This is a genomic window from Stenotrophomonas sp. GD03794 (assembly GCF_029842145.1).
GTDB lineage: Bacteria > Pseudomonadota > Gammaproteobacteria > Xanthomonadales > Xanthomonadaceae > Stenotrophomonas > Stenotrophomonas riyadhensis.
The window spans coordinates 1-57,671 of the sequence record NZ_JAOCFV010000029.1 but is presented as its reverse complement, the minus strand read 5'-3'; the positions used below and the strand labels follow the sequence as shown (position 1 = coordinate 57,671).

Annotated in this window: 46 protein-coding genes and 1 riboswitch (1 of these 47 running past the window's edge); of the genes, 33 read left to right on the top strand and 13 right to left on the bottom strand. The window is 67.1% G+C overall.

Going from position 1 to position 57,671, the window contains the following annotated elements; translation table 11 throughout:
• From purL to pncB, 17 genes are all read left to right on the top strand, one after another.
• Positions 1 to 1,402: the 3' end of a phosphoribosylformylglycinamidine synthase gene (purL, locus tag N5D91_RS15445; RefSeq protein WP_180855424.1), read on the top strand. It extends 2,483 nt beyond the left edge of the window; 1,402 of the gene's 3,885 nt are visible here — the last part of the coding sequence; its start codon lies beyond the left edge, outside the window; the stop codon is at positions 1,400 to 1,402.
• A gap of 438 nt (positions 1,403 to 1,840) precedes the next feature.
• On the top strand, positions 1,841 to 9,022 hold the full coding sequence (locus N5D91_RS15440; protein WP_180855423.1) for an ESPR-type extended signal peptide-containing protein: 7,182 nt from the start codon (positions 1,841 to 1,843) through the stop codon (positions 9,020 to 9,022).
• A 157-nt stretch (positions 9,023 to 9,179) separates the two neighbouring features.
• The gene (locus N5D91_RS15435) at positions 9,180 to 11,033 is read left to right on the top strand and encodes a S8 family peptidase (protein ID WP_180847390.1); all 1,854 of its coding nucleotides are present in this window, start codon (positions 9,180 to 9,182) and stop codon (positions 11,031 to 11,033) included.
• 136 nt (positions 11,034 to 11,169) lie between these two features.
• The gene (gene gspE / locus N5D91_RS15430; protein WP_180855422.1) at positions 11,170 to 12,894 is read left to right on the top strand and encodes a type II secretion system ATPase GspE; all 1,725 of its coding nucleotides are present in this window, start codon (positions 11,170 to 11,172) and stop codon (positions 12,892 to 12,894) included.
• Between the two features lie 24 nt (positions 12,895 to 12,918).
• A complete protein-coding gene (locus tag N5D91_RS15425; RefSeq protein WP_110711005.1) occupies positions 12,919 to 14,139 on the top strand; it encodes a type II secretion system F family protein in 1,221 nt (406 codons plus the stop codon).
• A 49-nt stretch (positions 14,140 to 14,188) separates the two neighbouring features.
• Positions 14,189 to 14,632 (top strand): type II secretion system major pseudopilin GspG, encoded by a 444-nt coding sequence (gene gspG / locus N5D91_RS15420; protein ID WP_004154150.1) that lies wholly within the window; start codon positions 14,189 to 14,191, stop codon positions 14,630 to 14,632.
• Positions 14,633 to 14,638: 6 nt separating this feature from the next.
• Positions 14,639 to 15,133: a GspH/FimT family pseudopilin gene (locus N5D91_RS15415; protein ID WP_197611144.1), complete on the top strand. Its 495-nt coding sequence runs from the start codon at positions 14,639 to 14,641 to the stop codon at positions 15,131 to 15,133.
• Positions 15,130 to 15,555 (top strand): prepilin-type N-terminal cleavage/methylation domain-containing protein, encoded by a 426-nt coding sequence (locus N5D91_RS15410; protein ID WP_153856265.1) that lies wholly within the window; start codon positions 15,130 to 15,132, stop codon positions 15,553 to 15,555. The genes N5D91_RS15415 and N5D91_RS15410 overlap by 4 nt, the downstream gene beginning before the upstream one ends.
• A complete protein-coding gene (locus tag N5D91_RS15405) occupies positions 15,552 to 16,184 on the top strand; it encodes a type II secretion system protein J (RefSeq protein WP_153856266.1) in 633 nt (210 codons plus the stop codon). Before N5D91_RS15410 ends, N5D91_RS15405 begins: the two co-directional genes overlap by 4 nt.
• Positions 16,181 to 17,044 (top strand): general secretion pathway protein GspK, encoded by an 864-nt coding sequence (locus N5D91_RS15400; protein ID WP_110711009.1) that lies wholly within the window; start codon positions 16,181 to 16,183, stop codon positions 17,042 to 17,044. Before N5D91_RS15405 ends, N5D91_RS15400 begins: the two co-directional genes overlap by 4 nt.
• A complete protein-coding gene (locus tag N5D91_RS15395; RefSeq protein WP_110711010.1) occupies positions 17,041 to 18,186 on the top strand; it encodes a PilN domain-containing protein in 1,146 nt (381 codons plus the stop codon). Before N5D91_RS15400 ends, N5D91_RS15395 begins: the two co-directional genes overlap by 4 nt.
• Entirely contained in the window at positions 18,161 to 18,874 is a 714-nt protein-coding gene (gene gspM / locus N5D91_RS15390; RefSeq protein ID WP_153856267.1) for a type II secretion system protein GspM, read from the top strand. Before N5D91_RS15395 ends, gspM begins: the two co-directional genes overlap by 26 nt.
• Entirely contained in the window at positions 18,864 to 19,649 is a 786-nt protein-coding gene (locus tag N5D91_RS15385) for a general secretion pathway protein GspN (RefSeq protein ID WP_110711012.1), read from the top strand. The genes gspM and N5D91_RS15385 overlap by 11 nt, the downstream gene beginning before the upstream one ends.
• 9 nt (positions 19,650 to 19,658) lie before the next feature.
• On the top strand, positions 19,659 to 21,860 hold the full coding sequence (gspD, locus tag N5D91_RS15380) for a type II secretion system secretin GspD (protein WP_180847395.1): 2,202 nt from the start codon (positions 19,659 to 19,661) through the stop codon (positions 21,858 to 21,860).
• Positions 21,861 to 22,452: 592 nt separating this feature from the next.
• Entirely contained in the window at positions 22,453 to 23,304 is an 852-nt protein-coding gene (locus N5D91_RS15375) for a glycosyltransferase (protein WP_180855263.1), read from the top strand.
• Positions 23,301 to 24,140, top strand: a complete 840-nt coding sequence (locus N5D91_RS15370; protein WP_180855261.1) for a glycosyltransferase family 2 protein — start codon at positions 23,301 to 23,303, stop codon at positions 24,138 to 24,140. Before N5D91_RS15375 ends, N5D91_RS15370 begins: the two co-directional genes overlap by 4 nt.
• 106 nt (positions 24,141 to 24,246) lie before the next feature.
• Positions 24,247 to 25,428: a nicotinate phosphoribosyltransferase gene (pncB, locus tag N5D91_RS15365; RefSeq protein ID WP_110711016.1), complete on the top strand. Its 1,182-nt coding sequence runs from the start codon at positions 24,247 to 24,249 to the stop codon at positions 25,426 to 25,428.
• A gap of 16 nt (positions 25,429 to 25,444) precedes the next feature.
• Here pncB and N5D91_RS15360 read toward each other — a convergent pair whose 3' ends face one another.
• On the bottom strand, positions 25,445 to 25,810 hold the full coding sequence (locus N5D91_RS15360; protein ID WP_014645902.1) for a hypothetical protein: 366 nt from the start codon (positions 25,808 to 25,810) through the stop codon (positions 25,445 to 25,447).
• A 459-nt stretch (positions 25,811 to 26,269) separates the two neighbouring features.
• Here N5D91_RS15360 and N5D91_RS15355 point away from each other — a divergent pair, with 459 nt between their 5' ends.
• The 8 genes from N5D91_RS15355 to N5D91_RS15320 all read left to right on the top strand — a co-directional run bounded on the left by N5D91_RS15355 (position 26,270) and on the right by N5D91_RS15320 (position 39,942).
• Positions 26,270 to 26,809 carry a fimbrial protein gene (locus N5D91_RS15355; RefSeq protein WP_094000459.1) on the top strand — a complete coding sequence of 180 codons (540 nt, stop codon included), beginning with the start codon at positions 26,270 to 26,272 and terminating at the stop codon, positions 26,807 to 26,809.
• An 85-nt stretch (positions 26,810 to 26,894) separates the two neighbouring features.
• Positions 26,895 to 27,623, top strand: coding sequence for a fimbria/pilus periplasmic chaperone (locus N5D91_RS15350; RefSeq protein ID WP_153856271.1), 729 nt, complete (start codon positions 26,895 to 26,897; stop codon positions 27,621 to 27,623).
• Positions 27,624 to 27,715: 92 nt separating this feature from the next.
• A complete protein-coding gene (locus tag N5D91_RS15345) occupies positions 27,716 to 30,280 on the top strand; it encodes a fimbria/pilus outer membrane usher protein (RefSeq protein ID WP_164162128.1) in 2,565 nt (854 codons plus the stop codon).
• Positions 30,271 to 31,308 (top strand): fimbrial protein, encoded by a 1,038-nt coding sequence (locus tag N5D91_RS15340; RefSeq protein WP_110711019.1) that lies wholly within the window; start codon positions 30,271 to 30,273, stop codon positions 31,306 to 31,308. Before N5D91_RS15345 ends, N5D91_RS15340 begins: the two co-directional genes overlap by 10 nt.
• 266 nt (positions 31,309 to 31,574) lie before the next feature.
• Entirely contained in the window at positions 31,575 to 32,759 is a 1,185-nt protein-coding gene (wecB, locus tag N5D91_RS15335) for a UDP-N-acetylglucosamine 2-epimerase (non-hydrolyzing) (RefSeq protein WP_180855260.1), read from the top strand.
• Complete coding sequence (locus N5D91_RS15330) at positions 32,756 to 34,957, top strand: hypothetical protein (RefSeq protein ID WP_180855258.1); 2,202 nt, start codon at positions 32,756 to 32,758, stop codon at positions 34,955 to 34,957. The genes wecB and N5D91_RS15330 overlap by 4 nt, the downstream gene beginning before the upstream one ends.
• A 6-nt stretch (positions 34,958 to 34,963) precedes the next feature.
• Positions 34,964 to 37,111: a glycosyl transferase family protein gene (locus N5D91_RS15325; RefSeq protein WP_180855256.1), complete on the top strand. Its 2,148-nt coding sequence runs from the start codon at positions 34,964 to 34,966 to the stop codon at positions 37,109 to 37,111.
• Positions 37,108 to 39,942: a hypothetical protein gene (locus tag N5D91_RS15320; protein WP_180855254.1), complete on the top strand. Its 2,835-nt coding sequence runs from the start codon at positions 37,108 to 37,110 to the stop codon at positions 39,940 to 39,942. The genes N5D91_RS15325 and N5D91_RS15320 overlap by 4 nt, the downstream gene beginning before the upstream one ends.
• Here N5D91_RS15320 and N5D91_RS15315 read toward each other — a convergent pair.
• The 3 genes from N5D91_RS15315 to ettA form a co-directional block, all read right to left on the bottom strand.
• Positions 39,936 to 40,901, bottom strand: a complete 966-nt coding sequence (locus N5D91_RS15315; RefSeq protein ID WP_110711024.1) for a DUF4434 domain-containing protein — start codon at positions 40,899 to 40,901, stop codon at positions 39,936 to 39,938. The genes N5D91_RS15320 and N5D91_RS15315 overlap by 7 nt on opposite strands.
• Positions 40,902 to 41,023: 122 nt before the next feature.
• Positions 41,024 to 42,340: an NCS2 family permease gene (locus tag N5D91_RS15310; protein WP_279907078.1), complete on the bottom strand. Its 1,317-nt coding sequence runs from the start codon at positions 42,338 to 42,340 to the stop codon at positions 41,024 to 41,026.
• A 100-nt stretch (positions 42,341 to 42,440) separates the two neighbouring features.
• Positions 42,441 to 44,105, bottom strand: a complete 1,665-nt coding sequence (ettA, locus tag N5D91_RS15305) for an energy-dependent translational throttle protein EttA (RefSeq protein ID WP_014035954.1) — start codon at positions 44,103 to 44,105, stop codon at positions 42,441 to 42,443.
• A 253-nt stretch (positions 44,106 to 44,358) separates the two neighbouring features.
• On the opposite strand from ettA, the gene N5D91_RS15300 reads away from it, so the two are divergent.
• The 6 genes from N5D91_RS15300 (at position 44,359) to ribD (ending at position 49,156) form a co-directional block, all read left to right on the top strand.
• Entirely contained in the window at positions 44,359 to 44,805 is a 447-nt protein-coding gene (locus tag N5D91_RS15300) for an RcnB family protein (protein WP_180855252.1), read from the top strand.
• A 188-nt stretch (positions 44,806 to 44,993) separates the two neighbouring features.
• Positions 44,994 to 46,247: a serine hydroxymethyltransferase gene (gene glyA / locus N5D91_RS15295; RefSeq protein WP_010481990.1), complete on the top strand. Its 1,254-nt coding sequence runs from the start codon at positions 44,994 to 44,996 to the stop codon at positions 46,245 to 46,247.
• Between the two features lie 124 nt (positions 46,248 to 46,371).
• Positions 46,372 to 46,791 (top strand): hypothetical protein, encoded by a 420-nt coding sequence (locus N5D91_RS15290; RefSeq protein WP_153856276.1) that lies wholly within the window; start codon positions 46,372 to 46,374, stop codon positions 46,789 to 46,791.
• 27 nt (positions 46,792 to 46,818) lie between these two features.
• A complete protein-coding gene (locus N5D91_RS15285) occupies positions 46,819 to 47,268 on the top strand; it encodes a hypothetical protein (RefSeq protein WP_180855250.1) in 450 nt (149 codons plus the stop codon).
• 149 nt (positions 47,269 to 47,417) lie between these two features.
• Positions 47,418 to 47,939, top strand: a complete 522-nt coding sequence (gene nrdR / locus N5D91_RS15280; protein ID WP_004143350.1) for a transcriptional regulator NrdR — start codon at positions 47,418 to 47,420, stop codon at positions 47,937 to 47,939.
• A gap of 131 nt (positions 47,940 to 48,070) precedes the next feature.
• Positions 48,071 to 49,156, top strand: a complete 1,086-nt coding sequence (gene ribD / locus N5D91_RS15275) for a bifunctional diaminohydroxyphosphoribosylaminopyrimidine deaminase/5-amino-6-(5-phosphoribosylamino)uracil reductase RibD (protein WP_180855248.1) — start codon at positions 48,071 to 48,073, stop codon at positions 49,154 to 49,156.
• 35 nt (positions 49,157 to 49,191) lie between these two features.
• On the opposite strand, the gene N5D91_RS15270 is transcribed toward ribD, so the two are convergent.
• The 9 genes from N5D91_RS15270 to N5D91_RS15230 form a co-directional block, all read right to left on the bottom strand.
• Positions 49,192 to 49,587: a hypothetical protein gene (locus N5D91_RS15270; protein WP_110714251.1), complete on the bottom strand. Its 396-nt coding sequence runs from the start codon at positions 49,585 to 49,587 to the stop codon at positions 49,192 to 49,194.
• Between the two features lie 94 nt (positions 49,588 to 49,681).
• Positions 49,682 to 50,593: a hypothetical protein gene (locus N5D91_RS15265; RefSeq protein ID WP_180855246.1), complete on the bottom strand. Its 912-nt coding sequence runs from the start codon at positions 50,591 to 50,593 to the stop codon at positions 49,682 to 49,684.
• 128 nt (positions 50,594 to 50,721) lie between these two features.
• On the bottom strand, positions 50,722 to 51,606 hold the full coding sequence (locus tag N5D91_RS15260) for a hypothetical protein (RefSeq protein ID WP_153856279.1): 885 nt from the start codon (positions 51,604 to 51,606) through the stop codon (positions 50,722 to 50,724).
• 148 nt (positions 51,607 to 51,754) lie between these two features.
• On the bottom strand, positions 51,755 to 52,516 hold the full coding sequence (locus N5D91_RS15255) for an Imm52 family immunity protein (protein ID WP_180855245.1): 762 nt from the start codon (positions 52,514 to 52,516) through the stop codon (positions 51,755 to 51,757).
• On the bottom strand, positions 52,513 to 53,271 hold the full coding sequence (locus N5D91_RS15250) for a Tox-REase-5 domain-containing protein (RefSeq protein WP_180855243.1): 759 nt from the start codon (positions 53,269 to 53,271) through the stop codon (positions 52,513 to 52,515). The genes N5D91_RS15255 and N5D91_RS15250 overlap by 4 nt, the downstream gene beginning before the upstream one ends.
• Before the next feature lie 12 nt (positions 53,272 to 53,283).
• Positions 53,284 to 53,601, bottom strand: coding sequence for a hypothetical protein (locus tag N5D91_RS15245; RefSeq protein WP_239506176.1), 318 nt, complete (start codon positions 53,599 to 53,601; stop codon positions 53,284 to 53,286).
• A gap of 10 nt (positions 53,602 to 53,611) precedes the next feature.
• On the bottom strand, positions 53,612 to 54,118 hold the full coding sequence (locus N5D91_RS15240) for a DUF4123 domain-containing protein (protein WP_180855241.1): 507 nt from the start codon (positions 54,116 to 54,118) through the stop codon (positions 53,612 to 53,614).
• The gene (locus tag N5D91_RS15235) at positions 54,115 to 54,573 is read right to left on the bottom strand and encodes a PAAR domain-containing protein (protein ID WP_239506177.1); all 459 of its coding nucleotides are present in this window, start codon (positions 54,571 to 54,573) and stop codon (positions 54,115 to 54,117) included. The genes N5D91_RS15240 and N5D91_RS15235 overlap by 4 nt, the downstream gene beginning before the upstream one ends.
• Before the next feature lie 277 nt (positions 54,574 to 54,850).
• On the bottom strand, positions 54,851 to 55,471 hold the full coding sequence (locus N5D91_RS15230) for a hypothetical protein (RefSeq protein ID WP_110711034.1): 621 nt from the start codon (positions 55,469 to 55,471) through the stop codon (positions 54,851 to 54,853).
• 307 nt (positions 55,472 to 55,778) lie between these two features.
• Positions 55,779 to 55,924: riboswitch (FMN riboswitch) on the top strand.
• 74 nt (positions 55,925 to 55,998) lie between these two features.
• Here N5D91_RS15230 and N5D91_RS15225 point away from each other — a divergent pair.
• Both N5D91_RS15225 and ribB read left to right on the top strand, forming a co-directional pair.
• Complete coding sequence (locus N5D91_RS15225) at positions 55,999 to 56,601, top strand: riboflavin synthase (protein ID WP_180855239.1); 603 nt, start codon at positions 55,999 to 56,001, stop codon at positions 56,599 to 56,601.
• Positions 56,598 to 57,671 (top strand): 3,4-dihydroxy-2-butanone-4-phosphate synthase (gene ribB / locus N5D91_RS15220; protein WP_279922702.1); only part of this gene is annotated, 1,074 nt, incomplete at its 3' end. The genes N5D91_RS15225 and ribB, both read left to right, overlap by 4 nt.

Sequence of the window (57,671 nt, the reverse complement as noted above, 5' to 3'; positions counted from 1 at the left end):
CGGCGCCGGCAAGCAGCGCCTGGGCGGTTCGATCCTGGCCCAGGTGCATGCCGACCACGCCGACCTGCCGGCCTTCGCCGGTGCCGCGCCGGACCTGGACGACCCGCAGCGCCTGCGTGGTTTCTTCGAGCTGATCCGCGATGCGCGCCAGTCCGGCCTGCTGCTGGCCTATCACGACCGCAGCGACGGCGGCGCCTTCGCTGCGCTGTGCGAAATGGCCTTCACCTCGCGCCTGGGCCTGGATATCACCCTCGATGCCTGGGGCGATGATCCGTTCCGCAGCCTGTTCAACGAAGAACTGGGCGCGGTGGTGCAGATCGCACGCGAAGACCGTGCGGCCTTCGCCGACCTGGTCGAGCGCCATGCACTGACCGAATGCGCACAGCGCATCGCCAAGGCGACCACCGCACCGGTGGTGCGCGTGTCGCTGGGCGGCGAGAACCTGGCCGAGTGGCGCTGGGATGCGTTGTTCGACGCCTGGTGGTCGGTCACCCACGCGATGCAGAAGCGCCGCGACAACCCGGCCAACGCGGATGCCGAGCGCGAGGTCGCCCGTGCCTTCAATGCGCCGGGCCTGAAGCCGAAGCTCAGCTTCGACCTCAACGAAGACGTGGCCGCACCGTTCATCAGCACCGGTGCACGCCCGCGCGTGGCCGTGCTGCGCGAGCAGGGCGTGAACGGCCAGATTGAAATGGCCAACGCCTTCGAACGTGCCGGCTTCCGCGCGTTCGACGTGCATATGAGCGACCTGATCGAAGGCCGCGTGGCCCTGCAGGACTTCACCGGCCTGGTCGCCTGTGGTGGCTTCAGCTATGGCGACGTGCTCGGTGCCGGCCGTGGCTGGGCCACCTCGATCCTGGAGCGCAGCGCACTGCGTGATGCCTTCGCCGCGTTCTTCGCGCGCGAAGACAGCTTTGCGCTGGGCGTGTGCAACGGCTGCCAGATGATGAGCCAGCTGAAGAACATCATCCCGGGTGCCGAGCACTGGCCGCAGTTCCGTCGCAACGCCAGCGAGCAGTTCGAAGCCCGCACCGCGCTGCTGGAAGTGGTGGAATCGCCGTCGATCCTGCTGCGTGGCATGGCCGGCTCGCGCCTGCAGGTAGCGGTGGCGCACGGCGAAGGCCAGGCCGTGTTCGACAATGCCGTCGACCAGGCCGCCGCCCGCGTCTCGCTGCGCTACATCGACGGCAATGGCAACGTCGCCAGCCAGTACCCGCTGAACCCGAACGGTTCGCCGGACGGCATCACCGGCCTGACCAGCAGCGACGGCCGCGTCACCATCATGATGCCGCACCCGGAGCGCACCCCGCGCGCGCTCAACATGAGCTGGGCCCCGGCCGAGTGGCAGGGCGATTCGCCGTGGATGCGCATGTTCCGCAACGCGCGGGTGTGGTGCGGCTGATCGCACTGCATCGCGCAGGCCTCAATGCCATCGCGTATGGAAAAACCCGCCGTTGATCGGCGGGTTTTTCTTTGCGCGCTTGAAACTCCAGTCGCGACCGCTAGTTACATGCATTTTCATGCGTCGAGGAATCGTCACGCATACATAACAAAATCATTTCATAAACACGTGAAATAGTGATGTGCTTCACGGCAATAGGATTTGCTGTGTCAAAGTCTTGACGATCTGCAAAGTTGCCGTTAACACTTGAACCCCGTTTCAGAATCATTCATTTCGCAGTAACCGGTTGGCGCACGCGCTCGGTTTTCTGTCGCTGCGCGCCGTTCGGCAATACCCCGCAGTAAATCACGCGAATAAACGCCCCCAGGGGACGTTGGGCCGGAAAGCCCAGCGGTGGCGTTGCTTTGCCCAAAACCAGTCCAATCAGGAGCCGTACCGATGAATCGGATTTATCGCAAGGTCTGGAACAAAGCATTGGGTCAGTTGGTGGTGGCCTCGGAACTGGCCTCCTCCGACAGCAGCAGTGGCGGGGTCGTCGACCAGCGCCGCGATGCGACACAGGCCACGCCCGCACTGCTGGCAGTGGCACTGGGCCTGGCAATGGGGTTGGGCATGAGCGGCAGCGCCGCAGCACAGTCGGTGCAGATCGGCGGCAGCGCCACCTGCGTTGCATTCAGCGGCAAGCTGCTCGAAAAGTGCCTGATCGAAGGCTCGGCCACGGCCAAGGGCAGCAACGCGGTGGCGATCGGCAGCAACAGCAATGCCAGTGCCGCCAACAGCGTTGCGCTGGGCGCTGGCTCCAAGGCCACGCGGGCCAACACCGTGTCCGTCGGCGATGCCGGCAAGGAACGGCAGATCGCCAACGTTGCGGCGGGCACCCAGGCGACCGATGCGGTGAACAAGGCGCAGCTGGACGCGCAGGCGCGCGCCACCCAGGCTGCGCTGGCCGACGTTGTCGCAGATGGCAACCGCTATTTCAAGGCCGATGGCGCAGGCGATGACAGCGACGCGGCGAAGATCGACGGGCAGGGCGCAGTTGCGGCCGGTGCGGGTGCGCAGTCGCTGGCCAACGCCACCACCGCCATCGGCACCCAGGCCATTGCCGCTGGCATCGGCGCCAGCGCGTTCGGCCAGGGTGCTTTGGCGATCGGCGATGCCAGCGTGGTGGTCGGGCAGAGCGCTGCGGCCTTCGGTCTCGGCGACACTGCCGTCGGTGCAAGCGCTACCGCCGCCAGCGAAAACGGCGCGGCTACCGCGCTGGGTGCCTTGTCCGAAGCCACCGCCGATGGCGCCACCGCTGTTGGCGGCGGTGCCGTGGCGATGGGCCCGGGCAGCACCGCGCTCGGTCGTGGCGCCACCGCCGCCAACGAAGCATCGATCGCAGTCGGTGCGTTCAGCACGGCTGTCGGTGAATACAGCACCGCGCTGGGTTCCAACTCCGCCGCGGTTGCCACCGGCAGCGTGGCGCTCGGCGCGGGTTCGCTGGCCGACCGCGTCGATACCGTGTCCGTCGGCGCCGCCGGATACGGCCTGACCCGGCAGATCACCAGCGTGGCCGCCGGCACTGAAGACAACGACGCAGTCAATGTCGGTCAGCTGAAGGACGTTGCCGCCGTGGCCGATGCCACCGCCAAGCGCTTCCAGGCCACCGGCAGCAGCAACAGCGATGCCGGTGCACTGGCCGAGGGCGACGAGGCGCTGGCGGCCGGCGAGGCCGCCAATGCCATCGGCAACGGCACCACTGCAGTCGGTGCCGGCGCCACCGCCGTCGCGCAGAACGCCACTGCCGTTGGCAACAACGCACTGGCCTCGGGCCAGAACAGTGCCGCGTTCGGCAACAACGCGCAGGCCAACGGTCCGGGCAGCGTTGCCGTGGGTGGCGCTGCGGTGGATGCCGACGGCAACCCGCTGATCACCAGCGGCGGCGTGCCGGTGGAAACCGGTGCAACCAGCGCAGGCGTCGGCGGCACTGCGGTCGGTGCCAGTGCCGAAGCCAGTGGTTTTGCGGCGTCGTCCTACGGCGTCGGCGCCTATGCCGCCGGCGCACAGGCGTCCGCGTTCGGTGCGGTGGCCAATGCCATCGGTGACTACTCCACCGCGCTGGGTACGCAGAGCAACGCGACGGGTACCAGCAGCGTTGCCATCGGTGGCCCGGCTGACCTGATCCCCGGCCTGGGCTTCTTCGTGCAGACCCAGGCCAGTGGCGAAGCCGCCACCGCCGTCGGTGCCGGTGCCATCGCCAGTGGCGACCGTGCCGTGGCCAACGGCAGCCTCAGCGAAGCCTCCGGCGCCGAAGCGACCGCGGTCGGCTACTTCGCCTATGCACCGGGCGAGAACGCCAGTGCCCTGGGCGCGCAGACCTGGGCCAGCGGTGCGCAGAGCACTGCCGTGGGCTACTACGCCACTGCGCGCGGCGCCAACAGTGTCGCGCTCGGGGCCAACTCCGAAGCGGTGCGTGCCAACAGCGTGGCGGTGGGCAGTGCCGGCAACGAACGGCAGATCACCAGCGTCGCTGCGGGCAGCGAAGCCACCGATGCGGTGAACAAGGCCCAGCTCGACGCCGTGGCCAGCACTGCCGACACCACCGCGCGTTTCTTCCAGGCGCAGCCGGAGGCGGGCAGCGATGCTGGCGCACTGGCTGATGGCGAAGGCTCCATCGCTGTGGGTTCGTCGAGCAATGCGATCGGCGCCGGCGCCATCGCGCAGGGTGCTGCCGCGTCGGCCATCGGCGATGACAGCGTGGCCGTGGGCCGCAACAGCACGGCCACCGGCAATGGCGGTGTCGCCATCGGTGGTCTCGGCCAGGCTTATGACGAATTCAACCAACCCATCATCGGCGCCGACGGCACGGCGCAGCAGGTCGGCACCACCGCCGTGGCCGATGCCACCGCCGTCGGCAGCGGTGCGCAGGCCACTGGGGCTGCCAGCAGCGCCTTCGGCAACGCGGCCAAGGCCAGCGGAGACAACAGCTTCGCCGCAGGCGGCAAGTCGCGCGCCACCGGCAGCTACGCGGTCGCGGTCGGCGACAGTGCCTTCGCCAGCAGTGACGACAGCACCGCCGTCGGCGGCTACAGCTGGGCCACCGCCAGCGGCGCGAGTGCGTTCGGTTCCGGCGCATGGGCGACGGCCACCAATGCCTCGGCATTCGGCAACGCGGCCTGGGCCAGTGGCAGCGGCGCAACATCCATCGGTTACAACAGCTGGGCCAACGGCGCCAGCTCCACAGCGGTCGGCCGTGGTGCCTTCGGCTATGGCGACAACAGCGTGGCGCTGGGCTTCCAGGCGCTGGGCAACAGCATCAACAGCATCGCCATCGGCACCAACACGGTGGCCGGTGGCGAGAGCGCGATCGCGCTGGGTGCGGGCAGCAATGCCAGCGCCAGCAATGCGGTTGCGCTGGGCGCCGGCTCGGTCGCCAACCGTGCACGCACGGTGTCGGTCGGCAGCGCCGGCAACGAACGCCAGGTCACCAATGTGGCTGCTGGCACGCAGGCCACCGATGCAGTGAACAAGGCGCAGCTGGATGCGGTGGCGAGCACTGCCACCACCACCAGCCGCTTCTTCCAAGCCAGCGGCAACGGCGACGACGTAGCCGGTGCCCTGGTGGAAGGTGACAACGCGCTGGCGGCCGGTGATGCAGCCAACGCCATCGGCAATGGCGCTACCGCACTGGGCAGCGGTGCCAACGCGCTGGCCAGCAACGCACAGGCGCTGGGCTTCAATGCATTGGCGACCGCAGCCAACGCCAGCGCCGTCGGTGCCAACGCACAGGCCACGGGCGAATACGCCACCGCGCACGGTGCGGAAAGCGAGGCCAGCGGCGAGCAGAGTGCGGCGTTCGGTGCTGCCAGCATTGCCAGCGGCGCCGGTAGCACTGCCAATGGCGTGCTGTCTGAAGCGTCCGGCGAAGAAGCCGTGGCCGTGGGCTACTTCAGCAATGCCAGTGGCGACGCCGCCACCGCTGTGGGTAGCGAAAGCGTGGCCAGTGGTACGGCGTCTGCGGCCTTTGGCATCGGTGCCGAAGCCAGCGGCGGTTACAGCACCGCCATCGGTGGCTACGCACAGGCCTCGGCGTTCAACGCCACCGCGTTCGGCAACTTCGCCAATGCATCCGGCTCCAACAGTGTGGCAGTGGGTGGCGACTCGGAAGCGTCCGGCGCCTACAGCACCGCCACCGGCCAGGGCAGCCTGGCCACCGGCACCAACAGTGTCGCCGTTGGCGGCTCGTTGTTCGGTCTGCTGGCCACCGAGGCATCGGGCAACTACTCCACTGCGGTGGGTGGTGGCGCCTGGTCGGGGGGCATCAACAGCACCGCGTTGGGCAACGCCGCCGAATCGCGCGGCGCCAACAGCGTGGCGCTGGGTGCGGACTCGATTGCCGACCGCGACAACACCGTGTCGGTGGGCGGCGGTGGCAATACCCGTCAGATCACCAACGTGGCCGATGGCACGCAGGGCAATGATGCGGTCAACAAGAATCAGCTCGATGCCGTAGCCGCGGCAGCGGAAAAGACCAGCCGGCAGTTCCAGGCCAGTGGCAATGCGGATGGTGAAACCGGGGCGCTGGTGGAGGGCGACAACGCGCTGGCGGCCGGTGACGCGGCCAACGCGATCGGCAACGGTGCCACCGCGCTCGGCAGCGGTGCCAATGCGCTGGCCGCCAACGCCACCGCCGTGGGCATCGATGCGCTGGCCACCGGCAGCAACGCGGCTGCCCTGGGCAGTACGGCACAGGCCACCGGCGAAGACAGCCTGGCGCTCGGCACCGGCGCCAGCGCCAGTGAACTGGGCGCAAGCGCGGTCGGCGCGCGTGCGCAGGCCAGCGGCGCCTACAGCACGGCCACAGGTACAGAAGCCAATGCCAGCGGCACCCAGGCACTGGCCAGCGGCTTCCGCAGCGCCGCGTCTGCCGATGGCACTACCGCTGTCGGCGGCTACGCCGAAGCCAGCGGTCGCCTCGGCACCGCACTCGGCTATGGCTCGGCCGCCAGCGGTGCCAACACCACTGCAGTAGGCTTCGGTGCCGCTGCGGCCGGTACCGGCGCGGTGGCGGTCGGCCAGTCCAGCGAAGCCAGTGGCGAGGAGAGCGTCGCCATCGGTGGCAGCACCTTCTTCGGCCTGATCCCGTCGCGTGCCAGTGGCACCGGTGCTGCGGCATTCGGTGCGGGCGCGTGGGCCACCGAAGACTACGCCACGGCGATCGGCTGGAATTCGTGGGCGGCGGGCAGCAGTGCCACCGCACTGGGTGCCAATGCCACCGCCAACGGTAGCAACAGCGTCGCGCTCGGCGCCGGCTCCAAGGCCGACCGTGACAACACGGTGGCTGTCGGCAAGGCGGGCGGTGAGCGCCAGGTCACCCATGTCGCAGCCGGTACCGAAGCCACCGATGCGGTGAACAAGGGCCAGCTGGATGCAGTCGCCAGCGTTGCCGACAAGACCAGCCGGCAGTTCCAGGCCAGCGGCAATGCCGATGGCGAGGCCGGTGCTCTGGTGGACGGTGACAACGCACTGGCCGCCGGCAACGCGGCCAATGCGCTCGGCAACGGCGCCACTGCGCTGGGCAGCGGTGCCAACGCCATGGCCGCCAATGCCACGGCCGTGGGCTTCGATGCGCTCGCCACCGGCAACAATGCGGCCGCACTGGGCAACGCGGCGCAGGCTGCTGGTGTCGACAGCGTGGCCGTGGGCAGCGGTGCCAGCGCCAGCGAACTCGGCGCCAGCGCTACCGGTGCCGGTGCCCAGGCCAAGGGCGCCTACAGCACCGCCAGCGGCGCGCAGGCCACGGCCAGCGGCACCCAGTCGCAGGCCAGTGGTTTCCGCGCCAATGCTTCGGCCGATGGCGCTTCGGCGCTGGGCAGCTATGCCGAAGCCAGTGGCCGCCTCGGTACTGCGGTCGGCTATGGCAGCAAGGCCACCGGCGCCAATGCCACCGCGGTGGGTGTCAGTGCCAACGCTTCGGCGGCCGGCAGCATCGCACTGGGCGCAGGCTCGGTGGCCGATCGTGCCAACACCGTGTCGGTGGGCAGCAGCACCAGTGATCGTCAGATCACCCGCGTCGCTGCCGGTACCGAGCGCACCGATGCGGTCAATCGTGGCCAGCTTGATGCGGTCGCCGCAACCGCCGATGGCACGGCGCGTTACGTCAAGGCCACCGGCGCAGGTATCGCCAGCGCCAGCGGCAGTGATGCCGCCGCGATCGGTTCGGCGGCCAGTGCCAGTGGTGCACGCAGCAATGCACTGGGTGCCAATGCGATGGCGATCGGCAATGGTGCACTTGCGCTGGGTACCAGCGCCGGCGCATCCGGTGCCAACTCGGTGGCACTGGGCGCAGGTTCGCGTGCGCTCGATGCCAACGTGGTGTCGGTCGGCGGTGGCAACGGCACCGAAGGTCCGGCCACGCGCCGCATCGTCAATGTGGCCGATGGCCGCATCGCCGCCGGCAGCAGCGACGCCATCACCGGTTCGCAGCTCAACGTCACCAACCAGCGGGTGGGCGCGGTGGAAACCCGCGTGGGCGATTTTGATTCGCGTATCGCCACCGTTGAAACCACGGCGGCCAGTGCGGTCGGCTATGACGACGCCAGCCGTGATCGCCTGACCCTGTCCGGCTTCCAGGGCACCACCATCGACAACGTCGGTGCCGGCAGCATTGCGGCTGGCAGCCGCCAGGCGATCAATGGTGGGCAGCTGTTCCAGTCGCTCAGCGATGCCGCCAGCTTCCTCGGCGGCGGTGCCAGCGTCGGCATGCAGGGTGTATTCGTGGCACCGAACTACGTGATCCAGGGGGCCACCTACAGCAACGTCGGCGATGCGCTGGGCGCGCTGGACCGCAAGGTCAGCGAGATTGACCGCCGTACTGCGGGTGGCACGCGTGCAGGTGCTTCCAGCCTGCGCGCAATGAGTGCCGCGCTGGATGAAAGCCCGCTGGCCAGCGTGGCCGATGCTCCGGCAACGGCCGACGCGGCACCGGCCAGCACCGCGCGCGTGCAGGGCACGCCGACCGCCGCCGCAGCGGGTGCCGGCATTCCGGTGGGCACGCCGGCAAACGGCTTCAATGCCGTCGCCATGGGCGAGGGCGCTGTCGCCAGCGGCGCCTCGTCCACTGCCATCGGCCAGGGTGCCAATGCCACCGCTGCGAACGCCGTGGCGCTGGGCCAGGGCTCGGTCGCCGATCGTGCCAACACGGTCTCGGTGGGCAGCGAAGGCAACGAACGCCAGGTCACCAACGTGGCGGCCGGTACCACGGCCACCGATGCGGTCAACAAGGGCCAGCTCGACCGTGGCATGGCCACGGCCAACAGCTACACCGACAGCCGCGTCCAGGCCGTCGCCGACAGCTTCGATGTGTTCAAGGGCGAGATCGACGGACGCCTGCGCCACATGGATCGCCGCATCGACCGCCAGGGTGCGATGAGCGCGGCGATGCTCAACATGGCGACCAGTGCAGCGGGTATCCGCACCCAGAACCGGGTCGGCGTCGGCATTGGTTTCCAGGGCGGCGAGTCAGCGTTGTCGCTGGGTTACCAGCGTGCGATCAGCGATCGCGCCACGGTCACTTTTGGCGGCGCCTTCAGCAGCGACGACAGCTCGGTCGGCGTCGGTGCCGGCTTCGGCTGGTAAGTCACTTCATTGCGCCGGCGGCCACCCACGCCGGCGCTGCACCTGCAATGAGGGCCTGGGGGGAGGTCACGGCAATCCCGGCTGGGCCGGCCGGGAGTCGTCAAGGAATGATGGCCGCAGTGTTGGTTCGAACCATGACCCAGAAGAGGAATTCGACGTGATCAAGAAGCAGAACCTCCGCATCAATGTGCTTGCTGCCGCCGTGCTGTCGATGACGGCCGTCGGTGCCGTCCACGCCGCCGGACTGCCGACCCGCGAACCGGTGCGCCAGGCCAGCACCGCCCAGCCGGGAACCGAGCGCATCATCGTCAAGTACCGTGCCGGTGCTGCCGCCGCCACTGACCGCTCGGCGAAACTGTCCACCGTGCAGTCCGCACTGACCCGTGCCAGCCTCTCCGGTGGCACGTCCCGTGCCAGTACGCTCGGTCCGCAGGTGGTCCGCAGGCTGGCGACCGGTGCAGACCTCATCCGTGTGCAGGGGCGTCTGGCTCCGGCCGAACTGCAGCGCGTACTGAAGGAGCTGCAGGCCGACCCGTCGGTGCAGTACGCCGAAGCCGACGTGAAACTGCGCCGTACCGAACTGCGTGCCGGCGACGTGCAGCCCGCGCTGGTGCCGAACGACCCCTTCTACCAGCAGAACCAGTGGCACCTGCACAATGCGGTGGGTGGCATCAACGCACCGGCTGCATGGGATGTCTCGCAGGGCGAGGGCATCGTGGTAGCGGTGATCGATACCGGTGTCCTGCCGCAGCATCCGGACCTGGTCGGCAACCTGCTGGAAGGCTACGACTTCATCAGTGACGCGGAGACTTCGCGGCGCCCGACCAACGACCGCGTACCGGGCGCGCAGGATTACGGCGACTGGGTCGAGAACGACAACGAGTGCTATGACGGCTCGCTGGCCGAGGAAAGCTCCTGGCACGGCACCCACGTCGCCGGTACGGTGGCAGAGCAGACCAACAACGGTGTCGGCATGGCCGGCGTCGCCTACAAGGCGAAGGTGCTGCCGGTCCGCGTGCTCGGCAAGTGCGGTGGCTACCTGTCCGACATCGCCGATGCCGTGGTGTGGGCATCCGGCGGTACCGTCGCGGGCATTCCGGCCAACACCAATCCGGCCGAGATCATCAACATGAGCCTGGGCGGCAGTGGCACCTGCGGCAGCGCCTACCAGGACGCCATCAATGGCGCGATCTCGCGTGGCACCACCGTGGTGGTCGCGGCGGGCAATGAAGCCGACAACGCGTCCAAGTACCGTCCGGCCAGCTGCGAAGGCGTGGTGACCGTGGGTGCCACCCGCATCACCGGCGGCATCACCTACTACTCCAACTACGGTACCCGCGTGGACCTGTCCGGTCCGGGTGGTGGTGGCAGCGTCGACGGCAACCCGGGCGGCTACATCTGGCAGACCGGCTCCAACGCGGCGACGACACCGGAATCGGGCACGCCGGGCTACATGGGGCTGGGCGGTACCTCGATGGCCTCGCCGCATGTGGCAGCCGTTGCCGCACTGGTACAGAGCGCGCTGATCGCCAAGGGCAAGGATCCGCTGACCCCGGCCGCGATGCGCACCCTGCTGAAGGAAACGGCGCGTCCGTTCCCGGTGGCCATTCCGGCCGCGACCCCGATCGGTACCGGCATCCTCGACGCCAAGGCCGCGCTGGCCAAGGCACTGGAAGAACCGTGCACTGAGAACTGCGGACCGGTGGCCACGCCGCTGACCAACAAGGCTGCGGTGGGTGGCTTGAACGGTGCTGCCGCCAGCAGCCGCCTGTACAGCTTCGAGGCTGCGGCGGGCAAGCAGCTCAGCGTGATCACCTACGGGGGGACCGGCAACGTCTCGGTCTACCTGGCCAAGGGGCGTGAGCCGAGTGCCACCGACAACGATGCGCGTTCGACCCGCCCGGGTACTTCGGAAACGGTGCGGGTGACGGCACCGACGGCCGGCACCTACTACATCAAGGTGGTGGGCGAGGCGGCTTACAACGGCGTGAGCATCCTTGCCACGCAGTGAGTACGTACTGCCGTAGTTGAATGGCCGGAGCCCGTCACTGCATGTGACGGGCTTCGTCTTTTTACGAAAGGTGGCGCAGGGGCGGCGGAAATCATGGCTTAACTGTTAAAGTCGAGCCGATTGACAGGAGAGTCATGTGAACGCGCTTGCTGCTACCGCCGCTGCCGACGACGCTGAAGGCCGCATCCTGGATGCGCTGCTGGCGCGCGGCCGGCTGAAGGAAGGCGATCTGGCACGTGCGCGGCCGCTGCACGCAGAGGCCGGCGGCAGCCTGCTGGGCCTGCTGGTGCGGCTGGGGCTGGTCTCCGAGCGTGACCAGGCCCAGGCCAGCGCCGAAGTGCTGGGGCTGCCGCTGCTGGAAGGCAAACAGCTGCCGGAAGCACCGCCACAAGGGCTGGCGGAAGGCTTGCCGTTGTCGCTGCGCTTCCTCAAGCAGTTCCATGTCTGCCCGCTCGCGCTGGATGAACAGGGGGTCCGGCTGTGGCTGGCCGATGCCCACGATGCGTATCCGCAGCAGGCCGTGCAGCTGGCACTGGGTGTACCGGTGACACCGGTGCTGGGCATGCGCGCGGAAATTGATGACCTGGTCGAGCGCTGGTTCGGCCAGGGCCGCAGCGCGATGGGCGCGATCGTCGAGACCGCCGATGGCGAGGGCGGTGCAGTCGATGACATCGAGCACCTGCGCGACCTTGCCTCGGAAGCACCGGTGATCCGCCTGGTCAACCTGGTGATCCAGCGTGCAGTGGAGCTGCGCGCTTCGGACATCCATGTCGAACCGTTCGAAAGCCGGTTGAAGGTGCGTTACCGCGTCGATGGCGTGCTGGTGGAAGGCGAAAGCCCGCCGGCCAACCTCACTGCTGCGGTGATCAGCCGCATCAAGATCATGGCCCGGCTCAACATCGCCGAGCGCCGCCTGCCGCAGGACGGCCGCATCATGCTGCGCGTGCAGGGCAAGGAGCTGGACCTGCGCGTGAGCACGGTGCCGACCGCGCACGGCGAAAGCGTGGTGATGCGATTGCTGGACCGTGAAACGGTGGTGTTCGATTTCCATCGTCTCGGTTTCACTGACGCCTTCCTGCCGCAGTTCCGCAAGGTGCTGGAACAGCCGCACGGCATCCTGCTGGTGACCGGCCCGACCGGTTCAGGCAAGACCACCACGCTGTACACCGCGCTGAGCCAGCTGAACACTGCCGACGTCAAGATCATCACGGTCGAGGACCCGGTGGAATACCAGATCGAAGGCATCAACCAGATCCAGGCCAAGCCGCAGATCGGCCTCGACTTCGCCAACGCCCTGCGCAGCATCGTGCGCCAGGACCCGGACATCATCATGATCGGCGAAATGCGCGACCTGGAAACCGCGCGCATCGCGATCCAGTCGGCGCTGACCGGCCACCTGGTGCTGTCCACCCTGCATACCAACAACGCAGCCGGCGGCATCACCCGCCTGCTCGACATGGGCGTGGAGGACTACCTGCTGACGTCCACCATCAATGGCATCCTCGCCCAGCGCCTGGTGCGCCGGCTGGAGCCGACCCATGCCGAGCGCTATGAAGCCTCGCCGGAAGAGATCGAACGCTTCGAGCTGCGCCGCCTGCAGCCGGAAGGACCGATCCACCTGTATCGCCCGAAGCCTTCCGCGCTGGCGCCGACCGGCTACCTCGGTCGCACCACCATCATGGAATTCCTGGTGATGAACGATGCGCTGCGGCGTGCGGTGATGCGCCGCGATGGCATGGGCGAGATCGAGCGCATCGCCCGTGAAGCCGGCATGCGCACCATGTACGAGGATGGCCTGTCCAAGGCGTTGAGCGGGCAGACCACCATCGAGGAAGTGCTGCGCGTGACCGAGGAAAGCTGATGCGCGCAGGATCCCGGGGCTGACATGCCGACCTACCGTTACAAGGCGCTCAATCCGCACGGCGAGATCTTCGACGGGCAGATGGAAGCGGCAAGCGAGGCCGAGCTGGTCGCGCGCCTGCAGGACCAGGGCCATCTGCCGATGGAGACCCAGCTGGCCGATGGCGGTGCGATCGGTGGCAGTACCTGGCGCAACCTGTTCCGCCAACGGCCGCTGCAGGGCGCTGCATTGCTGCAGTTCACCCAGCAGCTGGCGACACTGCTCGGTGCAGGCCAGCCGCTGGATCGCGCGCTGTCGATCCTGCTCGGGTTGCCGGAAGACGAACGCTCGCGCCGCGCGATCACCGACATCCGCGATGTGGTGCGCGGTGGCGCGCCGCTGTCGACCGCACTGGAGCGCCAGCATGGGTTGTTCTCGCGCCTGTACGTGAACATGGTGCGGGCCGGTGAAGCCGGCGGCAGCCTGCACGAAACCCTGCAGCGCCTGGCCGACTACCTCGAACGCAGCCGCGCGCTGCAGGGCAAGGTGATCAACGCGCTGGTGTACCCGGCCATCCTGCTGGTGGTGGTGGGCGGCGCGCTGCTGTTCCTGCTCGGCTACGTGGTGCCGCAGTTCGCGCAGATGTACGAGAGCCTGGACGTGGCGCTGCCGTGGTTCACCAACGCAGTGCTGCAGCTGGGCCTGTTCGTGCGCGACTGGTGGGTGCTGCTGCTGGTGGTGCCGGCGCTGGTGGCGTTGTTCTTCGAACGCAAGGCGCGGCAACCGGCATTCCGGCTGGCGCTGGATGGCTGGCTGCTGCAGCGGCGCGGCATTGGCCGCCTGCTCGGCGAACTGGAAACCGCGCGGCTGGCACGCACGCTGGGCACCCTGCTGCGCAATGGCGTGCCGTTGCTGGGTGCCTTGGGCATCGCCCGCAACGTGCTGGGCAACCGCGCGCTGGCTGCCGACGTGGAAGCCGCCGCGGACGAAGTGAAGAACGGTGCCGGCCTGTCGCTGGCACTGTCACGCGGCAAGCGTTTCCCACGCCTGGCCCTGCAGATGATCCAGGTCGGCGAGGAATCCGGTGCCCTCGATACCATGCTGCTGAAGGCCGCCGACACGTTCGAGCAGGACAGCGCCCGGCGCATCGATCGCCTGCTGGCGGCGATGGTGCCGGCGATCACCCTGGTGCTGGCCTCGGTGGTCGGTGCGGTGATCGTGGCCGTGCTGGTGCCGCTGTACGACCTGACCAATGCCATCGGTTGACGATGGATCCCTACGCAACCCCGACACTCCGCAACTGAAAGGACCGACCATGATTGCTTCCCGTCGACCGATCCGCCTTTCCTTCACCGCCGCGCGCAACCAGTCGGGCATGAGCCTGCTGGAAATCATCATCGTCATCGTGCTGATCGGCGCGGTGCTGACCCTGGTCGCCAGCCGTGTGCTGGGCGGTGCCGACCGCGGCAAGGCCAACATCGCCAAGGCGCAGGTGCAGACCGTCGCCTCCAAGATCGACAACTATCAGATCGACACCGGCAAGCTGCCGGGTTCGCTGAACGACCTGGTGACCGCACCGGCCGGTGTTGGCGGCTGGCTGGGCCCGTATGCCAAGCCGGCCGATCTGAACGACCCGTGGGGCCACGCGCTGGAATACCGTGCGCCGGGCGAAGGCCAGCCGTACGAGCTGGTCAGCCTGGGCAAGGATGGCAAGGCCGGCGGCAGCAGCGTCGACGCCGACATCCGTTACCAGCCGTAAACCCGTATGACGCATTTCCTGCCGCGCCGGCTGCCACGCCCGCGCCTGCACGGCAGGCGCGCGGCAGGCCTGTCGCTGCTGGAAATGCTGCTGGTGATCGCGCTGATCGCTGCGATCGGCCTGATCACCGCCGCAGGGCTGTCGCGCGGCTTCTCTGGCATGCAGCTGCGCAGCGCCGGCAAGGACATCGCCAACCAGCTGCGCATGGTGCGCGCACAGGCGATCGCCCGCGGTGAGCCGCAGCGTTTCGTCATCGAACCGGCAACGCGGCGCTGGGAAGGCGCCAACCAGCGCCACGGCGAGGTGCCGGCACAGCTGCAGGTGCAGTTCGAAGGCGCCGCGCAGCTGGCCACCGCGCCAGGCCAGGGCGTGATCGAGTTCCACCCCGATGGTGGCTCCAGCGGTGGCCGCATCCGGCTGCAGCGTGACGATGCCGAATGGCGCATCGACGTGGGCTGGCTGACCGGTGAGGTCCGCTCCGGCCCCTGGCGGTCGCAATGAAGCGGCGCGCCCGCGGCTTCACCCTGCTGGAAGTGATCATCGCCTTCGCCCTGCTCGGGTTGGCGTTGACCCTGCTGCTGGGGAGTCTTTCCGGTGGCGCGAAACAGGTGCGCGACGCCGAGCTGCGCACGCGTGCGGTGCTGCATGCGCAGTCGCTGCTGGCCGAAGCCGGTGTTGCCTCGCCACTGCAGGTCGGCAGCCAGCAGGGGGACTGGGAACAAGGGCGCTACCACTGGCAGCTGCAGGTGCAGCCGTGGGTGGAGCCACGCGCGAACAACCTGGCGCAGGCACAATCGCAATCACCGGGTGCCCCCTGGTTGGCCGAGCTGCAGCTGCAGGTACGCTGGGGCGACAGTGAGCGCGAGCAGCTGCGCTGGCGCAGCCTGCGCCTGTTGCCGCCGGACCTGGAGAGCGCGCGATGAAGCACCGAGCCGCGGGTTTCACTCTGGTTGAAGTGATGCTGGCCACGGTGCTGCTGGCCGGTGGCCTGGCCCTGGCGTTCGCCAGCGTGCGCTCGGCGATGGCGGTCAGCCAGCGCGGCGAGCAGATCGCTGCCGAGAGCGAACGCATGCGCGCAGTGGAGACCTTGCTGCGTCGGCAACTGGCAGGCGCGCTGCGTACGCCACTCGAAGCGCCCGATCCCACCCGCGAGCCGATCTTCTTCCAGGGTGAAGAAAGCCGCATGCTGTTCGCCGCCGATCTGCCGGGATATCTCGGACGGGGGGGATCGTACCTGCATGCACTGCAGGTTGATGGCCGCAGCGGCCAGCAGCGCCTGTTGCTGGACCTGGTGCTGTTGCAGGAAGGCGAGCGCATCGCGGAAAATCCGCCACGCCCGCCAGAAGTGCTGGTGGAGAACCTGAAGTCGGTGCAACTGCGTTATCGCGGCATCGATGCCAGCACCGGCCAGGTGACCGACTGGATGCCGCGCTGGGACGACACCCGGCGCCTGCCGATGCTGGTGGAGATCCAGATCGTGCCGGCCAAGGGGGCGCCCTGGCCGACGCTGGTGGTGGCGCCGCGTGCCGGTGGCAGCGGAGGTGCACGGTGAACCGGCAACATGGCGCGGCACTGGTACTGGTGCTGTGGCTGATCGCATTGATGACCGCACTGGTCGGTGCGTTCGCGTTGAGCGCCCGTGTCGAGCACCTGCAGCAGCGGGTACTGGATGACGATGCGCGCGGCCAGGAACGTGCGCGCGCGGGTCTGGAGTACGCGCTGACGCGCCTGTCCGCCGATCCGCAGCGGGCGCCGTGGCGCGCTGATGGCCGTACCTACCGCTGGCAGTTCGATGACGCCAGCATCGAGATCAAGGTGCTGGATGAGAACGGCAAGATCAACCTGAACCTGGCCGACGTGACCCTGCTGACCGCCTTTCTCAAGGCGCTGGGCGAAGACGAGGGGGCTGCGCGGCAGCTGGCCGGTGCCATCGTCGATTGGCGTGACGAGGACAGCCTGCTGCAGCCTGGGGGCGGTGCCGAAGCGCCTGACTATGCGGCGGCCGGGTTGCCGTATGGCCCGCGCAACAAGCGTTTCGAGACCCTCGGCGAGCTGCAGCGGGTGCTCGGCATGCGTGGGCCGCTGTACCAGAAGATGCTGCCGCACCTGACCCTGTACAGCCGACAGGCGCGACCCGATCCGCAGTTCGCCAGCGCCGTGGTGTTGACCGCATTGGGCCTGGACGCGGATACGGTGCTGGCCCAGCGTGCCCAGCAGGAGCGTGATGCCGATTCCGCTGCCGGTGCGTCAACCCTTGCCAGCAGCAGTGGCACCTATAGTATCGAGTCCCGTGTCACCGACGGCAGTGGACGCCGGTCGGTGTTGCAGGCAGTGGTACGCAATGGCTCGGGCGGGGTTCCCGGGCGGTCCTACACAGTGCTTCGCTGGGAGCAGGGAATGACAGCAAGATGACGGCTTGGCAGGACAGTCTGCGGCAGGTGCAGGGCCGGATCGGCCCGGGTGCCGGCCGTTTCCTGCGCTGGTGGCGGCAATCGCTGCTGGCCTGGGTGCCGGCTCGTTGGCAGTGGGCGCTGGGCTGGGCACAGGCGCGCCTGCTGCTGCAGCGCGAGGGCGACCAGCTGCAGGTCTGGCGTGAGGCAGGCGAGCGTCGCGAGCCAGTGGCGCGCCTGCCGTGGCCGTTGTCGCCGGCTGAACTGGACCGGGTGCTGGAAGCGCGCCTGCGCAGCCTGCCGCGGCTGTGGCTGCTGCCGGCCAGCGATGTACTGCGTCGCCAGCTGCGGCTGCCCGCGGCGGCCGCCGACCGCCTGCGCGCGGTGGTTGGTTTCGAGATCGATCGGCAGACGCCATTCGAATCCAGCCAGGTCAGCTATGACGTGCGTGAACTCGGCGTGGCCGGCGAAGGCCAGCTGCAGGTCGAACTGGTGGCCTGGCCGTTGCGCCAGCTGGAGGCCTGGCGCAATGACGTGGGCCAGTGGGCCGATGCGCTGGCCGGTGTCGATGCGATCGATGCACAGGGCAACACGCTGCAGGTGAACCTGCTGCCGCCCGCACAGCGCCAGTTGCGGACCGATCCGATGCGGCGCTGGAACCTGCTGCTGGCGGTGGCCGCCGTGGTGATGCTGGTGCTGGCCGGCCTGCAACTACTCGACAACCGCCGCGCGGCGGCCGATGAACTGCGTGCACAGGTGGAACGCAGTGCACGCAGTGCGCGCGGCGTGGCCAGCGAACGTGCGCAGCTGCAGGCGCTGATCGATGGTGCGGCGTTCCTGGAAAAGCAGCGCAGCCAGCGCGCCGGGACGGTGGAGATCTGGACCGAGCTGACCCGGCGCCTGCCGGAGGGCACCTACCTGGAAAAGCTGGCCATCGAGAGCAACAACCTGCAGTTGATCGGGCTCAGCCGCGAGGCCTCGCAGCTGGTGCAGCTGCTGCAGGACGCGCCGCAGTGGCGCAAGGTCAACCTGACCGGTGTGCTGCAGGCCGATGGCGCCGCCAGTGGCCGCGACCGCTTCACCATGACCGCTGAGCTGCAGCCGTTGCCGGCAGCGGCCCCGACCCGGGAGGCGGCCGATGCCGATGCCAAGCGCACGCCGTGACCGCTGGCTGGCGCTGGCGCTGCTGCTGGCAGTGCTGGGCCTGGCCTACCTCCTGCTGGTGCACCCGTGGTTCACCCAGCCGTTGCGCGAGATCGATGCCGATGTCGCGGCGCTGCGCGAGCGCGAGTCGCGTGTGCAGGCACAGCTGCAGCAGCAGCCGCAGATCGAACAGCGCCTGCGTGCCACCCGTGAAGCCTTGCAGCAACGGCCAGGCTTCCTGCGCGAGGCCACTGCCGAGGCCGCCGCCGCCGCGCTTGGCGCCAAGCTGCAGGATGCGGTGGCGATGGCCAGCCCGGGCAACCGCAGCTGCACCATCAGCAACCGCACGCCGCTCACCGACAACCGGCGCGACGCCGAGTTCGTACGCGTCGCCATGCAGGTGCGCCTGCGCTGTGGCGTGGCCGAACTGGCCACCGTGCTGCACAGCCTGGAAACCGGCAGCCCACGCTTGTTCGTCGACAACCTCAACCTGATCGCGCAGCGTTTCCAGCAGTCGCCGAATGAATCCGGACTCGGCCTGGACGTGTCGTTTGAACTGGCGGGCTATCTGCTGCCGGGTGCCGCTGCCGATGGCGCTGCCCCGGCACCTGCAGCCGAGCCGGGCGCGGCACCGCAACCGCCATCGACCGCACCGACACCCGCACCGGCTGCGCCGCAAGCGGGGCAGGAGGTGGCGGATGAAACTTGAGCAGATCAGCCTGCGCACCGGCTTCCTGCTGGCTCTGGCCGGCTGGGCGGCGGCGGTCTGGCTGGCCACCGGCTTTGGCCTCGGCAGCCAGCTGCCCGGCACCGACGGTGATGCCGACACGGCGCCCTCGCTGCCAGCCCTGCCGCCACTGGCCGCCGAGCGCATGGCCAGCGCCGACAGTTACAGCGCCATCGGCGAACGTCCGCTGTTCGCCGAAGACCGCAAGCCGCGACCGTATCTGCTGGGAGGCAGCGAACCGGCCGCCAGCGCCGCGCTGCGCTTGACCGGCGTGCTGCTGACTGGCGATTTCGGCATGGCCACGTTCACCACCGAACAGAACCGTTCGCTGCGTCTGCGCCTCAATGGCGACGCCGTGGATGGCTGGCAGCTGGTGGGGCTGGCGCCACGCCAGGCCACGGTGATCGGCCCCGGCGGCAGCCAGGTGCTGGAACTGGCCGTGTTCAACGGCCAGGGCGGCGAACCACCGACCGTACTGCGTGGTGCCAACGGCGCGCCGCCCGCAGGCGCGATCGTGGTGCCGCCCCCGGCGGGTGCTCCACCAGCACCGTCCACGTCCGCAGCAGCTCCGCAGCCGCAGCAGCAGCCGGCTGGCGCCGTGCCTCCGCCCGCCGCTGCCCCACCTGCCAACACCAACGGCCCCAGCGAAGCGCAGATGCAGGCCATCCGCGAACGCATCCAGGCCCGTCGTCGCCAGCTGCAGCAACAACAGCAGCAACAACCGTCGCCGCCCCCGGGCGATGGCACCAACCGATAGAGTGAATGCATGAGCCTGCGTTTCCTTCCCTGGTCCTTTGCCCTCGCGCTGCTGGTCGGCTGCAGCACCGTGTCCGCGCCGCATGTGCAGCGCAAGGGCAATCTGTCGCCCACTGCCGAGGCCGGCCAAGCGGCCGAAGTCGCCGCTGACGCTGCCCGTGACGCCCAGGGCGCTCCGCAGGCGGTGATCCGACGTGGCACCGGCACCATGATCAACCGCGAAGCGGCCCGCGCTCCGGCACCGGCACTGCATGGCGCCAGCACCGGTGAGGCGACCTTCAATTTCGAAGGCGAGTCGGTGCACGCGGTGGTCAAGGCCATCCTCGGTGACATGCTGGGCCAGAACTACGTGATCGCACCCGGGGTGCAGGGCACGGTCACGCTGGCGACGCCCAAGCCGGTGTCGCCGGCGCAGGCGTTGAACCTGCTGGAAATGGTGCTGGGCTGGAACAACGCCCGCATGGTGTACAGCGGCGGCCGCTACAACATCGTCGCCGCCGATCAGGCGCTGGCCGGTACCGTCGCACCGAGCACGGCGCCGGCTGCCAGCGCGCGCGGTTTCGAAGTGCGTGTGATCCCGCTGCAGTTCATCTCCGCCACCGAGATGAAGAAGGTGCTGGAGCCGTATGCGCGGCCCAACGCCATCGTCAACGTCGACAGTGGCCGCAACGTGATCACCCTGGGCGGTACCCGCGCCGAGCTGGAAAACTACATGCGCACCGTCGAGATCTTCGACGTTGATTGGCTCTCGGGCATGTCGGTGGGCGTGTTCCCGATCCAGTCCGGCAAGGCCGAGCAGGTCGCCGCCGACCTTGAAAAAGTGTTCGGCGAGGAGAGCAAGACGCCCAGCGCCGGCATGTTCCGCTTCCTGCCGTTGGAAAATGCCAACGCGGTGCTGGTGATCACCCCGCAGGTGCGTTACCTGGACCAGATCCAGCAGTGGCTGGACCGTATTGATACGGCCGGTGGCAGTGCGCGCCTGTTCTCCTACGAGCTGCGCTACATCAAAGCACGTGACCTGGCCGAGCGCCTCAGCGAAGCGTTCGCCAGCAGTGGCAACCGCGGCGGCTCCAGCCCTGCATCGCTGGCACCGGGCGCGATGCCGTCGCAGCTGGGCAGCGACGGTGATCGTGGCATGGACAGCAACAACAGCAGCAATTTCGGTTCGACGTCGGGCAGTGGTTCCAGTGGCACCGGCAACGGCAGCATGAACCTGCCGCAGCGCCAGTCCGGCAATGTCAGCGTCAGCCTGGAAGTGGAAGGCGATCGCGTGGGCGTGTCGGCGGTGGAGGAAACCAACACCCTGCTGGTGCGTTCGACCCCGCAGGCCTGGCGTTCGATCCGCGAGGTGATCGAGAAGCTGGACGTGATGCCGCTGCAGGTGCATATCGAAGCACAGGTGGCCGAGGTCGCGCTGGATGGTGATCTGAAGTACGGCGTGAACTGGTTCTTCGACAACGCTGTGGCCGGACGGGCGCTGACCGGCGCATTGAGTGGCGTGACCCTGCCGGCGGCTGCCGGCGGCTCCTGGAGCAGCTTCGCCGGTGCCGCAACCGCCGGCGAAGGGCTGGGCTGGGCGTTCACCGGCCACAATGGCGCAGCGGTGGTAAGCGCGCTGGACAAGGTCACCGATGTACGCCTGCTGCAGACCCCCTCGGTGTTCGTGCGCAACAACGCCGAGGCCACGCTCAACGTGGGTGACAAGGTGCCGATCAATACCACCACGGTGAACACCGGTATCGGCACCAGCAGCTACAGCTCGGTACAGTACATCGACACCGGCGTGATCCTGAAGGTGCGGCCGCGCGTGACCCGTGATGGCACCGTGTTCCTCGACATCGTGCAGGAAGTGAGCAGTGCCTCCAACGTGCCGGACAATTGCAATCCGACGGAGCGCAACTGCAACCCGCGTATTTCCACCAAGAAGCTGTCGACCGAAGCGGCGGTGCAGAGCGGGGACACCATCATGCTGGCCGGCCTGATCACCGACACGGCCACCGATGGCAGCAGCGGTATTCCTGGCCTGAGCCGGATTCCCGTGGTCGGTGCACTGTTCGGGCAGAAGAGCCGCACCAGCCGTCGTTCGGAGGTGATCGTGCTGCTGACCCCGAGCATCGTGCGCAACGGGCAGGAAGCACGCACCCTGACCGACGAGTACAGCCAGCGCTTCCGCGCGATGGAACCGCTGAACCAGCCGCGCGCAAAGAAGTAAGGGGTTTACGGCCGGGCTGCGCCCGGCACCCGCAGAGGCTGGAGCAACAGCAACAGCAACAGCAACAGCGGGTTTCTGGGGGATGGCGGGGCGGTGTGGGTTGGCAGGACACGCCGTAAACCCGTCCCTGGGGGCTCGATGGCGCCATCCATGGCGCCAACGGTCCTGCCAACCCACACCGCCCCGCCTCTGACAGATTCCGTGTGCTGTTGGTAGGTGTCGACCTTGGTCGACACGCTGGATCCACACCATGCGTGGAAGACGCTCCATCGAAATCGAATATTTCGATATCTGTGAGATCTGAGCCGAGCATGGCTCGGCTCTACAGAAAGCAATGCCCGGCAGATCGCAGGCAACTGTCGAAGGCGGGGTGGGTCCGGTTGCGGGGGTGTCCGCGGCATGGATGCCGCGGCCAAGCCCCCATGGACGGGTTTACGGCGTCCCCCGCAACCGGACCCACCCCGCCATCCCCCAGGAACCCAGCCTTTGCTTCGGCTGTTGCTGTTGCTCCGGCCTGAAGCGGGCGCCGGGTGCAACCCGGCCGATACCCTCCCAGTGCTAGGCTGTGGCTACCGACAACCACGGAGGCGGGATGGGGGCGATCGTGTTGTTGCCGCTGTGCGTGGACGATGCTGCACTGGATCGTTGCCTGGCTGCGCTGGATGCCGGCACCGCGCCGGGAACCGCGGTCTGGTTGGCCGACGACGCGCAGACCGGGCCGCGTGCGCAGGCGGTGGTGGAACACTGGTTGGCACATACGCCATTGCAGGCCGAGTACACCCGGCGCGCACGGCCGCTGGGCGAAGTCGCCCACCTCGATGAAATGCTGCGCGCCTGCGATGGCCTCGACGTGGCGGTGCTGGCACCGGACAGCATGCCGGCACCGGGCTGGCTGCAGCAGCTGCAGGATGCCTTTGCCCGCGACGCGGCCATCGCAACCGCAACCCCCTGGTGCAACGCCGGTGAAACCTCCGCCTGGCCGCGCTTGGGCGAAATCAATCCCGAGCCTGAAGATCCGGACCTGCTGGCGCAGACCTGCGCGAGCCTGCCAACGCTGCACCCGGAGCTGCCGTCGGCGGTCACCCACGCGGTGCTGGTGCGTGGCAACGCGCGCCGTCGTGCCGGTGGCCTGGACGTGGACAGCTATGCCGGCTGGAACGCGGCGCTGGTCGACCTCAGCCTGCGCATGGCCGGATTGGGTTGGCGCAACGTGCTGTGCGAGACCGCCTTCGTCAGCCGGGCAGGGGAGGCGGTCAGCCGTGACGGCGATCTCGAAGCACTGGCCGCGCGCTGGCCGGGCTGGGTGCCTCGGTTGGCGGACTTCCTGATGCACGACCCGCTGCACGGGCTGCGCGCCGACCTGCAGCAGCGCATGCGGCAGGCGATAATGCCGAAGGAACAGGGCGACCTGTTCGTCCCGTCCGCGCCGGAGCCACCCGTTTGAATGTTGCCATTGCCGCCATCGTCGTCACCTACCAGAGTGGCAGCACCATCGACGCCTGCCTCTCGCGCCTGCGCCAGGCGCAGGACGTGGCCGAGATCCGGGTGATCGACAATGGCTCGATGGATGGCACGCTGGACATCGTGCAGCGGCATGCCAGCCACGACCCCCGCGTGCGCTTCGTCGGCAATCCGGACAATCCCGGCTTTGCCGCCGCCAACAACCAGGGCGTGGCCGATTCGCACAGCCCGTGGCTGGCCTTCATCAACCCGGATCTGATGGTCGAGCCGGATACGTTGGCTGAACTGCGCCGCCGTGCCGAAGCCTTGGGCGACTGCCTGCTGGGTGTTGAGCAGCTGGACGAGCATGGCCATGCCGACGAGGCGGTGCGCCGTCGTGATCCGGATTTCCTGTTGATGCTGCGTTCGCCCGGGAAGGGCTCGAAGCTGGCGGTACCGCGTGAGCCGCACCTGGCGCTGCAGCGGGTGCCGGCCCTGTCCGGTGCGCTGCTGATGATGCCGCGCGCACTGTTCGAGCGCATCGGCGGCTGGGACGCGGGCTACCGCCTGCACGCCGAGGACCTGGACCTGTGCCGCCGCGCACGCGAGGCCGGCGCAGTGGTGGCGATCGCCAACGACCTGCATGTCACCCACGTGCGCGGTGTCTCCAGCCGTTCGCGGCCGTTCTTCGTTGAATGGCACAAGCACAAGGGCCTGTGGCGCTATTTCCAGAAGTTCGAGGCCAGGCAGCGCTCGCTGCCGGTGTGCGTGGCGGTGTGGGGCGCGATCTGGGCGCATGCCCTGATGCTGGTGCCGAGGCTGCTGCGCAGGTCGTTGTAGAGCCGAGCCCACGCTCGGCTCAGGCAACATCCAGCCGAGCGTGGGCTCGGCTCTACGGAAGGCGGGCGCGCCCACGGTTCACTCCGCCGGGCGCATAATCCGCCCCATGCCTATCATCCAGTCCCTGCTCGACACCGATCTGTACAAGTTCACCATGATGCAGGCGGTGCTCCACCAGCACCCCGGCGCCCAGGTGCAGTACCGGTTCAAGTGCCGCACCCCCGGCATCGACCTGGCCCGCTACATCGACCAGATCGACGAAGAGATCGACCACCTGTGCAGCCTGCGCTTCAGTGATGCGGAGCTGGATTACATGCGTGGCCTGCGCTTCGTGAAGCCGGACTTCGCCGATTTCCTCGGCCTGTTCCACCTCGACCGCAAGTACATCCAGCTGCGCGCGTCGAAGACCGTGCCCGGCGAGATCGAACTGGACATCACCGGTCCGTGGCTGCACACCATCCTGTTCGAAGTGCCGCTGCTGGCGATCATCAACGAAGTCTGGTTCCGCAACACCACCACGGCCGATTTCGCCGAGGGCGAGCGCCGCCTGCAGGCCAAGGCCGCGCTGCTGCGCGATACCCCCGGCTTCGAGCAATGCCGCATCGCCGACTATGGCAGCCGTCGACGCTACTCGCGTGACTGGCACGCCCGCCTGCTGCCGCTGCTGCGCGATGCGCTCGGCCCGCAGCTGGTCGGTACCAGCAACGTGCACTTCGCCCGCCTGTACGGCATGACCCCGCACGGCACCATGGCCCATGAGTACCTGCAGGCGTTCCAGGCACTGGGCCCGCGCCTGCGTGATTCGCAGGTGGCGGCACTGGAGTCGTGGGCGCGCGAGTATCGCGGCGATCTGGGCATCGCGCTGTCCGACGTGGTCGGCCTGGATGCGTTCCTGCGCGACTTCGACATGTACTTCTGCAAGCTGTTCGACGGCGTGCGCCATGATTCCGGCGATCCGTTCGACTGGGGTGACCGCATGCTTGCGCACTTCCAGCAGCGCCGCGTCGATCCGCGCAGCAAGGTGCTGGTGTTCAGCGACGGGCTCGACATCGCCAAGGTGATGCGCCTGTACGACTACTTCAGGGGGCGCTGCCAGGTCGCGTTCGGCGTCGGCACCCACCTGACCAATGATCTGGGCCCGACGCCGCTCAACATCGTCATCAAGATGGTCCGCTGCAACGGCCAGCCGGTGGCCAAGCTCAGCGATTCGCCGGGCAAGAGCATGTGCGACGATCCCGGCTATCTGGCCTATCTGCGCCAGGTGTTCGAGTTGCCGCAGCCGGAGTAATACCGGCCGGCAGGGCTTACAGGTAGTCGACCACGACCAGGTAAGCACCCTGCAGCGGCTGCTGCTTCGAAGCCTGCACGCTGTAGCGCTCGGAGAAGGCGATATCGCCGGCGCGCATCGCGCTGGCCGACACCGACAGCTTCTGGCCCTGACGCTTGCCATCGCGCAGCGTCGCGGCCTGGCCATCGGCCAGTGCCGTCACGGCCACCGTCGAGCCCTTGGCCGACGGCGGGCAGGCCGCCAGGCTCAGCTCACCCTGGGACAGGTTCGTCGTGCAGCCCGGCTCGGCGATACGGCCGCTGAAACGGATGCTGCCGCTGCTGGCCTGGGCCAGTGCACTGACGGACATCAGGGCCACACACAGCAGAATGGAATTCCTCATGACACGTTCTCTGGTTCGGTGTGTCCTAGTTAGCGACAGGTTCGATCCGTCTTTAATAGGACAAATCCGAATCTGCTAGGGCCATCACCAAGAAAGAGTGATGCGCATCAAATAAGGCGATTTCCACCTGAAAAAGGCCTGTTTTCGCGCATGCCGAACGCGCCGCTCAACCCGTCATCCAGGGCCGTTCGCGACCTGATCGCGTCGCCGTCAAATCCTCCATGCCCGTCGGGATCCCATTCTGCCTACCACGTCACATTTAATGCGTCAATGAATTGGCGTTCAGAAAAATAATGAGACTTTCATCACAGTTGTGCCTATACTTGCGTCACGGATTCAGGGGAAGGTATGTCCGAGTCCGGCCACAGGTGAGACGCAAGGATGGGTCTTGATAGCCCGGCAGTGCTCCTTGCTTCCTCCTCTACTTCTCATCTCTTCAGTAGGGTTAGGTAAAAGCGAATGCACAAGATCAATCTCATTGCCGCTCTGATGCTGGCCGCCGCTCCGCTGGCCGCCAACGCCGCCGACGGCACCATCACCTTCAATGGCAAGGTCACCGACAAGACCTGCACCATCTCGACCCCGGGCGGCAAGGACTTCGCCGTCAACCTGCCGACCGTGTCCAAGAACACTCTGGCCACCGCCGGTGCCGTTGCGGGCCGTACCCCGTTCGCCATCAACCTGACCAAGTGCAGCGCCGGCAACGTCGCGACCTACTTCGAGCCGGGTTCGACCGTCGACTTCAACAGCGGCCGCCTGGTCAACCAGTCCTCGGCCAACGCTGCCACCAACGTGCAGCTGCAGCTGCTGGGTTCGAACAACCAGTTCCTGCCGATCAAGGCTGCCGGCGCTGGCCTGGCCCAGACCAACTCGCAGTGGGTCACCGTCGGCACCGACGGCTCGGCCGATCTGAACTACTACGCTGAGTACTACGCCACTGCCGCCGCCACCCCGGGCGACGTCACCAGCAGCGTCAAGTACACGATCATCTACAACTGATCGTAGCCGTACCCGCACTGGCCGGCGTACGCGCCGGCCAGTGCTCCGCGGCCTCTGGCCACACCCCTCGAGCGTAGTACTTCCGATGAAAGCAATCTTTCCCCGGGCGCTGCTGCTGGCAGCGTTCACGCTGCCCTTCTGCCAGAACGCTCTGGCCGGCGTGGTGGTCAACGGCACGCGAGTGATCTATCCGGCGCAGGCGCGCGAAGTCACCGTGCAGGTCGACAACGTGGGCGAATCGCCGGCGCTGGTGCAGGCCTGGATCGACAGCGGCGACGCCAACCAGACCGCTGATACCAGCGATGCCCCGTTCGTACTGACGCCGCCCATCGCGCGCGTCGAGCCGGGCCGCAGCCAGGCGTTGCGCCTGATCTTCTCCGGCGCGCAGCTGCCGACCGACCGCGAGTCGGTGTTCTGGCTGAACGTGCTGGACGTGCCGCCGTCGCCCGACAACGCCGACAGCGGTGACCAGAATTACCTGCAGGTCGCGTTCCGTTCGCGGCTGAAGCTTTTCTACCGGCCGCAGGGCCTGAAGGGCGTCGCCAACGACGCGCCGGCAGCGCTGCGCTGGACCCGCACTGGCGACCGCCTGCGGGTGGAAAACCCGAGCCCCTTCCACGTCACGCTGGCTGAAGTGCATGCCGTGACCGGCAGCAGCGAGAAGACCGTCGAAGACAAGGGCGCGATGGTCGCGCCGAAGCAGAGCCTGGAGTTCACCGCACCGGCGGGCTCCGACCAGGTGCGCTTCATCACCATCAACGATTACGGCGGTCGGGTGGAACACAAGGTCCGCCTCGGCAGCACCGGGGGCTGAACGCGCCGCGCGGGACTTGGGCCTGCGCATCCCGCCACCGCCGCCGTGCGGCGAATTGAAGGAATGTCAGTGTGATCGGAAACAGATTGACATTGTCGATCCATCAGGCGATCTGCCTGCTGGTTGCTGGCGTGGCCTGCCCAGGATGGGCGCTGGCTGCCCCGGCCAATCTCGGCGAACAGGCGCTGATGGCGCAGAGCGGTGCGGCCAATGCGCGTGCACCCGAGTCGGCCCAGTTCAACTCCAGCTTCCTGTCCGGCCAGGCCAAGCAGGTCGATCTGGCGTCCTTCACCAATGGCAACCCGATGGTGGCCGGCACCTACCGCGTCGACGTCTACGTCAACGGTGGCTGGCAGGGCCGCCGCGACCTGCAGTTCAAGGCCGATGAGCAGGGCCGTGTCGACGCCTGCCTGCCGTTGCCGATGCTGGAAGAAATGGGCGTGGACAGCGAGGCCGTGCTGCTGCAGCAGGATCCGTCCGTGCCGACCGACAAGACCAGCTGCGTGCCGGTGCAGCGGCGCATGGCCAATGCCTACGGCATCTATGACAGCGGCAACCTGCGTTACGACCTTAGCATCCCGCAGGTGTTCCTGCGTCGTGAAGCGCGTGGCTACGTCAATCCTTCGCTGTGGGACCGCGGCATCAATGCCGGCTTCGTCGGCTACAGCTTCAACGCCATCGACAGCGACAGCCGCGTCGAGGGTGGCCAGCGCAACCGCAGTGCCTACCTCGGCCTCAACGCCGGCCTGAACCTGGGGGGCTGGCAGTTCCGCCACGATTCCAACCTGACCTGGTCCGAAGGCAACGGCCGCCACTGGCAGAGCATCGCCACTTACGCACAGCGCGGCATCCCGCAGGTGCGCGGCATGCTCACCATCGGTGAGGCCTACACCACCGGCGAACTGTTCGATTCGATCGGTTACCGCGGCGCCAGCCTGGCCAGCGATGACCGCATGCTGCCCGATTCGCTGCGCGGCTACGCGCCGGTCGTGCGCGGCATTGCCGAAACCAACGCACGCGTTGAAGTGCGCCAGAACCAGCAGCTGATCTATTCCTCCACCGTGTCGCCGGGCAGCTTCGTCATCGACGACCTGTACCCGACCGGCTACGGCGGCGACCTGGAAGTGAGCGTGATCGAGGCCGATGGCCGCCGCCGCGAATTCAAGGTGCCGTTCGGTTCGGTGCCGCAGATGCTGCGCGAAGGCGTGTCGCGCTACGCGCTGACCGCCGGCCAGGTGCGCAACAAGCTGCTGGCCGATGAGCCGTGGCTGGTGCAGGGCACCTACCAGCGCGGTATCGGCAACCAGCTGACCCTGTACGGCGGCACGGCGCTGAGCGATGGCTACCTGTCGCTGCTGTACGGTGTCGGCCTGTCCACGCCGGTCGGCGCCTTCGCCGCCGACGTCACTCATGCACGCACCTCGTTCGACCACTATGGCGACCACACCGGTGCCAGCGTGCGCTTGAGCTACAGCAACATGATCGGCGAGACCGGGACCAACCTGACCCTGGCCGCCTACCGTTATTCGACCGAGGGCTTCTACAGCCTGCAGGACGCGCTGTATGGCCGTGATTCGGACAAGCGCGGCATCGATCCGACCACCCGTGGCCGTCAGCGCAGCCAGTTCCAGGTAACGCTGAACCAGCCGCTGGGCCGTCGCGGCGGCGCGCTGTACGTGACCGGCTCGGTGCGTGACTTCTACGACCGTTCCGGCACCTCCAAGCAGTACCAGGTGGGCTACAACAATGCCTGGCGTTCGGTGAACTACGGCTTCTCGGCGCTGCGCACCGAAGAGGGCGTGCTTGGCCGCTCCGACACCCAGTACCTGCTGTCGATGAGCGTGCCGCTGGGCCGTGGCACCCACCCGGTGTCGTTCAGCGCCGATCTCGGCGTGCGCGACCGCGGTGGCTACGACAACAGCCGCGTCGGCATCACCGGTTCGACCGGCGTCGACAACAACTTCAGCTACGGCGTGGCCCTGTCCGATTCCCGCGAGGGTGGCACCACCGCTGTCGGCAATGCCGAGTACCGCAGCCGCTACTCCGCGTTGAACGCCACCTACAGCCATTCGCGTGATTTCCGCCAGGCCTCGGTCGGTGCCAACGGCAGCGTGGTCGTGCATCCGGGCGGCTTCACGTTCACCCCGCAGCGTGGCGATACCATGGTGCTGGTCGAAGCACCGGGTGCGCGCGATGCGATCGTCAGCAACGCCCCGGGCCTGCGCGTCGATGGCCGTGGCTACGCCGTGGTGCCGTACGTGTCGCCGTACCGCCTCAACACCGTCACCCTCGACCCGCAGGGCATGGCCCACGACGTCGAACTGGAAAGCACCAGCCAGTCGGTCGCGCCGTTCGCCGGTGCGATCAGCTACCTGCGCTTCGATACCCGCAAGGGCAACGCGCTGCTGATCCAGGTCCGCAACCCCGATGGCCGCACCATGCCGTTCGGTGCACAGGTCAAGGACGAGCAGGGCCAGCCGGTGGGCATGGTCAGCCAGGGTGGCCGCCTGTACGTGCGCAGTGACAAGAACCAGGGCAGCCTGCTGGTGGAGTGGGGCGCCGGCGCCGACCAGCGCTGCACCGTCGATTACCAGGTACCGGCAGGCGCCGATGCGTCCAAGACCGGCTTCATCCCGCTGGAGGCAGCATGCCGATGATTTCTTCCCGTGGCCGCAAGGCACTCGCCGGCCTCGCATTGTTGGGCGGTGTGTTGCTGGCACAGCAGGCCAGTGCGGCCTGCCGCATCCAGATCAACGGTTTCGTTGCGCAGGACGTCACCATGGACATGGGGCAGATCGTGATCCTGCCCAGCACGCCGGTCGGTGGCGTGATCAAGGAAATCAGCGAATCGATCAACCAGCGTGACCGGGTTGCCAGCTGTGACTACTGGTCCGGAGGCCGTTCGATCGGTGAGTACGTCAACGCTGCGCAGAAGCGCCCGGTGCCGGGCTTCTCGGATACGTATGAAACCGATGTTCCTGGCGTGGGCATCAAACTGTTCCGTGATTCGGGTTCGATCCAGGTCTATTACCCGCATCAGCTCACTTTCGGCGGCAATTCGACGGTTACGTTGATCGGCGGTCGCTTCCGCATTCAGCTGATCAAGACTGCCGCTCAGACCGGTTCCGGCGTGATCGCGCCGAATGGCCGCTTCACCACGTATTACTTCGACGGTGATGGCCCCGGGCGTCCCGTGCTGACCTCGACCTTCAAGGGCTCGGGCACCACCGTGGTCAGCCCGACCTGCGAAGTGCAGGCCGGCAGCCGCAACATTGCCGTCGATTTCGGCAGCGTGGCCAACACCACCTTCACCGGTGTCGGCTCCAAGGCCGTTGATCGTGACTTCGAGATCCGCCTGAACTGCCAGGGCAGCAATGTCGCGGCCTACCAGAGCAAGATCGGCATCCGCCTCGATGCCGACCAGGACAGCTCGAACATGCCGGGCGTACTGAAGCTCAGTGCGGCCAGCAACAGCGCCACCCGCATCGGCATCCAGATGGTCCAGCGCGATGGCAGCACCGAGCGCGAAGTGCGCTTCGGCCAGACCATCAACGTCGGCACCACCGCGCCGGGTACCAGCGTGATGGCACTGCCGCTGCGTGCACGCTATGTGCAGACCCAGGCCGGCACCGTCGGCGCCGGTGTCGCGAACGGCCAGGCCACGTTCACCATCCAGTACGAGTAAGGCGGCCGCAGGCCGCGCCACTGCTGCGTTCCACCGCAACGTCGTCCGTTCCACGGGCGGCGTTGACTGCGTCTTGATCCTGCAACGATGAAGATCGATGCCACGACGCGCATACAGTCGACTTAATGTGATGTATGTCGCGAATTTGGAGTTTCCTCATGAGATGACCGTCTCCTGCCTGCGGGTATTGGACGGGATCATCGAAAGGATCCAGACGTGGCTACAGCTGCCTGCCCCTCGTCGCACCGGCCTTCCGGAGCGCTGCCATGAAGGTCCTGTCGGTGTTCGGCACGCGGCCGGAAGCGATCAAGATGGGGCCGCTGGTACGGGCCCTGGCGGGGGCTGCGGACATCGAATCGGTGGTCTGCATCACCGGCCAGCACCGGGCGATGCTGGACCAGGTGATGTCGCTGTTCGAGATCACTGCCGACCATGACCTGGATGTCATGGTGCCCAACCAGACCCTCAATGGGCTGTGCGCGAAGCTGTTCGAGCGGCTTGACGCGCTCTACACGCAGGTGCGCCCGGACCGGGTGCTGGTGCATGGCGATACCACCACGGCGATGACTGCGGCGCTGGCCGCGTTCCATCACCGCATCCCGATCGGCCACGTCGAGGCCGGCCTGCGCACCGGCGACATCAACCGGCCCTGGCCGGAGGAAATGAACCGGCGGGTGATCGATGTGGTCGGCCACCAGCTGTATGCGCCCACCCCCAGCTCGCGCGCCAACCTGGCCCGGGAGCATCTGGGCGGGCAGATCCTGGTCACCGGCAACACCGTCATCGATGCCCTGCAGCAGACCGTAGAGCGCCTGGATGCCGATCCGGCACTGCGAGCCCATGCCGATCAGCCCTTCCACATGCTTGACCCCGGCCGTCGGCTGCTGCTGGTCACCGGCCATCGCCGCGAGAGTTTCGGCCAGGGCTTCGAGGACATCTGCCGCGCGCTGGCCGAACTGGCGCGGCGGCCGGACCTGCAGGTGCTGTACCCGGTGCACCTCAACCCGAACGTGCAGGGCCCGGTCAACGCCCACCTCGGCCACCTCGACAACGTGCACCTGGTGCCACCGCAGGATTACCTGCGCTTCGTGCGCCTGATGCAGCGTGCGGACGTCATCCTCACCGACTCCGGGGGAGTGCAGGAAGAAGCGCCCGCGCTGGCCAGACCCGTTCTGGTGATGCGCGACGTCACCGAGCGCCCGGAGGCGGTCGAGGCCGGTGTGGTGACGCTGGTCGGTACCACGCCCTCGCGCATCGTCGAGGGGGTCAATGCGGCACTGGCCCAGCCACCGCAGCCGACCCGCTTCGATCCTGATGCCAGTCCCTACGGGGACGGCCGCGCCAGCGCCCGCATCGTCGCTGCCCTGCGCGGCACGCCGCTTCCCGAATTCTCGCCCGGTCTCCGCAGCGGCGGTGCCGCCCACCCCCATCCGCATGAAGTGACGCCATGACCCAGACCGGCCGCTCTCCCCTGTTTGTTTCCGCCGCCGCGTTCGTCCTGTCGGGCGTGGTTGGCACTGCCCATGCCGCCGACAACGTCGCCGGCCAGTTCGCCGAATGGAGCGGCGACAGCACGGTGAACCGGCAGATGACCCTGCGCGAACTTGGTTTCCGCCAACCGCTGGTGCTGAGCGGGCAGGAGAGCCAGCGCGAGCTCTACCTGCCGGTGCCGGCCGGCGTCGCCACCCGCGATGCGCAGCTGCAGCTGGATGGGCGTTACGTGCGCGGTCACGCCGGGCGCACCTCGGGCCTGTGGTCGGTCGATGGCGATCCGATCGCCGCGCGCTCGATCACCGACGCGCAGGGCGACGCCAGCCAGCTGCTGGCCATCGATGGCGAACCCCGGCAGAACGGTTTCGTGCGGGTCGGCGTCGGCTGGTGGTCGATCGTGTCCGACTACCAGTGTGCCGACCAGAGCGCACCGGCCAACGTGCTGCGGCTGTCGCCGGACTCGCGCTTCAGCTACCGCTTCGATGGGCGTGCCGTGGATACCGTGGCCAAGGCCTGGGGCGCGCTGCCACCGCAGGTGCGGCTGCTGGTGGATGGCAAGGCGCTGCAGGCGCCGGCCTACGACGCCGCCTGGCGCATCGGTACCGCGTTGCAGGTCGGCGGCAAGCAGGTGCAGGTGGTGGCGCTGCCCAAGGTCGGTGACAGCGTCGACCTGACCGGCATCAGCATCCCGGCCAGCCTGCAGGGCGTGCCGGCCTATGCCGCGCTGGTTGCCGGCGAGCGTACGCATGCGATCAAGGACCTGGCCGAAGTGGGGGCGCTGCTGTCGTTGCGTGACAGTGGGCCCTTGGCCGCTGACGTGATGATCGGCAGCGATGCGTTGCGGACCGGCGCACGCGCGGCACTGGACGCGCTGGCCGTACAGGTTGCCGCTACGGGTGCCGATGCGGGCACGGCCTTCAGTGCCTGGCGCAGTGCCGACATGGCTGGGCTGGAAAAGCCCGCGGCCAACGCCTCGGTCAGCGTGGTCGCTGTTGCCGGGCGCCCGACGCTGGTGGTCGACCCGGCGGCGGCAGGCAAGGTCGCCGGGTTGTTCGCAGAACAATGGCGCAGCTACGCGCTGGGCCGCAGCCTGCAGGTCAGCCAAGCGGGAACGCCGAAGCTCGACGGTGACCAGGTGCTGTTGAGCCGGCTCGGCAACATCGCCGGTACGATGGATGTCGTCACCCGTGCCGACCGCAGCGCGAGTTTCGACCTCGGCGCGCTGTCGGCCGATGGGCGCCTGCCCGAGGAAGTGGTGATCGATGTCTCGGCGGCACCCAACGCCGCCGGACAGGGTGCGGTGGCGACGATCTACTTCAACGATTACCTGCTGGGTGGCAAGGTGCTGTCGGCCAACGGCCAGCCGCAACGGCTGGTGGCCAAGGTGCCGGCCTACGCCCTGTCGGCGCGCAACGAGATCCGCGTCAGCTTCCTGCGCCAGCCGGCACGCCCCTATTGCCACGATCCGGCCACCGGCTACCCGGTCTCAATCCTGCCCAGCAGCCACCTGACCCTGGCCAAGCGTTCGCTGGGCAGTGACTTCGTCGGTGCCAGCAGCCAGCTGTCGCGCGGCAACCAGGTGTTCGTGCCCGGCACCTGGCTGCAGGACGCGCCGACCTCACTGGGCAAGGTCATCGCCGTGGCCAGTGCAGTGAGCGCGTCGCCGGAGGCATCGGAACTGAAGGTGGTCGATGCCGGTGCCGCGGTCAGCCCGGGCGCGCCGTGGCTGGCGTTCGGTGTGGCGCCATCGGGTGTCGATGCGGCCGGTCTGAAGGATGGGCACTTGCTGATCGGCGGGAAGCCGCAGCCGCTGCTGGATGTCAGCGGGCTGGATCGTGCTGCCGTGGTGCAGGTGGGGTCGTCCGGCGGCCAGCTGGGCGTGCTCTACAGCGACCTCGGTGCGCAGGCACCGTCGTTCGGCGCGCCGTTCCGGCTGCTGCGCGGCGATCTCGCCGTGCTCGACGGCAGTGATGCCGTGCGCGAATTCGATCGCCAGGATCCCTATGGCACGCGTATCGCGCAGGACGGCAATCCGCAATCGAAGTGGGAACGGCACATGGTCTGGTTGCTGCTGCTGGTCGGCGTGATCGTGTTCGCGCTGCTGGCCGCCCGCGTCACCCAGGTGCGCCGTCGCAAGTCCGCCAACGCAGGGCACTGATCCGCCGTGGACGGTCTGTTCTGGAACATCCAGCTGGCCAACTACTACGCCGTCCTGGAAACCACGGCGGCGGCGGTGGCCGTGCTGATCCTGATCTCCAGCCTCGATGACCTGTTCATCGATGTCTGGTACTGGGTGCGCGAGAGCTGGCGCGCACTCACGATCAAGCGCCGCGATGCCTACCGGCCGCTGACCCAGGACGACCTGCTGCAGCGGCCGGAACAGCCGCTGGCGATCATGGTGCCGGCGTGGATGGAGTACGACGTCATCGCGCAGATGGTGGAGAACATGATCAACGTGCTCGACTACCGTGAGTACGTGGTGTTCGTCGGCACCTATCCCAACGATCAGCAGACCATCGACGAAGTGGAGCGCATGCGCCGCCGCTACAAGCGCCTGCGCCGCGTGGAAGTGCCGCACGACGGGCCGACCAGCAAGGCCGACTGCCTGAACTGGCTGATCCTGGCCATCTTCGATTACGAGAAGCGCCACGACATCGAGTTCGCCGGGGTGATCCTGCATGACAGTGAAGACGTGCTGCACCCGATGGAACTGCGCTTCTACAACTACCTGCTGCCGCGCAAGGACATGATCCAGTTGCCGGTCACCTCGCTGGACCGCGAGTGGTACGAACTGGTGGCCGGCGTCTACATGGACGAGTTCGCCGAATGGCATGCCAAGGATCTGGTGGTGCGCGAAAGTGTTTCCGGCATGGTGCCGTCGGCCGGTGTCGGTACCTGCTTCTCGCGGCGCGCGCTGCTGGCGCTGAGCGCGCAGACCGACAACCAGCCCTTCAACACCGACAGCCTCACCGAGGACTACGACGTCGGTGCGCGGCTGGCGGCGATGGGGATGCAGTCGATCTTCGCCCGCTTCCCGGTGCAGTTCCGCGTGCGTCGCCCGTCCTGGTTCGGCTGGGGCCCGGTACGCGAGCGCACCCAGCAGATGGCGCTGTGCGTGCGCGAGTACTTCCCCGACAACTTCCGCGCATCGTACCGGCAGAAGGCGCGGTGGGTGCTGGGCATCGGCCTGCAGAGCTGGGAGTCGCTGGGCTGGCGCGGCTCGCTGGCCACCAAGTACCTGCTGGCGCGCGACCGCAAGGGCATCATCACCTCGTTCGTCAGCATCATCGCCTACCTCATCTTCCTGCAGCTGCTGCTGTTCTGGCTGTTGAAGATGACCGGGCTGTGGACGATGCAGTTTCCCAGCTTGTTCCAGGCCGGTACCTGGCAGATGAACGTGGCGCTGCTGACCACGGCGGCGCTGGCCACCCGCGTCGTGCAGCGCTTCTACTTCGTCAACCGGCTGTATGGCTGGGAGCATGCGCTGATGTCGATCCCGCGCATGGTGGTCGGAAACATGATCAATTTCATGGCCACCGCACGCGCGTGGAAGGTGTTCCTGGCCTACCTGCTGTTCGGCAAGCGCATGGTCTGGGACAAGACCATGCACGACTTCCCGGATGCGGCGCAGCTGGTGCAGACCCGCAAGCAGCTCGGTGAGCTGTTGACCACCTGGCAGGCGGTGGAACCCGAACGCCTGCAGCAGGCGCTGGATCAGCAGCAGGCAGGCCGCCAGCAGCCGTTGGGCCGCATCCTGCTCACCCAGGGCTGGCTGGATGATGAAACGCTGGCCGAGGCGATCGCCTTCCAGGGCGACCTGCCACGCGCGGTGATCGACGTGGATTACCTGCGTGCCTGCCAGTTCCCGGTCAGTGCCGATGCCTGCGTGCAATGGCGGATGCTGCCGCTGCCGCCGCGTCAGCAAGGTACCCTGCGGCTGGCCGTCGCCAGCCCATTGCCCGAAGAGGCGTTGGCACTGCTGAAGCAGGAAACCCGCAGCGAGCACGTTGAACAGAGCATCGCCCGCGAAAGCGAAATCAACGCGGGCCTGCGCCTGATCGGCGGCGACCGGCAGTGGCACCTGGACAACGTGCCCTTGCTGGGTGACCTGCTGGTGGAGATGCGCCTGATCGATCACGCGCGCTTCGAGATCGCACTGGATGACTACATGCCGCAGCGCGACGGCCGCATCGGCGATTACCTGGTCAAGCAGGGCATCACCACCGAGGAGGCCGTGGCCCAGGCCATGCAGGAACAGCGCCGGCGTGCGGCCACGCTGCAGTCACCGCCTCCCGGAGCCTTGCCGGCATGAAGACCACGCTGCTGTCCACCGTCATTGCCGTGGCGTTGGCCACGGCCAGCGTATCGGTACAGGCCCAGGCCGATGCGCAGCTGCCATTGTCTGGAGCTGCCTACCGTATCGCCGAACAGGCGTTTGCCGCCTATGAGCGTGGTGACTACCGAGCGGCGTACCAGCAGTCCACTGAAGCGATCCGGCTGCGCCCGGACGTGGTGCGGCTGCGCCTGCTGCAGATCTATGCGCTGCAGAAACTCGGGCGTGGTGCAGAAGCGCAGCAGCAGGCGCGGCGTGCGCTGGACGCGGGGATGAAAGATCCGGCCTTGCCGGCGCTGGCGGCTGCCACCGCTGCACGTGGCGCGGCGACTGGCGGCAAAGGTGCGCGCACGACATCCCCGTCGCGTCCGGTCGGCAGTGCCGCAGACCGCAGCAGGCAGCAGGCCTACGCGCTGGCCACCGAGGCATACGCGGCCTATGACGCCGGGCGGATGGGAGAGGCGGCCGGCAAGGCCGAACAGGCCTTCCGGCAGCAGCCGACGCAGGGTGCCTGGGCGTTGCTGTGGGTGGCGGCGCTGGAGGCACAACAGCAGCCCGAACAGGCCGACGCCGCCATCAGCACCGCGCTGCGGTTGGGCGCACCGAATGTCGAGGCGCTACGCGCGCGGCGCGTGGCACTGGACCGCCAACGCGCCCTGCTGCAGGCCCAGCAGGCCTATCAATCGCTGTCCGCAGGCGAGGATGCCGCCGCCATTGAGCAGGCCCACGCTGCCGTGGACCTGGCCCCCGACGTGGCTTCATACCGGTTGCTGCTGATCACCGCGCAGCTGCAGGGCGATCAGCTGGCCGACGCTGAGCACAGTGCTGATCAGGCATTGCAGGTAGATGCCAACGACCTCAATGCACGGGTCATGCGCGGTTACCTGCGCCAGCGCCAGGGCAATACCGCGCTCGCCAATGAGGACTTCGACACCGCACTCGCCGCGCCGGGGTCAACAACGCAGCAACGCAACGTGCGCCTGCTGGCGGTGGATGCGGCGCTGGCCAGTGCCGACCGCACGCGCGCCGCGGCGCTGCTGGCACCCTTGCAGTCGGCATTGCCGACGGATGCGGGCGATACACGCGCGCAGCAGCTGCTGCAGCAGGGCATCGAGCAACGCGCCCGGGCGATCCGCTCCAGTCGCGCGCTTCCCCGCATCAGCGCCCAGACCTACCCGGCACCGTTCCAGCACTGCCAGTCTGGCGACACAGGCAATGTCTGCGAGCTGATGCCGGCCGACCTGCAGGGGGATGGCGGTGCCGCACAGCGCGCCTACGCTGCCTATGCGCGGCGGGACTACGCTGACGCCATCGATGAGGCACGGCAGGCCGTGCAGCACGCACCGGACGACGCGAACCTGCAAGGCCTGCTGACCACCACGCTGGCAGCGGGCAACCGTGCCCAACAGGACGAAGCGCGGCGGCGGCTGGATACGGCGCTGGCACAGCACCCTGATGACGCAGGAGCACTGATGCAGCGCGGCTACCTCAACCAGAAGGCGCACGAACCTGCGCAGGCACTGGCCGACTTCCGTGCCGCCGAGGCCACCGGCAAGGCACCGAAAAGCGTGGTGCTGGACCAGGCGTACGCGAGTGCGGCCAACGGCGATCATCCACAGGCGGTGACGCTGCTGCGTAGCGCCATTGATCGCGCCGATGCCGGTGAGCTGGCACTGGATGAGCACCAGCGCTACAACGTGCGCAATGCCATCGCCAATTACTCGCGCGAGTGGGGCGTGATCGCTTCGGCGGGTTTCCGTGGCGCGCGCCAGGCCGCAACCAATGTCGGCGGTGCGGCGATCAGCACGCCGGGCGATTCGGTGTTCAGCACGCTGGAGGCGTTCTGGCGGCCACCAGCGTTCAATGACCAGCATGGCACGCTGGAGCTCTACGCACGCCTGCTCAATACGCTGTACGACGAAGGCGGCACCTATGAATCGATCCGTGCGGTGGATCCGTGCACCGGCGAATCAACGCCGGATGCGCGTGCACGCGCCGAGCGCCTCAGTCATTCGCGCTCCACCACCGGCTGGCCGTCCACCATCGCCTCGTTCGGCCTGCGCTACGCATTTGGCCAGACCGGTCTGAGCGCCGGCATCGAGCGCCGCCAGTTCCTGGGCAGCGCAACCCGCCAGGGTGAGGTCTACCCCGCATCGGCGGCCGTGCAGTGCCGCCTGCAGCTGGGACTGAACCGGCCACTGGAAGCCAGCACGCTGGCGCGCTACCGCTTGGCCAGCGGTTCCGGCGGCTGGATGTCCTACCTGACCTACGGCTATTACCACGGCACCGATCTGCGCACCGATGTGAACCAGTGGTGGATGGTCAGTGGCTACGCGCAGGGGGGATATACCTGGGACGACAACGGTGCCACCTTCACCCTCGACGCGCTCGATGCCAACGGTACGCCGGTGCGGCGGATCGGCGATGCCAACGGGCGCCTGCATCGCGAACAGTGGTTCGCTGCCGGTGAACTGCGTGCCGGGCGAAGCTTCCGCTTCGGTGCAGGGCAGACCCACTGGGTGGTCACGCCGTATGTGGTGGTGGGAGCGGACTGGCTCGACCAGCGCTCGCGCGTGCGCGACATCCGCTATCCGCTGTTCCCGGCGCAGTCGTTCGCGCTCAACGATACGCAGCGCAGCTGGTCACTTGGCGCAGGACCGGGCGTGGGCGTGCGCTACTGGTTCCGCGAGGACCACTACAACACGCCGCGCTCCTACCTGGACCTGACCGTGCAGTACCGCTTCGCGATCGGCGGCGGTGATACGCAGCGCGCCAAGGGCCTGTTCGCCACCGCCATCCTCTACTACTGAGGCAGGCCCCAACGTCGTCGCAGCGCTGCGGCCTGCGGTGTGTCCTGGGTCAGCCATGGCTCCAATGCATAGACCAGCACGTGCTGTGCGCCGCTGTCGCGTGCCCATGCCAACTGCCGCTGGATGCGTGCGGCATCGGCCGTTTCGCCCTTGAATCCGCTGCCGTCGGCGGGGCCGCCGGGCAGTTCGCGGAACAACTCAACGATCGCATCGAAGCCGATGCTGTGCGCGTGGAAATGATCGAGCAGCGGTTGCAACTGCTGCACGTTGCCAGCGCCGGCCACCCCCACGCCGTCCTGCACCATCGGTCGCACGGCCGCGTGCGCGAGTAGCGCCTGCCACAGCGTGACCAGGTTGCCATCGGTCTGCAGGCGGCTGAAGTAGCAGGACATCGCGCAGTCGCCGCCGCGTGCGCTGGCGGCCTGCACCAGCCCCTGCAGCCACTGCGCCAGCCATTGCTGGCGGGCCGGATCGGCCCAGTGGTACTGCTCCAGTTCGTAAGGCAGGTACCAGCCCCCGAAGGCCGGCTGCTGCGCCCAGGGCGCCTGTGCCAACCAGCGACGTGCATGCGCCAGGCTGTCGGCCAGGAACGCCTGCAGCGTGGCGTCGTCTGCGCCGATGGCCTGCCACCAGCGTTGCTGGAAGGGCAGGCCGACACGGATGCGGATATCGTTCTCGCTGGCCGCGGTGAACAGCTGCTGCAGGCTGCCGTCGGGCAGTGACCAGTCGCCGTCGCTGCCACCGACGATGCCGGTCCACTGCAGCACCAGCTGCCGGCAGCCCAGCGTACGTGCAAGCTTCAAGGATCGCTGCCAGTCGGCCAGGCCCCATTGCAGGTGGCTGCGCCACGGCTGCAGGAAGGTGCCATCGACCTGCACCGGCAGCGAGCAGCCGGGCAGGGTAGCGAGCGTACCGGCCAACGGCGCCAGAACCGCCGCGCGCAGCAATCGACGGCGCAACGGCGAAGACGGATCCGTGGGAAGGACAGGCCGAACCATGCCCGCATCATCCCAGAGCACCGTGCGCAGCAGGTGAACCCCGCGTCCGGTAGTGCCGGCCGCTGGCCGGCATCACCTACCGCTTATTCCAACGCGTAGCGCAGGGTGAACAGCACCGCCACCAGCCACACCGCCGGATGCACTTCGCGCCAGCGGCCGGTACCAGCCTTCAGCGCCGCATACGCGATGAAGCCAAACGCCAGGCCGTTGGCAATCGAGTAGGTGAACGGCATCGCCAGCGCACACAGTGCCGCCGGCACCGATTCGGTCAGGTCGCTCCAGTCCACTTCCACCAGTTCGCGCAGCATCAGGCCGGCCACGAACAGCAGCGCCGGTGCGGTGGCATAGCTGGGTACCATCGCCGCCAATGGCGAGAACAGCAGCGCGGCCAGGAACAGCGCCGACACCACCAGCGCGGTCAGGCCGGTACGGCCGCCCACCTGCACGCCCGAGGCGCTTTCAGCGAAGGCGGTGGTGCTGCTGGTGCCCAGCATCGAACCCGCCACGGTGGCGGTGCTGTCGGCCAGCAGGGCGCGGCCGAAACGCTTCTGCGCACCCGGCAGCTTCAGCAGGCCGGCGCGACCGACCACGCCGTACAGGGTGCCGGTGGCATCGAACACTTCCACCAGCACGAACACCAGCACCACCTGCAGCAGCACCGCGATCGGCGCGCCGCCGTCGTGGTGCAGCAGGCCCGGCAGGTCCAGCTGCAGGAAGGTCGGTGCCAGGCTCGGCGGCAGCGAGACCAGGCCCTGGTACTGCACGTCGCCCAGTGCCCAGCCGGCGCCGGTTACCGCCAGGATGCCGATCAGGATCGCACCGCGGATGCGGCGCGCTTCCAGCACCGCGATCAGCAGGAAACCCGCCAGCGCCAGCAGCGGCGGCGCGGTGTTCAACGGGCCCAGCGCCACCAGCGTGTCTTCATTGCCGACGATCACGCCGGACTTCTGCAGCGCGATGATCGCCAGGAACAGGCCGATGCCGGCCACGATGGCCGAGCGCAGCGACGAAGGAATGCCCGACACCAGCCATGCACGCACGCCAGTCAGCGACAGCACCAGGAACACCAGGCCGGAGATGAACACCGCGCCCAGTGCCTGCTGCCACGGCAGGCCGGCAGCGCCGACCACGGTGAAGGCGAAGAACGCGTTCAGGCCCATGCCGGGCGCCATGCCGACCGGGAAGTTGGCGGCCAGCGCCATCACCGCCGAACCCAGTGCAGCAGCCAGGCAGGTGGCCACGAACACCGCGCCCGCATCCATGCCGGTGGTGCCGAGAATCTCGGGATTGACGAAGACGATGTAGGACATCGTCAGGAAGGTGGTGACACCGGCCAGCAGCTCGGTGCGCACGGTGGTGCCGTGCTGCTGCAGCTGGAACAGGCGCTCGAACAGGGACATGGGGTCGCTCATGGGTAGATGCCGGCCGCTGGCCGGCATGCATGGTCGGTACACATTGCAAAAGGAGAAAGGCCGCGCGAGCGCGGCCTTTCCTGTTGCCTTACTTCAGCGCCTTGAAGCGCAGGCGCTTCGGCGCAGCGTCATCGCCCATGCGGCGGCGCTTGTCTTCTTCGTACTCGCGGTAGTTGCCCTGGAAGAACTCCACGTGCGAGTCGCCTTCGAACGCCAGGATGTGGGTCGCGATGCGATCCAGGAACCAGCGGTCATGCGAAATGACGAAGGTGTTGCCCGGGAACTCCAGCAGCGCATCTTCCAGCGCACGCAGGGTTTCGATGTCCAGGTCGTTGGACGGTTCGTCGAGCAGCAGCACGTTGCCACCCTGCAGCAGGGTCTTGGCCATGTGCAGGCGGCCACGCTCACCACCGGACAGCGAACCGACCATCTTCTGCTGGTCCTGGCCCTTGAAGTTGAAGCGGCCGATGTAGGCGCGCGACTGGATCTCGATGCCGTTGATGTTGAGGATGTCCAGGCCGCCAGCGATTTCCTGGAAGACGTTGTGGTTGCCTTCCAGCGCGTCGCGGCTCTGGTCCACGTAGGACAGCTTCACGGTCGGGCCGACCACGATCTCGCCGGTATCCGGCTTTTCCTGGCCGGTGATCATCTTGAACAGGGTCGACTTACCGGCACCGTTCGGGCCGATGATGCCGACGATGGCGCCGGCCGGCACCAGGAAGTTCAGGTTGTCGAACAGCAGGCGGTCGCCGAACTTCTTCGAGACGTTCTTGAACTCCATCACCGCGTTGCCCAGGCGCTCGCCCGGCGGGATGAAGATTTCATTGGTCTCGTTGCGCTTCTGGTAATCGACCGACTGCAGCTCTTCCAGGCGGGCCAGACGGGCCTTGCCCTTGGTGCGGCCGCCCTTGGCGTTCTGGCGCGACCACTCCAGTTCCTTCTGGATCGCCTTCTGGCGAGCCTTTTCCTGGTTGTCTTCCTGCTTCAGGCGCTCATCCTTCTGGGTCAGCCAGTCGGTGTAGTTGCCCTTCCACGGAATGCCGCGGCCGCGGTCCAGTTCCAGGATCCACTCGGCGGCGTTGTCCAGGAAGTAGCGATCATGGGTGACCGCCACCACGGTGCCGGTGTAGCGCGCCAGGAACTGTTCCAGCCATTCCACCGACTCGGCGTCGAGGTGGTTGGTCGGTTCGTCGAGCAGCAGCATGTCCGGCTTCTGCAGCAGCAGGCGGCACAGCGCCACGCGGCGCTTCTCACCACCGGACAGCTTGCCGACGATGGCATCCCACGGCGGCAGGCGCAGCGCATCGGCGGCCACGTCCAGCTGGTTTTCCAGGGTGTGCGCGTCGCCAGCGGCCAGGATCGCCTCCAGGCGTTCCTGCTCCTTGGCCAGCGCATCGAAGTCGGCACCTTCCTCGGCGTAGGCCAGGTACACCGCGTCCAGCGCGGCCTGGGCCTGCAGCACTTCGCCCACGCCTTCCTCGACCGCTTCACGCACGGTCTTGGTCGGGTCCAGCTCCGGTTCCTGCGCCAGGTAGCCGACCTTGATGCCCGGCTGCGGGCGGGCTTCGCCCTCGAAATCGGTGTCCACGCCGGCCATGATCTTCAGCACGGTGGACTTGCCGGCGCCGTTCAGGCCCAGCAGGCCGATCTTCGCGCCCGGGAAGAAGGACAGCGAGATGTCCTTGATGATCTGCCGCTTGGGCGGGACCACCTTGGACACGCGGTTCATGGTGTAGATGTATTGCGAGGACATGCGGTCTCCGTAGGCGCGGCCCTGCACCCGACCCGTCACGGGAACATCCCGTTGCGGCAGCGGGCACAGACTGAAATGGAATACCGCCAATTATAGCCGGAACCGGTTCCGGGCCGCGCCTGGAAGGGGCTGCCGGGCTGGCCGCGGCCTGAATACCTCGTCACAGTCCTGCAGCGGGAAGCGTTTCCAGCCGGAAACGGTTCAGATCGGGTGCGCAATATGGGTTCACCACCCACCCATGCAGAGGTCTGACATGCGCATCAATCGAGTAATGGCCGGCGCCGTGGCCCCGGCCTTCGCCGACAACGACCATCGCCGCGACCATGATCGCCGCGAGTGGCGCGAGGACCGCCGCGAGTGGCGCCAGGATCGCCGTGACTGGGAGCGCGACCGCCGCGAGGCCCGGCGCGACTACCGCCAGGATCGCCGCGAGTGGCACCGCGACCATGACCGCTACTACCGCCCGGCACCGCCGCGTGTGGTGTACCGCCCGGCCTATGGCCCGGGCTACGGCTGGAAGGTCGGCCATCGCTACCGCGACTACTACCGTGGCCCGGTCTATGTGGTGAACGACTACCCACGCTACCACCTGCGCCGCCCGCCCTACGGCCACCAGTGGATCCGCGATGACCGCGGCAACATGCTGCTGGTGGCCATCGCCACCGGTGTGATCGCCCAGTACGTGCTCAGCAGCCGCTGAGGATCGCAGTCGGGGTCGGATCCCTTTGCAGCGCAAAGGGCTCTGCCCCCGCAACGCCACTCGAAACCATACGGGGCCGGATTCCTTCGGGGATGCCGGCCCCGTCCGTTTCGGCCCCGGCAGGCCCGGTGCGGGGCTACAATCGGGGGCTGAGCCGTACCCCTTTTCCCTGCCTGCTGGAGTACCCGATGTTCCCGCGTGACGTCCGAATCGAATCCTACGATCCCGAACTGGCCAAGGCCATCGCCGCTGAAACCCAGCGCCAGGAAGACCACGTCGAGCTGATCGCCAGCGAGAACTACACCAGCCCGGCGGTGATGGAAGCGCAGGGCAGCCAGCTGACCAACAAGTACGCCGAAGGCTACCCGGGCAAGCGCTACTACGGTGGCTGCGAATACGTGGACATCGCCGAGCAGCTGGCGATCGACCGCCTGAAGCAGCTGTTCGGCGCCGACTACGCCAACGTGCAGCCGCACAGCGGCTCGCAGGCCAACCAGGCCGTGTACTTCGCCCTGCTGCAGCCGGGTGACACCATCCTCGGCATGAGCCTGGCCCACGGCGGCCACCTCACCCACGGTGCCAAGGTGAACGCCTCGGGCAAGCTGTTCAACGCCGTGCAGTACGGTGTGAACGACCAGGGCCTGATCGATTACGACGAAGTCGAGCGCCTGGCCCTGGAGCACAAGCCGAAGATGGTCGTGGCCGGCTTCTCGGCCTACTCGCAGGTGATCGACTGGGCGCGCTTCCGCGCCATCGCCGACAAGGTCGGTGCCTACCTGTTCGTCGACATGGCCCACGTCGCCGGCCTGGTCGCCGCTGGCGTCTACCCGAGCCCGCTGGAACACGCGCACGTGGTCACCTCGACCACCCACAAGACCCTGCGCGGTCCGCGCGGCGGCATCATCGTCGCCAAGGGCGCCGACGAAGACCTGGTCAAGAAGCTGCAGTCGATCGTGTTCCCGGGCATCCAGGGCGGTCCGCTGATGCACGTCATCGCCGGCAAGGCCGTGGCCTTCAAGGAAGCGCTGGAACCGGGCTTCAAGGCCTACCAGCAGCAGGTGGTGAAGAACGCCCAGGCGATGGCCAACACGCTGATCGCGCGCGGCTACAAGATCGTTTCCGGCGGCACCCAGAACCACCTGATGCTGGTCGACATGATCGGCAAGGACGTGTCCGGCAAGGACGCGGAAGCTGCGCTGGGCAAGGCCCACATCACCGTCAACAAGAACTCGGTGCCGAACGACCCGCGTTCGCCGTTCGTCACTTCGGGCCTGCGCCTGGGCACCCCGGCGGTGACTACCCGTGGTTACGTCGAACAGGACTGCGTGGATCTGGCCAACTGGATCGCCGACGTGCTCGACGCACCGAACGATGACGCCGTCATCGCCCGCGTGCGTGATGCCGTCAGCGCGCAGTGCCGCAAGTACCCGGTCTACGGCTGATCGCAGCAGGGGGCAGAGCCCTTTCCTGACGGAAAGGGATCCGACCCCGAAGCCCGGATCGAAGCAGGGGTCGGATCCCTTCCCGCAGGGAAGGGCTCTGACCCCGGTATCGGAGCAACCGCGCATGGATGAGCGCCACCTCAAGTACCTGTACACCGCGCTGGCGGTGCTGTTTGGCCTGCCCAGCCTGGCGATGGGCGGCGCGGCGGCGACGATGCTGCTGCTGATGGGGCTGGGCCAGTTCGGTCATGGCACCCTGGCCTCGGTGACGGTGATGCCGCTGTGGGGCCTGGCTGGCATTGCCGGCTGCCTGGCCTGGTTGTGGCTCAGCGCGGGTTTTCTGCTGCAGGGGCGTGCCGGGCTGCACGTGCACCGCCTCTGGTGGTGGATGCTGCTGGCGGGCGGTCTCGCCGCCTTGCCGCCGCTGGGTCTGGCGCTGTGGTGGGGCATCGCCGTGCACGGCGAAGGCATCGGCTTGTTGCTGTTGGGCCCGTCGATGCTGGTGCCGGCTGCGATGCTGGTGTGGATCAAACGCCGCGCATGATGCGGCCCAGGGAAGGAAACCGAACGCATGGATGAGCGTCTGCACAAACGCTGGATGGCCATTGCCGGCCTGTTGGTGGGCCTGCCCACGGTGGCCGCCGGAGGCACGGGTGCCGTGCTGGGTCTGATGGTCGTATGGGATGGCAAGTACCTGACGGGCGACGAGCACAGGATCCTGCTGTTGTGGTCGTCGGCCGGGATCATCGGCCTGCTGTCGTGGTTGTGGCTGAGCGGCCTGTTCCTGTGGCGCGGTGTTACCGGCCTGCGCCAATCGCCGGTTGTCGCCTGGATAGGCCTGGCGCTGGGAGGCCTGGCCGCGCTGGGCGTGGTCGCCGCCACGCTGTACTTCACCTTCAAGCGCGGGGAGATCTCGACCCTGGCCTTCCTCGGGTTCGGCCCGCCGCTGCTGGTGATGGCAGGGCATCTGGCGTGGCTGCGTTGGGCGCGCGCGGCCTCGGCGCCGCCGGCACCCGGTTGAACGCGCAGCGCTGACCGCGCTGGAGGCTCTGTTCGGCCGAAATGCAGGCACTTCCGCGCAGACAGCATTTGCTGCGGGGCCCTTTCTCAGGTACCTTTGCGACGCTGCCATGACCGTGGCAATAGGTACTTTCCTGAGCCAGGCGTTCCATGCACTGCCCCTTCTGCCAACATGCCGATACCCGGGTCATCGACTCGCGCGTCTCCGAAGACGGCGCGACGATCCGTCGTCGGCGTGAATGCGAAGCCTGTGGCGAGCGCTTCAGCACGATGGAAACGGTGGAGTTGAAACTGCCCGCCATCGTCAAGAGCGATGGCACTCGTGAAGCATTCGACCAGCGCAAGGTCCGCGCTGGCTTCGACCGCGCGCTGCAGAAGCGTGCAGTGGCCGAAGACAAGATCGAAGCGGCGGTACGCGCCGTGGTCCACCAGCTGCGCATCAGCGGCGAGCGCGAAGTGCCCTCGATCAAGGTCGGCGAGTTCGTCATGAACGAACTGCGCAAGCTCGACCATGTCGGCTACGTGCGCTTCGCGTCGGTCTACCGCAGCTTCGAGGACGTCGCCGATTTCCGCGAGGAGATCGAGAAGCTGGAGCGCGACCTGCCATCCAGTACCGAACAGCTGCAGCTGCTGGGCGACGTGATCGCACTGACCAAGAAGAAGAAGGGCTGAAGCTCTGGTAGGTGCCAACCTTGGTTGGCACAGATATCTGCTCCGGTGGGTGCCAACCTTGGTTGGCACAGTGGCGCCCATCCACGCATGGCGTGGATCTACACCGCCACCAACGGCGCTACCATGGCCGCATGACCACCCCGTTCTCCGTTCTCGACCACCTGCACATGGCCAACGCACTGCGTCTGGCCGAGCGTGCCGCCTACACCACCCGCCCCAATCCGATGGTCGGCTGCGTGATCGCCCACGGCGAACGCGTGGTCGGGCAGGGCTGGCACCAGCGTGCCGGTGGACCGCACGCCGAAGTGTTCGCGCTGCGCGAGGCAGGAAGCGAAGCGCGCGGTGCCACCGCCTACGTCACCCTGGAGCCTTGTGCGCACTACGGGCGCACACCGCCGTGTGCGCTGGCCTTGATCGAAGCGGGTGTGTCGCGCGTCGTTGCCGCGATGCGCGATCCGTTCCCGAAGGTCGATGGTGGTGGCTTCGATCTGCTGCGCAATGCGGGCATCGAAGTCGCTGAAGGGCTGATGGCGGCGCAGGCACGCGAGCTCAACAAGGGCTTCCTGTCGCGTGTGGAGCGCAACCGACCGTGGTTGCGGGTGAAGCTGGCCGCCAGCCTCGATGGCCGTACCGCGATGGCCGACGGTAGCTCCAAATGGATCACCGGCCCGGCCGCGCGCGAAGACGTGCAGCACTGGCGCGCGCGCGCAGGTGCGATCCTGACCGGCGCCGAAACCGTGCTGGCCGACGACCCGATGCTGACCGTGCGCCTGGCTGATGCCGAGGTGATGCCGCCACTGCGCGTAGTGCTGGATTCGCGCCTGCGCTCACTGGAGTGCAGCCGTGTGCGCGAGGGCGGGGCACCGACGCTGTACCTGCACGATGCAGCGGTGAGTGCACCGGATGCGGCCGATGCAGAATTTGCCAGCGTGCCCAGTGTTGACGGCCGTCTCGATCTTGGCGCGGTGCTGGCACTGCTGGCCGAGCGCGGCATCAACGAAGTGCATACCGAAGCCGGCGCGACGCTGGCCGGTACCTTGCTGCGCGGCGGCTGGGTGGACGAACTGCTGCTGTATCAGGCGCCCACGCTGCTGGGCGACAACGGCCGCCCGCTGCTGGCCGGCCTCGGCATCGATGCCATGGACCAGCAGCGTCGCCTGCGTGTGGTGGACCAGCGCCAGGTTGGTGAGGACATCAGGCTGCTGCTGCGCCCGTGAGGGAATGACGCGGAACAGGGGCGACGCCCTAGTCGTCAGGCATCTTCGTCGTCTTCTTCGCCGACTGGGCACTGGCCTTTCCACTGCTGCTTCCACAGCGCATGCAGGTTGCGGCAGTACGCGCCCAGTGCCTCGCCCGGCAGTTTCTTCGCCTTCAATCGCAGCTGGTGACGGGTAAAGCCGTCGTCGTACTCATGGGGCAACACCAACACGGCACACTGATCGTGATACATCAGGAATGCGTGGCAGTCGTCGTCTTCGCTCATCCACGCATCCAGCTGCCTGTCGCTCAGCAGGGTTGACTCGAAGGCAACCGCTGGGATGACCGAGAAGGTCGTAATCCTGGACTTGGGAGCTTTGGCTTGCCCGCACGCCACAAGCGCCAGCAGCGCCATCAGCATGACCGTGGTCGACGTCGTGCGGTGTTTCATGCGGTTGCCCCGATGGAAGAGGGCAACAGCATTGACCATGCGGGCCGCACAGGGCCATGCAACGGTTCTGAAAGTGCGTGCAGGTGGCCACAGCCTACCGGCACTCAGGGGTCCAAAGTGCCTGCATTCTTGGGCGGAAGGCCACGCATTGCTGCAGCAGCTCCGCCTCGGGAATCTGCTGTCGTTGCTTGCTCAGGGTACTGGCCAGTTCACTCACTCCCTTGAGTTCCTGCGGCGCAATGCGCGCCATGCAGCGACGATGCCGCTGCACAAGATCGTCGCACTCCATGATGCCGGTCATCTGCGCAAGGGCGTCATAGGTACCGGTGCGATACAGGCCCCGCGGATGCGCGATGAGCGCTTCGATCAGGGCTTCATAGACGTCAGTTTCGACGCGGGCGTGTGAGAAATCATCGTTCGGATGTTTCGATTCTTCGCTGTGCCAATCGGGCTCCTGAGTGGTCGATACCACGCGCGTGGTGCCACCGATCTCGTGGAAGGGGCCGTCGCGCAACGTCGCGATGTAGGCTCCCCAGAAGCGCTGCTCGCTTTGCTCACCGCCATCGAAGACCGTGGCCTCGGACAGATACCGAAGACGCTCGACATCGCCCACGCGGCAGGTAAAGTGCACGTCGGCAACCTGCATGCCTCCGGTCAGGCTGTACCATTCCTCGCTTCGGTGCGGCTGGCACCGGGTGTTGGCCAGAACCTGCAGCGCCCAGGCAAGATGCGGTAAATCCACGCCATCGATCGGATCGACATGACGCTCGATGTTTGTCGTCCAGGTCGCCAGCAACACCGCCATTGGCGGAGCATCGACGGGCACATCGGTTGCACCCGTTTGGCCGGCCATGCGCTGCTGGACAAGCATCCGCAGTGCGAGGTCGTTGCGTTCCTGTATTGCCTGAAGATGGTGGGAAACGACGTCTTCCGGTGTCCTGGCGCGGGCAGTTACCGAAGGCAGGTGCATACCCAAGGCCAGCAGGTAGAAAAGAAGACGGTGCATGGTGATTCCATCCAGACGGGGCGGAGAGAATGCTCCCCGCCCCGTGGCCTGTCCATGCAACTAGTCCGAACGTGCGGTCTGGGTTCCGCCGGACATCGCTGATTCCGTAGCGTTCAGTTCCTACGTTCTCACGCGCACTCGTCGGTCCACATCATCTCCGCGATCGGGCGCAGTGCCTTGCACTCCTGCGTCATCTCATCGGCCGACTGCACTTGGGCCTTGGCCTTCAGTTCCTCGGCCATGGCGTCCACGCCGCTGATCTGGTCCGGTGCGATCTTCGCCACGCAGGCGCGATGCTGCTGCAGCAGCAGGTCGCAGCCCGGTACGCCGGTCACCTTCGGCGCGTTGGCCGCCTGCGCGTCCTGCATCCAGTCTTCGAACGGTGCCAGCGCGCCGGCCACGGTGCCCACCAGGTCATCGAAGTTGCCGCTGTACCAGTAGCCGTTGTCCTTGGCCGGGTACAGGGTGAAGGTGCCGCTGACCGGCGCGCGCGCGCCACTCTGCAGCGCCTGGGTATAGGCATCGGTGAACTGCTTGCGCGAGGCCGGGCTGGCATCGGCGGCCAGGCTGGCGGCGAACAGCGGGCGAACCTTGCCGAGGTCGGGCACCTGGCAGCTGAAGCTGATGCGCGCCAGCTTCTGGTCTTCAACGTATTCGTTGTCTTCGATCACGCTCTTGGTCGCGCGGCACTTCGAATCACGCAGCGCCTTGGCATACAGCGCTTCGGTGGTCGCAGCGTCGACCTTGGCGCCGGTGCTGGCCAGCACGGTCTGCCAGGGTTCGGCCAATGCCTTGGCCAGCGCACCCGGGTTCGGGGTCACAGCGTCCTGGCCTTCGAATGCCGGCTTCAGTGCGTCGTTGAGCGTGCGCGTGGCGGCCGCGTCGTCTTCCAGCAGCACGCGTGCGTACAGATCGAAAGCCTGCTCGGGCGTCAGTTGGGCTGGTGCAGCGCTGGCGAACAGCGGTGCGCACAGCAGGGCACTGCCCAGAAGGGTACGGAGGGGGGTCTTCATGACGTGGGTTCCTGTTCCAGAGGCGGGCAAGCCTAGCGCACTTTGCGTGCAGTCAGTACGCATCCATCCGGGCTTGGCAGAAGCGAATGGAGTCCGCTCATTCTTAAGGGGATCGCCGGAAATGCCAGGCACCCCTACTGCCGCCGTCTCACTCAAGCAGCGACGTGTCGGTGACATCCAGCAGCCCCGCATTGGCCATGCGCAGTTCCACCTGATGCGCGCGCTTGATGTGGTCGGGATTGTGCAGGTCGAACGGTTCGTCCACGGCCACGATGATCGTACCTCTGCCTTTCACCACTTCCATCTTGGCCGCCTCCGGGATGAACCTGTGCGGCACCAGCACAGGGACGAAGCCCATCCAGCCCAGCCAACGGCGGTGAGGGAACAGCCTGTGGTTGAGGTAGTAGGTCTGGTAGCCCTTGCCTTCAGGCTTCGGTCCAACGGCATCCGTTGAGACGAATTCGACGTCGACTGTTTGAGCTATCGCGGCAATGCACCTGCGGACGATGACGGACGCCTCGGATTCACCGAATGCTTCGATCGGTGCATCGATTTCCATCGTCAACTGGCCAAACCAAGGCCAGTAATTGATCGAGGTGCATCCTGTCGCCTTCCATTCCCTATGCGTCCTCGCTGTGGTCAGGTTTGCGCCTGCGCCCGCAGCAGAGGGAGCTGTGGGGTACTCATCACCGTCCTGCCGTGCGTTGAACGCAAGCATCTCGATGAACCTTGTTCTGTCGGTGAATGGGATCGGGCCCTTCCCGCGCGAGTGCTCCACCCAGCCATTGAACAGCGCACTCACCTCCAGTAGCGCTTGAAGTAGCGGCTCCAGATCGCGATAGACGGTAGAGGCATCAACGATTCTCTCAGGGATAGTGCAGTGGATCTTGCATCTGTACATGATCGTCATGGCGTATGCCTGAGATGAATGGAGTGGCTGGCAAGAATTTGCTGGGCTGCCATGAAGCACTCGACTTCAAGGAAGTGCCATTCGAGCTTTGCGGGTCTGCCCAGCGCTGCAACGTGGCACAGGTGTGCTTTGAACTGCTTCGCCCAGCTGTCTAGGATCGACGGACGCCTGCCGCCAAGTGCAGCCCAAGGGTGGAGATTTCCAATTGCGGAGAAAAACTGCTTGTAGTGCCCCTTCGCTTCCACCACCGTGCATCGGCTCCGCCAGAAGCCATCAAAGCGGATGCCGCCGTGGTTCCACTCGGTAACGGTGATCTCGTTTTTGCCCTTGCCGGCCTTCAGTCTCAGGCGAGCGCGGTCCAGTCCGGTGCCGCCATAGGTGTAGGCGAACACTTCCGGGCCCGCCAGGTGATTGGCAATGCGCAGCTGGTAGTCGAAGTTGCGGTACTGTTTGAACGGAATCGTGTAGTTGGCGGGCACCAGGAAGCCCCGCGCCAGCTTGCAGGCATTGCAGTCGTTCTGGTTACTGGTCTGCGCGCAGTCTGTTTCGCTGGCTTCCACGCGCGGTTCAACCTTGGAATCGGCGCCGACGCCTGCGGCTTCCTTGATGCCGCGCCAGATCTGGCCAAGCGTAGGGCCACCGGCCGTGTCTCCCGGGATTCCGCCAGGCGCGTGCCCGGGAACATCCTGTGTAGGGTCCCAGCCACCCGGAATCGTCACCGGTGGCAGCGGTAGAGGTAGTGGAATGGCACCCATGGTCAGCTCCTTTCAGTCGGACAGAAAGCGCGAGGCGAGCAGTGCCAGCAGATCGGCGGCCGTTGCGTTGGCGTGGGTGGTCCGCCGGAACCACGCCACGGTCAGCGCGTGATCGCGCAGTCCAGGTGCCCAGGCCACGTCGGCCTTCACCCAGCGCACTATCGTGGGCAGATGGGTGATGTGCAGTGAGGTCACTGCATGGCGGTAGCTTGTACGCACTGCCTGCAGGAGCGCTGCATCGTTCAGATGCGCGGTTTCGCCGGGAAATCCGCTACGTGTCTCGTCAGCGAGCGGGCTGCAGAATGTAGCCGCGTCGGGCAGACGGAGCATCGCGTACTGCTCAGTGCTCAATGTCAGCATCGTCTACCTCCTGCTGCTCCAGTTCGCTGCGGGTCAGCCCCCATGTCTGACCGCCCACGGTGATCTGCCACAAGTTGATCGGCCCGAAGAGCTGCCGCAGTTGTTGCATCGTCAGTACGTCGCGGTAGCGCAGCCATGCGCGTGGATCGTAGTAGCGCATCAGCGCGAGTGATCCATCGGGAAGGGCGATGTCGAGCTGTGCATGCAGATGGAGGAACACCTCCTCGAACGGTACGTCCGAGAACAGACAGGTGGTTCGCGCAGGCTGGTGGCCGAGCTGCCGCAACCAATGATGCATGGGCTGTTCAATGGCACCCCGCGGCAGTTCGAGCAGATACGGTGACGCGTGCAGGAGGTTTCCTTCGGGTTGTCCTGCGAACAGTGAGCGATGCATCAGTGCGCTGTGCGTCGCATGGTGATGCAGCGCTGCTTCGCGATCTTCATCCGGCGCACAGTCCAGCAGCGCATAGGCGTAGTGGCCGATCATGCGCGCGCCAGCAGTGGGGCGGCACTGGCGGCCGCAGCCCGCAAGCATTCCAGGCAGACCGGGGGTCTGGAAGCAGATGCCTGGGCAGGCTCCCTCTGGGGATGTTCATCATCGGCAGTGGCATCGGTGACAAACACCAACCGCTGCTGGGTCGAGATCAGCTGGCAGCCACAGGCGAGGTGGTGCCCGTGCAGTGCAACGGGATGTCCGTCGATGAGCAGGGTAGGTTCACCCTGCACGATCGGAAAGATGCCCTGGTGCAGTGGGCAGCTCGCCCGGTCGCCTTCGCGTGCGACCGCTTTGCCCTCGATATCGGTGTACGGCGATCCTGTGATGACGCGCCCGTTGCTGTGGGTTGTGTCGCCTACGACGATCCAATGTCTTTTCATGACGCGATGCGGGTTACCTTGCCTGGGCCGAACATGCCGGGCCATGCGGGCATCAGACAAGGTCATCGATTCGCCGTGATGTCGCATACGGTTTGCGTGGGTGGCCTCAACGGTGCTGCCAACGTCGCTAACCCGCCGGGATCATTGACGTCTTTCGCAAATGCCCGTCGTGGCGGACCGGATTGCCTTTCGTACTCGTCCTAAAGCCACCCGGCGCAGTGAGCGTGCCGGGTTGCAGAAAACGACACGTACTCCGCCACAGTGCAGCGCGCTGCTGTAGGGACAAAAAAAACGGGCCCCTTGCGGGGCCCGTTCGATCGCACGACGAGGAGCGATCGTTGGATCAGAAGCTGGCGCGGACGCCGGCCGAGTACTGGGTGACGTCGCGGTAGCCGGAGATCTCGCCCACCAGGCCCCAGGTCCGGGTGAAGTTGATCTGGCCGCCGACGGTGCCCACCCAGGTGCCCTTGAAGTGGTTGCCGCCATCCATGTAGCCGGCCTTGGCCCAGGCTTCGGTCATGGCCGACGGCTTGCCGCGGATGCCCATGGTGACGCGGCCCAGATTGGTGTGATCCTTCTGGCTGAAACGCAGGCCGTCGAAACGGACGGTGGCTTCGGCGTTCTGGCGCACCCACGCGGCATCGGCGGTGAAGTCCAGGCGGTCGGTCCACGGCATGTGGTAGCCGATGCCGAGCTCCGGCTGGTTCAGTTCCAGCTTCAGCGAATCATTGCCGTAGTGATTGGTCTTGCTGGTGCGCGACCAGCCACCGAACACATAGACCTGTTCGGCGATGGCCACCGAGCCACGCAGGTAGCCGCCGTCGACCTTGGGGTCGTCCAGTGCGTTGTCGTCAACCTTGACCTGCGTCCAGCCGCCTTCAACGTAGGTGTAGCTCAGGGCTTCAGCCGAAGCCGTGAACGGGGCGGCGGCCAGCAGGGCGGCCACGATCAGGATCTTGCGCATGGGAATTCCTGTGAATTTCAGTCCTTTGGCGGGCCTGCCTTCGCGGCTGCCCGTGGCGACCTCATGTCGTCCAGCGCAGGATTTTAATGAAAGTTTTACAAATTACGAGCGACGGCCGTCACAGGTTGGGGCAGGCCGGGGTTGGGGGTCGGATCCGCTTCCCATCGGGAAACGGCTCTGACCCCTGCGCTGCTGTGCCACCGGTCCATGGGGTCAGAGCCCTTTCCTGCGGAAAGGGATCCGACCCCGGTCATCCACCCCGTTCAGCCCGGGCTGGTACACTAGCCACGCCGGTTCGCCGGTACACAAACGTCTTCAGGGCGGGGTGCAATTCCCCACCGGCGGTAGGTGCGCAAGCACGAGCCCGCGAGCGCCCCGGCCCACGGCCGGGGGTCAGCAGATCCGGTCCAATGCCGGAGCCGACGGTCATAGTCCGGATGAAAGAAGACGGTGCCACAGGGCTCATGCCCTGCGTGCGCCTGTTTGCCTTGCGGCGTTTTTCGCTCACTTTTCGCGGAGAACGTTACTTGTTTACTGGAATCATCGAAGGCGTCGGCCGTCTGGCCGCACGCGAATCCATCGGCGGCGATGTCCGCTTCACCTTCAATGTCGGGAATCTGCCGTTCGACAACGTGCAGATGGGCGAGAGCATTGCCATCAACGGCGTCTGCCTCACCGTCATCGCATTCGACGCCAGCAGCTTCCAGGCCGATGCCTCCACCGAGACCCTGGGCCTGACCACGCTGGGCCAGCTGGGCGAAGGTGCGGTCATCAACCTGGAGCGCGCCATGCGCCCGACCGACCGCCTTGGCGGCCATCTGGTCAGCGGCCACGTCGACGGCCTCGGCCAGGTGCTGTCCATCCACGAAGACGCGCGTGCCCAGCGCTGGCGATTCGCCGCGCCGGCCTCGCTGCGCCGCTACATCGCCAAGAAGGGCTCGATCTGCGTGGACGGCGTCAGCCTCACCGTCAACGAAGTGGACGGCGAAGGCTTTGAAGTCGCCCTGATCCCGCACACCGTGGCCAACACCGCCTTCTCCGCCTCAGGCGTGGGCAGTGCGGTCAATCTTGAAATCGACCTGGTCGCCCGTTACGTCGAACGCCTGCTGGGCGAAGGAGCACGCGCATGAATTTCGCCCCCATTCCGGAGATCCTGGAAGACATCCGCCTGGGTCGCATGGTCGTTATCGTCGATGACGAGGACCGCGAGAACGAAGGCGACCTGATCATGGCCGCCGAGCTGGTCAAGGCCAGCGACATCAACTTCATGGTCACCCATGGCCGCGGCCTGGTGTGCCTGCCGCTGAACCGCACCCGCGCCGCCGATCTTGGCCTGGCGCCGATGGTGCAGGCCAATACCGCGCAGTTCCAGACCAATTTCACGGTCAGCATCGAGGCCGCCGAGGGTGTCACCACCGGCATCTCGGCGCATGACCGCGCGCACACCATCCGCACCGCGGTGAAGCCCAACGCCAAGCCGGCCGACCTGCACCAGCCGGGCCACATCTTCCCGCTGATCGCCCAGCCGGGCGGCGTGCTGACCCGTGCCGGCCACACCGAGGCGGCCGTGGACATGGCCATGCTGGCCGGGCTGGAACCGGCCGGCGTGCTGGTGGAGATCCTGAACCCGGATGGCAGCATGGCGCGCCGCCCGGAGCTGGAAGTGTTCGCCCGCGAGCACGGCCTGAAGATGGGCTCCATCGCCGACCTGATCGCTTACCGCCTGGCCACCGAAAAGACCGTCGAGCGCGTGGACGAGCGCGAGATCGACACCGAATTCGGCCCGTTCAAGCTGGTCACCTACCGCGACCGCATCGCCCACGACGTGCATTTCGCCCTGGTGCGCGGCACCCCGGATGCGGACACCCCGACCCTGGTGCGCGTTCAGGTGGAAAACCCGCTGGCCGACCTGTTGCACTGGCGCCGTGATGACTTCGGCGTGGCCGCCACCGACGCTTTGCGCGCCATCGATGCCGAGGGCGCGGGCGTGATGGTGGTGCTGTCGGCCCCGCGCGACGGCGAGGCCCTGCTGGCCCGCCTGCGCCAGCAGCCGGCGCCGGTGGTGCCGGGCAAGGACAAGGACGTGAGCCAGTGGCGCCGCAATGGTGCCGGCGCGCAGATCCTGTCCGACCTCGGCCTGGGCAAGCTGCGCGTACTGGGCACCCCGCGCCGCCAGATCGGTCTGGCCGGGTACGGCCTG

Bases quoted from the DNA above. Each gene is read 5' to 3' on its own strand.
- N5D91_RS15440 (WP_180855423.1), top strand. From the start codon at position 1,841: ATGAATCGGATTTATCGCAAGGTCTGGAACAAAGCATTGGGTCAGTTG.
- N5D91_RS15425 (WP_110711005.1), top strand. From the start codon at position 12,919: ATGCCGACCTACCGTTACAAGGCGCTCAATCCGCACGGCGAGATCTTC.
- gspG (WP_004154150.1), top strand. From the start codon at position 14,189: ATGATTGCTTCCCGTCGACCGATCCGCCTTTCCTTCACCGCCGCGCGC.
- N5D91_RS15415 (WP_197611144.1), top strand. From the start codon at position 14,639: ATGACGCATTTCCTGCCGCGCCGGCTGCCACGCCCGCGCCTGCACGGC.
- N5D91_RS15410 (WP_153856265.1), top strand. From the start codon at position 15,130: ATGAAGCGGCGCGCCCGCGGCTTCACCCTGCTGGAAGTGATCATCGCC.
- N5D91_RS15405 (WP_153856266.1), top strand. From the start codon at position 15,552: ATGAAGCACCGAGCCGCGGGTTTCACTCTGGTTGAAGTGATGCTGGCC.
- N5D91_RS15395 (WP_110711010.1), top strand. From the start codon at position 17,041: ATGACGGCTTGGCAGGACAGTCTGCGGCAGGTGCAGGGCCGGATCGGC.
- gspM (WP_153856267.1), top strand. From the start codon at position 18,161: ATGCCGATGCCAAGCGCACGCCGTGACCGCTGGCTGGCGCTGGCGCTG.
- N5D91_RS15385 (WP_110711012.1), top strand. From the start codon at position 18,864: ATGAAACTTGAGCAGATCAGCCTGCGCACCGGCTTCCTGCTGGCTCTG.
- gspD (WP_180847395.1), top strand. From the start codon at position 19,659: ATGAGCCTGCGTTTCCTTCCCTGGTCCTTTGCCCTCGCGCTGCTGGTC.
- N5D91_RS15375 (WP_180855263.1), top strand. From the start codon at position 22,453: ATGGGGGCGATCGTGTTGTTGCCGCTGTGCGTGGACGATGCTGCACTG.
- pncB (WP_110711016.1), top strand. From the start codon at position 24,247: ATGCCTATCATCCAGTCCCTGCTCGACACCGATCTGTACAAGTTCACC.
- N5D91_RS15360 (WP_014645902.1), bottom strand. From the start codon at position 25,810: ATGAGGAATTCCATTCTGCTGTGTGTGGCCCTGATGTCCGTCAGTGCA.
- N5D91_RS15355 (WP_094000459.1), top strand. From the start codon at position 26,270: ATGCACAAGATCAATCTCATTGCCGCTCTGATGCTGGCCGCCGCTCCG.
- N5D91_RS15350 (WP_153856271.1), top strand. From the start codon at position 26,895: ATGAAAGCAATCTTTCCCCGGGCGCTGCTGCTGGCAGCGTTCACGCTG.
- N5D91_RS15340 (WP_110711019.1), top strand. From the start codon at position 30,271: ATGCCGATGATTTCTTCCCGTGGCCGCAAGGCACTCGCCGGCCTCGCA.
- wecB (WP_180855260.1), top strand. From the start codon at position 31,575: ATGAAGGTCCTGTCGGTGTTCGGCACGCGGCCGGAAGCGATCAAGATG.
- N5D91_RS15330 (WP_180855258.1), top strand. From the start codon at position 32,756: ATGACCCAGACCGGCCGCTCTCCCCTGTTTGTTTCCGCCGCCGCGTTC.
- N5D91_RS15320 (WP_180855254.1), top strand. From the start codon at position 37,108: ATGAAGACCACGCTGCTGTCCACCGTCATTGCCGTGGCGTTGGCCACG.
- N5D91_RS15310 (WP_279907078.1), bottom strand. From the start codon at position 42,340: ATGTCCCTGTTCGAGCGCCTGTTCCAGCTGCAGCAGCACGGCACCACC.
- ettA (WP_014035954.1), bottom strand. From the start codon at position 44,105: ATGTCCTCGCAATACATCTACACCATGAACCGCGTGTCCAAGGTGGTC.
- N5D91_RS15300 (WP_180855252.1), top strand. From the start codon at position 44,359: ATGCGCATCAATCGAGTAATGGCCGGCGCCGTGGCCCCGGCCTTCGCC.
- glyA (WP_010481990.1), top strand. From the start codon at position 44,994: ATGTTCCCGCGTGACGTCCGAATCGAATCCTACGATCCCGAACTGGCC.
- N5D91_RS15290 (WP_153856276.1), top strand. From the start codon at position 46,372: ATGGATGAGCGCCACCTCAAGTACCTGTACACCGCGCTGGCGGTGCTG.
- N5D91_RS15285 (WP_180855250.1), top strand. From the start codon at position 46,819: ATGGATGAGCGTCTGCACAAACGCTGGATGGCCATTGCCGGCCTGTTG.
- nrdR (WP_004143350.1), top strand. From the start codon at position 47,418: ATGCACTGCCCCTTCTGCCAACATGCCGATACCCGGGTCATCGACTCG.
- ribD (WP_180855248.1), top strand. From the start codon at position 48,071: ATGACCACCCCGTTCTCCGTTCTCGACCACCTGCACATGGCCAACGCA.
- N5D91_RS15270 (WP_110714251.1), bottom strand. From the start codon at position 49,587: ATGAAACACCGCACGACGTCGACCACGGTCATGCTGATGGCGCTGCTG.
- N5D91_RS15265 (WP_180855246.1), bottom strand. From the start codon at position 50,593: ATGCACCGTCTTCTTTTCTACCTGCTGGCCTTGGGTATGCACCTGCCT.
- N5D91_RS15260 (WP_153856279.1), bottom strand. From the start codon at position 51,606: ATGAAGACCCCCCTCCGTACCCTTCTGGGCAGTGCCCTGCTGTGCGCA.
- N5D91_RS15255 (WP_180855245.1), bottom strand. From the start codon at position 52,516: ATGACGATCATGTACAGATGCAAGATCCACTGCACTATCCCTGAGAGA.
- N5D91_RS15250 (WP_180855243.1), bottom strand. From the start codon at position 53,271: ATGGGTGCCATTCCACTACCTCTACCGCTGCCACCGGTGACGATTCCG.
- N5D91_RS15245 (WP_239506176.1), bottom strand. From the start codon at position 53,601: ATGCTCCGTCTGCCCGACGCGGCTACATTCTGCAGCCCGCTCGCTGAC.
- N5D91_RS15240 (WP_180855241.1), bottom strand. From the start codon at position 54,118: ATGATCGGCCACTACGCCTATGCGCTGCTGGACTGTGCGCCGGATGAA.
- N5D91_RS15235 (WP_239506177.1), bottom strand. From the start codon at position 54,573: ATGACCTTGTCTGATGCCCGCATGGCCCGGCATGTTCGGCCCAGGCAA.
- N5D91_RS15230 (WP_110711034.1), bottom strand. From the start codon at position 55,471: ATGCGCAAGATCCTGATCGTGGCCGCCCTGCTGGCCGCCGCCCCGTTC.